This is a genomic window from Flexivirga sp. (genome assembly GCF_035551235.1).
Lineage (GTDB): Bacteria > Actinomycetota > Actinomycetes > Actinomycetales > Dermatophilaceae > Flexivirga.
Window position 1 is genome coordinate 1 of sequence record NZ_DASZNO010000047.1, and the last position, 57,671, is coordinate 57,671.

The 57,671-nt window shown below is 68.1% G+C and carries 47 protein-coding genes (1 of these 47 running past the window's edge); 14 read left to right on the forward strand and 33 right to left on the reverse strand.

Annotation, left to right across the window (positions count from 1 at the left end; all coding sequences use genetic code 11):
- Nucleotides 1-210: 210 nt before the first annotated feature.
- From pheT to VG502_RS16650, 9 genes are all read right to left on the reverse strand, one after another.
- Nucleotides 211-2,739: a phenylalanine--tRNA ligase subunit beta gene (gene pheT / locus VG502_RS16610; protein WP_325551195.1), complete on the reverse strand. Its 2,529-nt coding sequence runs from the start codon at nucleotides 2,737-2,739 to the stop codon at nucleotides 211-213.
- Entirely contained in the window at nucleotides 2,739-3,833 is a 1,095-nt protein-coding gene (gene pheS, locus VG502_RS16615; protein WP_325551196.1) for a phenylalanine--tRNA ligase subunit alpha, read from the reverse strand. The genes pheT and pheS overlap by 1 nt, the downstream gene beginning before the upstream one ends.
- Before the next feature lie 11 nt (nucleotides 3,834-3,844).
- Nucleotides 3,845-4,768 (reverse strand): aldo/keto reductase, encoded by a 924-nt coding sequence (locus VG502_RS16620; protein ID WP_325551197.1) that lies wholly within the window; start codon nucleotides 4,766-4,768, stop codon nucleotides 3,845-3,847.
- Between the two features lie 79 nt (nucleotides 4,769-4,847).
- On the reverse strand, nucleotides 4,848-5,939 hold the full coding sequence (locus VG502_RS16625; protein WP_325551198.1) for a sensor histidine kinase: 1,092 nt from the start codon (nucleotides 5,937-5,939) through the stop codon (nucleotides 4,848-4,850).
- A 9-nt stretch (nucleotides 5,940-5,948) separates the two neighbouring features.
- Nucleotides 5,949-6,791 carry a TrmH family RNA methyltransferase gene (locus VG502_RS16630; RefSeq protein ID WP_325551199.1) on the reverse strand — a complete coding sequence of 281 codons (843 nt, stop codon included), beginning with the start codon at nucleotides 6,789-6,791 and terminating at the stop codon, nucleotides 5,949-5,951.
- 5 nt (nucleotides 6,792-6,796) lie between these two features.
- Nucleotides 6,797-7,186 (reverse strand): 50S ribosomal protein L20, encoded by a 390-nt coding sequence (gene rplT, locus VG502_RS16635; RefSeq protein ID WP_325551200.1) that lies wholly within the window; start codon nucleotides 7,184-7,186, stop codon nucleotides 6,797-6,799.
- A gap of 82 nt (nucleotides 7,187-7,268) precedes the next feature.
- Nucleotides 7,269-7,463, reverse strand: a complete 195-nt coding sequence (rpmI, locus tag VG502_RS16640) for a 50S ribosomal protein L35 (protein ID WP_325551201.1) — start codon at nucleotides 7,461-7,463, stop codon at nucleotides 7,269-7,271.
- An 87-nt stretch (nucleotides 7,464-7,550) separates the two neighbouring features.
- Nucleotides 7,551-8,204 (reverse strand): translation initiation factor IF-3, encoded by a 654-nt coding sequence (infC, locus tag VG502_RS16645; protein ID WP_325551202.1) that lies wholly within the window; start codon nucleotides 8,202-8,204, stop codon nucleotides 7,551-7,553.
- 327 nt (nucleotides 8,205-8,531) lie between these two features.
- Nucleotides 8,532-9,935 carry a cation:dicarboxylate symporter family transporter gene (locus tag VG502_RS16650; protein WP_325551203.1) on the reverse strand — a complete coding sequence of 468 codons (1,404 nt, stop codon included), beginning with the start codon at nucleotides 9,933-9,935 and terminating at the stop codon, nucleotides 8,532-8,534.
- A 118-nt stretch (nucleotides 9,936-10,053) separates the two neighbouring features.
- On the opposite strand from VG502_RS16650, the gene VG502_RS16655 reads away from it, so the two are divergent.
- Together VG502_RS16655 and VG502_RS16660 are read left to right on the forward strand one after the other, a co-directional pair.
- Nucleotides 10,054-11,667 (forward strand): sensor histidine kinase, encoded by a 1,614-nt coding sequence (locus tag VG502_RS16655; RefSeq protein WP_325551204.1) that lies wholly within the window; start codon nucleotides 10,054-10,056, stop codon nucleotides 11,665-11,667.
- The gene (locus VG502_RS16660) at nucleotides 11,660-12,337 is read left to right on the forward strand and encodes a response regulator (RefSeq protein WP_325551205.1); all 678 of its coding nucleotides are present in this window, start codon (nucleotides 11,660-11,662) and stop codon (nucleotides 12,335-12,337) included. The genes VG502_RS16655 and VG502_RS16660 overlap by 8 nt, the downstream gene beginning before the upstream one ends.
- An 8-nt stretch (nucleotides 12,338-12,345) precedes the next feature.
- Here VG502_RS16660 and VG502_RS16665 read toward each other — a convergent pair whose 3' ends face one another.
- The gene (locus tag VG502_RS16665) at nucleotides 12,346-13,581 is read right to left on the reverse strand and encodes a winged helix-turn-helix domain-containing protein (RefSeq protein WP_325551206.1); all 1,236 of its coding nucleotides are present in this window, start codon (nucleotides 13,579-13,581) and stop codon (nucleotides 12,346-12,348) included.
- A 136-nt stretch (nucleotides 13,582-13,717) separates the two neighbouring features.
- Between VG502_RS16665 and VG502_RS16670 the strand changes: the two genes are divergently transcribed.
- Nucleotides 13,718-16,240 carry a GH32 C-terminal domain-containing protein gene (locus VG502_RS16670; RefSeq protein WP_325551207.1) on the forward strand — a complete coding sequence of 841 codons (2,523 nt, stop codon included), beginning with the start codon at nucleotides 13,718-13,720 and terminating at the stop codon, nucleotides 16,238-16,240.
- Nucleotides 16,241-16,256: 16 nt separating this feature from the next.
- Here VG502_RS16670 and VG502_RS16675 read toward each other — a convergent pair whose 3' ends face one another.
- Complete coding sequence (locus VG502_RS16675) at nucleotides 16,257-17,306, reverse strand: LacI family DNA-binding transcriptional regulator (RefSeq protein WP_325551208.1); 1,050 nt, start codon at nucleotides 17,304-17,306, stop codon at nucleotides 16,257-16,259.
- A gap of 134 nt (nucleotides 17,307-17,440) precedes the next feature.
- Here VG502_RS16675 and VG502_RS16680 point away from each other — a divergent pair, with 134 nt between their 5' ends.
- From VG502_RS16680 to VG502_RS16690, 3 genes are read left to right on the forward strand one after another with little or no spacing between them, the layout of a single operon-like run.
- Nucleotides 17,441-18,475 (forward strand): substrate-binding domain-containing protein, encoded by a 1,035-nt coding sequence (locus tag VG502_RS16680; RefSeq protein ID WP_325551209.1) that lies wholly within the window; start codon nucleotides 17,441-17,443, stop codon nucleotides 18,473-18,475.
- 1 nt (nucleotide 18,476) lies between these two features.
- A complete protein-coding gene (locus VG502_RS16685) occupies nucleotides 18,477-19,481 on the forward strand; it encodes an ABC transporter permease (RefSeq protein ID WP_325551210.1) in 1,005 nt (334 codons plus the stop codon).
- Nucleotides 19,478-20,347, forward strand: coding sequence for an ATP-binding cassette domain-containing protein (locus tag VG502_RS16690; protein WP_414655753.1), 870 nt, complete (start codon nucleotides 19,478-19,480; stop codon nucleotides 20,345-20,347). Before VG502_RS16685 ends, VG502_RS16690 begins: the two co-directional genes overlap by 4 nt.
- A gap of 8 nt (nucleotides 20,348-20,355) precedes the next feature.
- Here the strand turns inward: VG502_RS16690 and VG502_RS16695 are convergent, their stop codons facing one another.
- Both VG502_RS16695 and VG502_RS16700 read right to left on the reverse strand, forming a co-directional pair.
- On the reverse strand, nucleotides 20,356-21,336 hold the full coding sequence (locus VG502_RS16695) for an asparaginase (protein WP_325551211.1): 981 nt from the start codon (nucleotides 21,334-21,336) through the stop codon (nucleotides 20,356-20,358).
- 28 nt (nucleotides 21,337-21,364) lie between these two features.
- Entirely contained in the window at nucleotides 21,365-22,558 is a 1,194-nt protein-coding gene (locus VG502_RS16700; RefSeq protein ID WP_325551212.1) for an MFS transporter, read from the reverse strand.
- A 267-nt stretch (nucleotides 22,559-22,825) separates the two neighbouring features.
- Between VG502_RS16700 and VG502_RS16705 the strand changes: the two genes are divergently transcribed.
- Complete coding sequence (locus tag VG502_RS16705) at nucleotides 22,826-22,990, forward strand: hypothetical protein (protein ID WP_325551213.1); 165 nt, start codon at nucleotides 22,826-22,828, stop codon at nucleotides 22,988-22,990.
- A gap of 92 nt (nucleotides 22,991-23,082) precedes the next feature.
- On the opposite strand, the gene VG502_RS16710 is transcribed toward VG502_RS16705, so the two are convergent.
- A complete protein-coding gene (locus tag VG502_RS16710) occupies nucleotides 23,083-24,495 on the reverse strand; it encodes a xylulokinase (protein ID WP_325551214.1) in 1,413 nt (470 codons plus the stop codon).
- Nucleotides 24,496-24,645: 150 nt separating this feature from the next.
- Between VG502_RS16710 and efeU the strand changes: the two genes are divergently transcribed.
- The 3 genes from efeU to VG502_RS16725 all read left to right on the forward strand — a co-directional run bounded on the left by efeU (nucleotide 24,646) and on the right by VG502_RS16725 (nucleotide 28,833).
- Nucleotides 24,646-26,235, forward strand: a complete 1,590-nt coding sequence (gene efeU / locus VG502_RS16715; protein WP_325551215.1) for an iron uptake transporter permease EfeU — start codon at nucleotides 24,646-24,648, stop codon at nucleotides 26,233-26,235.
- A gap of 115 nt (nucleotides 26,236-26,350) precedes the next feature.
- Entirely contained in the window at nucleotides 26,351-27,553 is a 1,203-nt protein-coding gene (efeO, locus tag VG502_RS16720; RefSeq protein WP_325551461.1) for an iron uptake system protein EfeO, read from the forward strand.
- On the forward strand, nucleotides 27,550-28,833 hold the full coding sequence (locus VG502_RS16725; RefSeq protein ID WP_325551216.1) for a Dyp-type peroxidase: 1,284 nt from the start codon (nucleotides 27,550-27,552) through the stop codon (nucleotides 28,831-28,833). The genes efeO and VG502_RS16725 overlap by 4 nt, the downstream gene beginning before the upstream one ends.
- A gap of 140 nt (nucleotides 28,834-28,973) precedes the next feature.
- Here VG502_RS16725 and VG502_RS16730 read toward each other — a convergent pair whose 3' ends face one another.
- Genes VG502_RS16730 through VG502_RS16745 form a run of 4 tightly spaced genes read right to left on the reverse strand, consistent with a single transcriptional unit; the run spans nucleotide 28,974 to nucleotide 33,650 of the window.
- Entirely contained in the window at nucleotides 28,974-30,461 is a 1,488-nt protein-coding gene (locus VG502_RS16730; protein WP_325551217.1) for a mannitol dehydrogenase family protein, read from the reverse strand.
- Between the two features lie 5 nt (nucleotides 30,462-30,466).
- Nucleotides 30,467-31,333: a carbohydrate ABC transporter permease gene (locus tag VG502_RS16735; protein ID WP_414655754.1), complete on the reverse strand. Its 867-nt coding sequence runs from the start codon at nucleotides 31,331-31,333 to the stop codon at nucleotides 30,467-30,469.
- Nucleotides 31,333-32,283 (reverse strand): carbohydrate ABC transporter permease, encoded by a 951-nt coding sequence (locus tag VG502_RS16740; protein WP_325551218.1) that lies wholly within the window; start codon nucleotides 32,281-32,283, stop codon nucleotides 31,333-31,335. Before VG502_RS16740 ends, VG502_RS16735 begins: the two co-directional genes overlap by 1 nt.
- Nucleotides 32,280-33,650 (reverse strand): ABC transporter substrate-binding protein, encoded by a 1,371-nt coding sequence (locus tag VG502_RS16745; RefSeq protein WP_325551219.1) that lies wholly within the window; start codon nucleotides 33,648-33,650, stop codon nucleotides 32,280-32,282. Before VG502_RS16745 ends, VG502_RS16740 begins: the two co-directional genes overlap by 4 nt.
- Before the next feature lie 114 nt (nucleotides 33,651-33,764).
- Between VG502_RS16745 and VG502_RS16750 the strand changes: the two genes are divergently transcribed.
- A complete protein-coding gene (locus VG502_RS16750) occupies nucleotides 33,765-34,721 on the forward strand; it encodes a sugar-binding transcriptional regulator (RefSeq protein WP_325551220.1) in 957 nt (318 codons plus the stop codon).
- 17 nt (nucleotides 34,722-34,738) lie between these two features.
- Nucleotides 34,739-36,142, forward strand: coding sequence for a dihydrolipoyl dehydrogenase (lpdA, locus tag VG502_RS16755; protein WP_325551221.1), 1,404 nt, complete (start codon nucleotides 34,739-34,741; stop codon nucleotides 36,140-36,142).
- A gap of 31 nt (nucleotides 36,143-36,173) precedes the next feature.
- On the opposite strand, the gene VG502_RS16760 is transcribed toward lpdA, so the two are convergent.
- The 7 genes from VG502_RS16760 to hisD form a co-directional block, all read right to left on the reverse strand.
- A complete protein-coding gene (locus tag VG502_RS16760) occupies nucleotides 36,174-36,911 on the reverse strand; it encodes an SseB family protein (protein ID WP_325551222.1) in 738 nt (245 codons plus the stop codon).
- Nucleotides 36,908-37,660, reverse strand: coding sequence for a bifunctional 1-(5-phosphoribosyl)-5-((5-phosphoribosylamino)methylideneamino)imidazole-4-carboxamide isomerase/phosphoribosylanthranilate isomerase PriA (gene priA / locus VG502_RS16765; RefSeq protein ID WP_325551223.1), 753 nt, complete (start codon nucleotides 37,658-37,660; stop codon nucleotides 36,908-36,910). The genes VG502_RS16760 and priA overlap by 4 nt, the downstream gene beginning before the upstream one ends.
- 99 nt (nucleotides 37,661-37,759) lie before the next feature.
- On the reverse strand, nucleotides 37,760-38,392 hold the full coding sequence (gene hisH / locus VG502_RS16770) for an imidazole glycerol phosphate synthase subunit HisH (RefSeq protein WP_325551224.1): 633 nt from the start codon (nucleotides 38,390-38,392) through the stop codon (nucleotides 37,760-37,762).
- The gene (locus VG502_RS16775; RefSeq protein ID WP_325551225.1) at nucleotides 38,389-39,009 is read right to left on the reverse strand and encodes a hypothetical protein; all 621 of its coding nucleotides are present in this window, start codon (nucleotides 39,007-39,009) and stop codon (nucleotides 38,389-38,391) included. Before VG502_RS16775 ends, hisH begins: the two co-directional genes overlap by 4 nt.
- Nucleotides 39,010-39,013: 4 nt before the next feature.
- Complete coding sequence (gene hisB, locus VG502_RS16780; protein ID WP_325551226.1) at nucleotides 39,014-39,619, reverse strand: imidazoleglycerol-phosphate dehydratase HisB; 606 nt, start codon at nucleotides 39,617-39,619, stop codon at nucleotides 39,014-39,016.
- Entirely contained in the window at nucleotides 39,612-40,775 is a 1,164-nt protein-coding gene (locus VG502_RS16785; protein ID WP_325551227.1) for a histidinol-phosphate transaminase, read from the reverse strand. The genes hisB and VG502_RS16785 overlap by 8 nt, the downstream gene beginning before the upstream one ends.
- Nucleotides 40,772-42,118, reverse strand: coding sequence for a histidinol dehydrogenase (gene hisD, locus VG502_RS16790; RefSeq protein ID WP_325551228.1), 1,347 nt, complete (start codon nucleotides 42,116-42,118; stop codon nucleotides 40,772-40,774). Before hisD ends, VG502_RS16785 begins: the two co-directional genes overlap by 4 nt.
- A 75-nt stretch (nucleotides 42,119-42,193) precedes the next feature.
- Here hisD and VG502_RS16795 point away from each other — a divergent pair, with 75 nt between their 5' ends.
- Nucleotides 42,194-42,991, forward strand: coding sequence for an ABC transporter permease (locus VG502_RS16795; RefSeq protein WP_325551229.1), 798 nt, complete (start codon nucleotides 42,194-42,196; stop codon nucleotides 42,989-42,991).
- Here VG502_RS16795 and VG502_RS16800 read toward each other — a convergent pair.
- The 3 genes from VG502_RS16800 to VG502_RS16810 form a co-directional block, all read right to left on the reverse strand.
- Nucleotides 42,943-45,945 carry a bifunctional [glutamine synthetase] adenylyltransferase/[glutamine synthetase]-adenylyl-L-tyrosine phosphorylase gene (locus tag VG502_RS16800; protein WP_325551230.1) on the reverse strand — a complete coding sequence of 1,001 codons (3,003 nt, stop codon included), beginning with the start codon at nucleotides 45,943-45,945 and terminating at the stop codon, nucleotides 42,943-42,945. The genes VG502_RS16795 and VG502_RS16800 overlap by 49 nt on opposite strands.
- The gene (locus tag VG502_RS16805) at nucleotides 45,942-47,279 is read right to left on the reverse strand and encodes a glutamine synthetase family protein (protein ID WP_325551231.1); all 1,338 of its coding nucleotides are present in this window, start codon (nucleotides 47,277-47,279) and stop codon (nucleotides 45,942-45,944) included. The genes VG502_RS16800 and VG502_RS16805 overlap by 4 nt, the downstream gene beginning before the upstream one ends.
- Before the next feature lie 126 nt (nucleotides 47,280-47,405).
- Complete coding sequence (locus VG502_RS16810; RefSeq protein WP_325551232.1) at nucleotides 47,406-49,727, reverse strand: immune inhibitor A domain-containing protein; 2,322 nt, start codon at nucleotides 49,725-49,727, stop codon at nucleotides 47,406-47,408.
- Between the two features lie 253 nt (nucleotides 49,728-49,980).
- Between VG502_RS16810 and panB the strand changes: the two genes are divergently transcribed.
- Nucleotides 49,981-50,841 carry a 3-methyl-2-oxobutanoate hydroxymethyltransferase gene (gene panB / locus VG502_RS16815; protein WP_325551233.1) on the forward strand — a complete coding sequence of 287 codons (861 nt, stop codon included), beginning with the start codon at nucleotides 49,981-49,983 and terminating at the stop codon, nucleotides 50,839-50,841.
- Here the strand turns inward: panB and VG502_RS16820 are convergent.
- From VG502_RS16820 to VG502_RS16840, 5 genes are all read right to left on the reverse strand, one after another.
- A complete protein-coding gene (locus VG502_RS16820; protein ID WP_325551234.1) occupies nucleotides 50,781-52,034 on the reverse strand; it encodes an MFS transporter in 1,254 nt (417 codons plus the stop codon). The two genes, panB and VG502_RS16820, sit on opposite strands and share 61 nt — an antisense overlap.
- Before the next feature lie 61 nt (nucleotides 52,035-52,095).
- Nucleotides 52,096-52,644 (reverse strand): DUF402 domain-containing protein, encoded by a 549-nt coding sequence (locus VG502_RS16825; protein WP_325551235.1) that lies wholly within the window; start codon nucleotides 52,642-52,644, stop codon nucleotides 52,096-52,098.
- 34 nt (nucleotides 52,645-52,678) lie between these two features.
- On the reverse strand, nucleotides 52,679-54,907 hold the full coding sequence (locus tag VG502_RS16830; protein WP_325551236.1) for a beta-glucosidase: 2,229 nt from the start codon (nucleotides 54,905-54,907) through the stop codon (nucleotides 52,679-52,681).
- Nucleotides 54,908-54,925: 18 nt separating this feature from the next.
- On the reverse strand, nucleotides 54,926-56,107 hold the full coding sequence (xylA, locus tag VG502_RS16835) for a xylose isomerase (RefSeq protein WP_325551237.1): 1,182 nt from the start codon (nucleotides 56,105-56,107) through the stop codon (nucleotides 54,926-54,928).
- Between the two features lie 47 nt (nucleotides 56,108-56,154).
- Nucleotides 56,155-57,671, reverse strand: the 3' portion of a protein-coding gene (locus VG502_RS16840) for a beta-glucosidase (RefSeq protein WP_325551238.1). Its footprint extends 838 nt past the window's final position; the window shows 1,517 of its 2,355 coding nt (coding positions 839-2,355); its start codon lies off the right edge, out of view; it ends in the stop codon at nucleotides 56,155-56,157.

Here is a 57,671-nt window from a genome sequence, read left to right on the forward strand (position 1 = left end):
CCCGCACATCACGTTCGTCGGTAACGGCAGACCCCGCGGCTTCCTCGCCAACCAGCAGACCCCCGTCACCGATGTCCTGAGACATCAACTGTCACCGATGTCCTGAGGTAGAAACGTCACCGATGTCCTGAGACATCACAGCCCCGCAGGAGCCGGATTCGGGTGTCCTCTCGGTGAAGGGGTGTCCTGTCGGCAGAAGTGCCGCCGTCGTCAGGTGCGTTGCGTGGCTCCCGTCGCCTTGCTCGCTGCTGCAACCGCCGCATCCCGCGCCGCGTTGACCTCTTCGGTCTTCAGCGTGCGGTCCGCCGCCCGGAAACCCATCCGGTAGGCGAGCGACTTCTTCCCCTCGCCCGCCTGATCGCCCTGGTAGGCGTCGAACAACTGGATCGTCTCGAGCAGGGGCCCGGCGCCCTCCCGCAGTGCGGTCTCCACCGCCGCGGCGGTCACACCACGGTCGACGACGAGCGCCACATCACTGCTCGCGTGCGGCATCGTGCTGATCGGTGCCGAAGCGACCGGCTCGTCGCTCGCCCCGATCAGCACATCCAGATCGATCTCGGCACCGACCGTGCGGTCCGGCAGGCCGAGGCGCTGCACGACCTTGGGGTGCAACTCGCCGGCGTGCCCCACGAGGGTGCCGTCGGACAGCGTGAACTTCGCACAGCGACCCGGGTGGTATGGCGCAACGTCATCCGCTGCCACCAGGACCGGCACCGCGAGCGCTTCGGCGACGCCCCGGACAGCGGCGATCGCGTCGCTCCAGTCGGCCTGTCGGCCATTGCCCCACCATCCGCTGCGGGCGACCTCACCGGTCATCAGCACACCGAGATGACGCGGCTGCGGCGGCACCGCCGCGCGGATCCGGTCGAGCAACTCCGGGGCAGGCAGGACGCCCACCGGGGACGACGGCGCAGGTTGCTGCGGCTCGTCGAGCGCAATGACGAGACCCTGCTCGAAGAGCGCGACGTCCTTACTCCCCCGGGCGACGTTGCGTTTCAGCGCGTCCACCATGGTCGACAGGACGGAGATCCGCATCAGCGGCTGCTCCTCGGACAACGGATTCGCGATCCGCACCGTCCGCGCGCGGGCCGCATCCGCGGGATAACCCAGCGCTTCATGACGCTCGTCGCTGGCGAAGGGCGCCGACCAGATCTCGCAGAACCCTTGCGCCGCAAGCACATTCGTGACCATCCGCCGTGCCTGCTGCCCGTGGGTCAGGCCACGGCCACCGGGTGGCGTGGGCAGGATGGACGGGATCTGGTCGTAGCCGACGACTCGCGCCACTTCTTCCACCAGGTCCGGCCCGGTGTGCAGGTCCGGTCGCCAGGTCGGCGGCGTCACCGACCACGGTGTCGTGCCGGTGTCGACCGTGCACCCGACGTCCTGCAGCACACGAGCGACCTGCTCGTCGTCATACGTCATGCCGACCAGCCGGGAGGCCAGGGCCGGATCGAAGCTGATCACCGGCATCGCGGGTGAGTTCTTCACGTCGGTGACCCCGGCATCGGCCGTGCCGCCACCGAACTTCACGAGCAACTGCACGACGAGCTCGACAGCAGCCGGCGCCAGTGCCGGGTCGACGCCGCGCTCGAAGCGCTTGGACGCCTCGGAGGGCAGCTTGTGCCGCCGCGCCGAGCGCGCAACGGTGATCGGGTCGAAATGCGCGCCCTCGATGAGCACGTCCGTCGTGGTGTCGCTCACCTCGGAGTCGAAACCGCCCATGACGCCGGCGATGCCGAGCCCCCGCTCACCGCCGTCGGTGATCAGCAGGTCCTCGGGGAAGAGCGAGCGCTCAGACCCATCAAGGGTTTTCAGCTTCTCGCCGGATCGAGCACGGCGTACGACGATCGGTCCCTCGATCGTGGCCAGGTCGTATGCGTGCAGTGGCTGCCCGAGTCCGAGCATGACGTAGTTGGTGACGTCGACCGGCAGCGAGATCGGTCGCATACCGGCCTCGGTGAGCCTCGTCGCCATCCAGCCGGGAGTCGGCGCCGAGACGTCGACGCCACGCACGACCCGCGCGACGAATCGGTCGCAACCCACGACGTCCCGCAGCGGTGCGTCGTCCTCGACCCGCACCTCGTGGCCGTCGCCGTTGGCCTCGGGTGCCGCGGCAAGGAGATCCGCGGCCGGGTCGGTGAAGGCGATTCCCTCCGACAGCGCGAACTCCCGCGCCACACCTCGTATGGCGAAGCAGTAGCCGCGATCCGGCGTGACGTTGATCTCGATGGTCTCGCGATCCAGACCCAGCAGCGGTATGGCGTCCTGCCCCGGCTCCAGCTGCGCACCGGGCAGCCGGTCCGCGAGCCGGATGATCCCGCCCGAGCCGTCATCCGGAAGACCGAGTTCGTCGGCGGCACAGATCATCCCGGCGGACACGTGCCCGTAGGTCTTGCGTGCCGAAATCGCAAAGCCACCAGGCAATTCCGCGCCGGGCAGCACAACGACGACGAGGTCGCCGACCTCGAAGTTGTGCGCGCCGCAGACGATGCCCTGCGGCTCGCCGGTGCCGTTGGCGGCGGCGACGTCGACGGAGCACCAGTTGATGGTCTTGCCGTTCTTCTGCTCCTCGGGCTCCTTGCTGAGCACGCGGCCGACGACCAGCGGGCCGGTGACCTCGCCGCCGTGCAGGCCCTCCTCCTCCAGCCCGACCCGCACCAGGGCAGCAGCGACCTCCGCACCGCCGGTGCCGGAAGGCAACTGGACATACTCCCCCAGCCAATCCAACGGAATCCGCATCAGATCTCCATCCCGAACTGCGTGTCGAAACGCACGTCGCCCTCGATCAGCTCCCGCATGTCCGACTGTCCGGTGCGGAACTGCAATGCCCTGTCGATGCCCATGCCGAAGGCGAACCCGGAGTAGACGTCGGGGTCGATCCCGCACGCCAGCAACACATTCCGGTTGACCATCCCGCAGCCGCCCCACTCGATCCAGCCGGTGCCGCTGCATGACCGGCAGTCGGGGTCCTCGCCGCGGCATACGAAGCAGCGCAGGTCCATCTCCGCGGACGGCTCGGTGAAGGGGAAGAACGACGGCCGCAAGCGGGTGGTGATGCCCTCGCCGAAGAGCTCGCTCGCCATCCGATCGAGCGTGCCCTTCAGGTGCGCCATCGTGATGCCCTTGTCGACGGCGATGCCCTCGATCTGATGGAAGGCCGGCATGTGGGTGGCGTCCAGGTCGTCGGTGCGGTAGACGCGGCCGATGCAGCCGACATACAGCGGGACTCCGCGCTCGAGCAGCGATCGGGCCTGCACCGGGGAGGTGTGCGTGCGCAGCACGAGGCCACTGTCCTCGGGTGCGATGTAGAAGGTGTCCTGCATCTGCCGTGCAGGGTGATCGACGTCGAAATTCAGCGCGTCGAAGTTGAACCACTCGGCCTCGACCTCGGGACCTTCGGCGATCTCCCAGCCCATGCCGACCAGGATGTCGGCAATCCGCTCGCCCATCAGGTCTACCGGGTGACGCCGTCCCAGCGGACGCCGGCCCGGCACCATCGTGACGTCGACGGCCTCCTCGACCAGGATCCGCTCGTCACGCTCGGCCTCCAGCTCGGCCTGTCGCTGCTTCAGCGCCGCACCGACCCGACCGCGCGCCTGCCCGACCCGCTTGCCGGCCTCGGCCTTCGCGGACGGAGGCAGCGCGCCGATCTCCCGATTGGCCAGCGCCAGTGGGCTCTTGTCGCCCTGATGCGCCGTGCGGGCCGCTTTCAAGTCGTCCAGGCTCGCGGCAGCGGCAAAGGCGCTCAACGCGTCCTGAACGGCTTGCTCGATGACTGCGGGGTCGAGGGCGGCCACCTCGACGGGATCGTATGACGTGTTGGGACCAGACACAGTGCACGATTCTAGGTGGTGGCCAGGCTCCCGGTTCCGCCGAGTGCGTCGAGCGCCGCCGTGTGCTCGGCGGCCAGTTCCAGCGAACCGGCCGCGACGTTCTCCGCGAGGTGCTCACGGCTGGTCGTGCCGGGTATGACGAGGACGTTCGGCGAGCGTCCGAGCAGCCAGGCCAGGCCGACCTGGGCCGGTGTGACGCCGAGCTCGACAGCAACGCGGCGCACGGTCGCATCGTTCTGGACCGTCGGCAGGGAGGTGATGGCGTTGCCGACACCGGGTGGCAACGCACCTCCCAACGGCCAGAACGGCACCCAGGCGACACCCGCCTCGCGGCATACCGCGAACACGTCCTCGAAGTCGCGGGACAGCAGCGAGTAGGCGTTCTGGACACACGCGATCCCGGCCGGCAGCGCGTGCCGCGTCGTCGATGCGCTGACCCCGCTGAGCCCGATGGCGCCGATCAGCCCCTCGTCGCGCAGGTTGCTCAGCACGGCGAGCTGGTCCTCGATGGCGACGACCTGGTCGCCGTCCGCACGCAAGCCGGGCCCGACATCCAGCCGCCGAAGGTTGACCACGTCGATCCGGTCACGTCCGAGCGAACGCAGGTTGTCCTCGACCTGCTCGCGCAACTGGTCGGGTCGCTGCGCCGGGGCGATCGGGACCGGTGCATCGACGCGCTCGGCTCCGATCTTGGTGACGATCGTGACGTCGTCGGACGCGCCGAACGCTCTGCGAATGATGTCGTTCGCGTTGCCGTAGAACTGCGCCGTGTCCAGGTGGTCGACGCCCAGGTCCCTCGCCGCGTGCAGCAACGCAACACCTGCATCGGGGTCGTGGTCGAAGGCTGTCAGCTTCCCTGCGCCATACCCGACGCGGGCGACCTGTCGCCCGGCCAGATCGAAGACGCCGCCGGGTGGTGTCGTGGTGTGCTGCATGTGTGGCTCCGGTGCTCCTGGACGAAGCGGAATGCCCTCCGCTCCATCGACCGTAGCACTAATCGGAGGTCTCCTCCGGTTATGAGGCGGCCTCCTCCGGTTCCGGCGTATGGCGGGGCAGCGTCATCCGGAAGGTCGCGCCGCCCGGCAGGTCGAGGACCTCCACCCGGCCGCCGTGTGCGGCCACGAGTCCGTGCACGACATACAGGCCGAGGCCGTTGCCGCCCCGGCCACGCGCCTGCCAGAACCGCGTGAAGACCAGCGAGCGATGCTCGGGGGCGATCCCCGGCCCTTCGTCCGACACGTCGAGTTGCACCTCACGGCGGCTCAGCTGCACCGTGACGGTGACCGTCCCGCGACCGTGGCGGACGGCGTTCTCCAGCAGGTTCGAGAGCACCTGGGTCAGCCGGTCGGCGTCGGCGGTCAGCCGTACCTCGTCGAATTGGCTGACGACCCGGAACCGATCGGCGTCGACACCGGTGGACACGACCCGTTCGATCCCCGTGCGCACCAGCGACAGCAGATCGACCTCACGAGACCGCAGCATCAGCCGGCCGGTGTCGAGACGGGAGATGTCCAGCAGTTCGCCGACCTGCCGCTGCAGTCGCGCGGCGTCGGTGTCGATGGCGTCCAGCATCCACAGCTTCTGGTCGTCGCGCAGCTGGTCCCACCGGTTGCGCAGCGTCCGGGAGAAGCCGCGGACGGCACCCAGCGGCGCCCGCAGCTCGTGGGCGATCGTCGTCACCAGCGCCGACGTCTCGGATTCGATCCGGTCGCGCACCGTCGTGCTGCGCATCGTCATCACCAGCCACTGCAAGGTGCGGTCGGAGCCGGCGCGGATGTGCCTGGTCGCGGCCAGCACGCTGCGGCCGTCGGCGAGCACCAACCGTTGTTCCGGTGAGCCGCTGCGTGTCCGCAGGCCTCCCCACGGGTTGTCGGTCTCCCAGTAGGAGCGCCCGTCGGCGTTCAGCAGCGGCAGTGCCTCGCAGATGTCCTGACCGACCCGGTCGGTGAGGTGTATGCCGGTGAGGCGTTCCGCCCGATGATTGGCCAGCACCAGCCGGCGCCCTGCGTCGACCACCACGACGCCCTCGGGCAACTGCTCCAACAGAGCCGCATAGACGCCCGGAGCCAGGGGAGGCTCGACGGGCTGACGGCTCTGGTCGGACATCCGAAAAGACTACGAGGTGGGATGCACCGCACTACGGTCCGCACTGGCATACATGCAGACAGTGGCTGCGAGCGCGAGGTTGAGGGATTCGGCGTGACCGTGGATGGGCACCCGGACGACGTCATCGGCCAGGTCGCGCGTTGCCTCGTCCAGTCCCCATGCCTCGTTGCCCATGAGCCAGGCGTGTGGACCGCTCAGATCGGCCTCCGGCAGCAGGGTGGCGCCGGCCCCGTCGGCGGCGAGCACCCGACGCCCGTGCTCCCGGCAGGCGGCGATCAGCCCGGCGACCTCCCCGCCGAGTGCGATCGGCAGGTGCCAGAGCGAGCCGGCCGTGGAGCGGACGACCTTGGGGTTGTAGAGATCGACGCTCGCATCGGACAGGAGCACGGCCCGCGCGCCGGCGGCGTCGGCCGAGCGGATCACCGTGCCGGCGTTGCCCGGGTCACGGACGTGCGCCAGGATCACGACGAACCCGGAATCGTCGGCCAGCGCGTCCGCGACCGGGACGTCGACCGGCCGGCACACGGCGACGATGCCCTGCGGGTGTTGCGTGTCCACCAGCGCGGCCATCACCGCCGAAGAACATTGGTGCACAGGCAGATTCGCGTCTCGCGCCACGTCGACCAGATCCCGGTGCCGTTGCAGCGCGGCGTCGTCGACATACAGGTCGGTGACGGATCCGGGCGCGAAGCGCAACACCTCGCGGACACCCTGCGGGCCGTCCACGACGAAGCGTTCGGCCCGTTGACGCGCCGAACGCCGGCCCAGCGCCCGGACCGCCTTCACCCGCTCCGCGCGCGGATTGGTGAGGACGGACAAGCGTGGACCGGCGTTCGAGACTGTGCGGGTCAACCGCGTCAGGCCACGGACTCGGCCTTGGCGTCGGTCGTCGCCGGCACGTTGGCCTTGGCGATCTCGACCAGCGCGGTGAAGGCTGCGGCGTCGTTGACGGCCAGCTCGGCGAGCATGCGACGGTCGACCTCGATCTCAGCGGCCTTCAGGCCCTGGATGAAGCGGTTGTAGGTCATGCCGTTGGCGCGGGCGCCGGCGTTGATGCGCTGGATCCAGAGGCGACGGAAGTCACCCTTCCGGGCGCGACGGTCCCGGTAGCTGTAACCCATGCTGTGGGTGACCTGCTCCTTGGCCTTGCGGTAGAGCCGCGAACGCTGTCCGCGGTAGCCGCTGGCCTGCTCCAGAACGGTCCGACGCTTCTTCTGGGCGTTGACCGCCCGCTTCACGCGTGCCACGTGAATCTCCTTCTAATTGCTAGTGGTTCGTCGGTGCGGACACGAAACAGCCCGTGCCACCGACGAGTTCGGTGAAGTGGGTTTACTTACCCAGCAGCTTCTTGATCTTCTTGCTGTCCGCGGCCGACGCCTCGACGTCGGGCACCAGGCGACGCGCCTGGCTGCTGGTGCGCTCCTGGAACTTGTGCACGTGACGTGCACGCTGCCGGATGACCTTGCCGGACCCGCTGATCTTGAAGCGCTTCTTCGCGCCACTGTGGGTCTTCATCTTCGGCATAGCCGATCTCCTTCGTTACATGGTTTGCCAGCCACCAGGGCATGGCTCGTTGCGGACTCGCGCGCGGCGGTTCTTCGCGCGAGGGGCTCAGCTGTCGGCGTTGGCAGTCTCTGCTGCCTGCGCCTGCTCGCGGCGGCGTCGGCCCTCGGCCCGCGCCTCCGCCTTCTTCTTGGTCGGTCCCAGCACCATCACCATGTTGCGGCCGTCCTGCTTGGGCGCGCTCTCCACGAAGCCGAGCTCCGCGATGTCCTCCGCGAGCCGCTGCAGCAGCCGGAAGCCGAGCTCCGGCCGGGACTGCTCGCGTCCGCGGAACATGATCGTCACCTTGACCTTGTCGCCCGCCGACAGGAATCGCTCGACGTGGCCCTTCTTGGTGCCGTAGTCGTGCGGGTCGATCTTCGGGCGGAGCTTGATCTCCTTGATGACGGTGTTGACCTGGTTCTTGCGCGACTCGCGGGCCTTCATGGCGGCTTCGTACTTGAACTTGCCGTAATCCATGAGCTTTGCCACGGGCGGCTTGGCCATGGGTGCAACCTCGACCAGGTCGAGGTCTGCTTCGGCGGCCAGGCGCAGCGCGTCTTCAACGCGCACGATGCCGACCTGCTCTCCGTTCGGCCCAACCAACCGCACTTCCGGAACCCGGATGCGGTCGTTGATACGGGTCTCAGCGCTGATGTGATGCTCCTTCGTCGTTGTTCGTACTGCCCGGGCAACGAAAAGAGGCTTCTCGTCACCCATCATGGTGCGCGAGAAGCCTCTGGCAGCACAGTCAACGTGTCGGGTGCATCGACAGATCCTGGATGGGATCTGCGACGAACCAACTCGTCACTGGACCGAACCTGGCGACTTGTCTGCCGCACGAGGTGGAAGCTTCAGCTTCTCTTGCACACTGACCCGGCTCACGTCGGACCAGTCGGTAGGACAAGCGTAGCAGCGCCACCGGTCTCGACCGAAATCGAGCGACTCCTCCACCGCGAGTGACGGCTTCTTCGCCGAGTGACGGCGAGATTGAACCGTCACTCGGCGAGGAAGCCGTCATTCGGCGAAGGGACCGTAGGGCGGCATCGGTCAGCCAGCCGGACTCATCGCCTCGGCCCGTTCCCGCTCACCGGGTGGCTCGGGTATGGCGCCCTCCCCGGCCGAGGGATCGCCTTCGAGCATGCTTTCATCGAACGGCGCCGCACCACTGAGCACCGCCTCCATCTGCACGCGGTCCAGCCCACCGGTCCAGTGACCGACCAGCACGGTGGCGATCGAGTTGCCGGCGAAGTTGGTCAGCGCACGCGCTTCGCTCATCATCCGGTCGATGCCGACGATGAGGCCGACACCGTCCACCAGGTCCGGGCGGTGCGACTGCAGTCCGCCGGCCAGGGTCGCTAGTCCGGCGCCCGTGACGCCGGCGGCGCCCTTGGACGCGATGACCATGAAGACCAGCAGTGAGATCTGCTGCCCGAGGCTGAACGGCTTGTCCAATGCGTCGGCGATGAACAGCGAGCCCATGGTCAGGTAGATCGCGGTGCCGTCCAGATTGAACGAGTAACCCGTCGGGACGGTGATGCCGACGACCGGGCGTGCAACACCGAGATGCTCCATCTTCGCGATCAGGCGGGGCAGGGCCGACTCCGAGGACGAGGTCGACAGGATCAGCAGGAACTCCCGGCCCAGGTAGCGCAACAGCGAGAACACGTTGACCCGGGCAACGACCCACAGGATGGCGCCGAGCACACCGAAGACGAAGATGAAACAGGTGATGTAGAAGGCGATCATCACCACGGCCAGGCCCTGCAGCGCCTTCCACCCGGTCGCACCGACGACGGCGGCCATCGCGCCGAACGCGCCGACCGGCGCGGCATACATGATCATCTGCATCAGCCGGAAGACCAGCCGCTCGCAGTGCTTGATGCCGGCCAGGATCGGCTCCCCGGCCGGACCCAGCTTCTGCAGCGCGAAGCCGACCAGCAGCGCCACGAGCAGCGCTTGCAGCACCGACCCTGCGGTCAGTGCCGAGACCAGCGTGTCCGGCACCAGCCCGAGGATGAAGTCGACCGTCCCACCCGCTTCGGCGTTCACCTGGCTGTGCCCGGTCGCCGCCAAGTCCTTCGTCAGGTGCAGGCCCGAGCCGGGGTGGATGAGGTTGCCGACCAGCAGGCCGATCGCGAGCGCCACCGTCGACATGGTCAGGAAATAGCCGAGCGCGAGCCCACCGATCCGCCCGACGGCTGTGGCCTTACGGACCGAGCCGATGCCGAGAACGATCGTGCAGAAGATGATCGGTGAGATCATCATCTTGATGAGGTTCACGAATCCGGTGCCGAGCCACTTCAGCTGGACACCGAAGTCCGGCCAGATGATGCCCACGGCGACGCCGGCAACCATGGCGATCACGACGGCGGCATACAGATAATGCGTTCGGTCCTTCTTGCGGGTCGGCGCGGGCGACCCGCCCGGCCCGGCATCTTTCACAATGGTCATCACGTCTCCAACGGTTCGTTCGTCCCCGCGCTGGTCCCGGGGAGCATGTCCGACAATGTCGGCATGAGTGATCCCCGTCACGCTTGTGTTCATTGAGTTCACGGGCCCGATGAGTGACATGACGACCGAGACCCGCGCTCACCTGCGGCTGCGGTCCCCGCGCCGATGGAGTGTGGCAGCGCAGACGTTCACCCTCGAGGTCGTCGTCGCACTCTTCGTGGTCGTCGCCGGAGTTGCCGGCGCCTACGTGCAGGCACGTCACTACAGCACCAGTCGCGCGACGGACCAGGTCCTGGCGGTCGCCGAGTCCGTCGCCGCCCAGCCGCAGGTCATCGACGGCCTGCACGCCATACATCCGTCCGCGACCCTGCAACCACTCGCCGAGGGCGTCCGCAAGCGGACCCACACCGACTTCGTGGTGATCATGAGCCCGCGCGGAACGCGCTACAGCCACCCGAATCCCACTCTCATCGGGCACACCTTCGTGGGCCACATCCGTGCCGCGGCCGAGGGCCACCGGGTCGTGGAGGACTACACCGGCACGCTCGGACCGTCCCGGCGTTGTGTGGTGCCGGTGACCGAGCACGGCCGGGTCATCGGGCTCGTCTCGGTCGGTATCCGCAAGACCGAGGTGCGGCACCAGGTCAGCGAACAACTGCCGACGGTGCTCGGTGCCGGCCTGCTCGCGGCACTGCTCGTGGGTCTCGGCACGGCGTTGGTCTCCCGGCGGGTGCGACGACAGACACACGGCCTCGGTGCCCAGCAACTGCAGGAGATGTACGACTACTACGACGCGGTGGTGCATGCGGTGACCGACGGTCTGCTGCTCATCGACCTGACCGGCCGGGTCCGCATCGCGAATGACGAAGCCATCCGCCTGCTGGACCTGCCACCGGACTTCACCGAGCGTGCGGCGGTCGACCTCGGACTGCCCGCGCCGATGGTCACCACCCTGACCGACGACAGGGCACGGCACGACGAGTTGCAGATCGCCAGCGGGCGCACGCTTGTGGTCAGCAAGGCGCTGGTCGCCCCTCGCGGCAAGGCCGTCGGGTATGTCGTCACGATGCGCGACCGCACCGAGCTCGTCGCACTGACCGGTGAGCTGGACTCCGCGCGCAGCCTCGCCGAAGCGCTGCGCTCGCAGACCCACGAAGCATCCAACCGGCTGCACACGATCGTCTCGCTGATCGAACTCGGCCACACCGACCGGGCACTGAACTTCGCGACCGAGGAGCTGGACCAGGCGCAGGGTCTCACCGACCGGGTGGTCGGGGCCGTCGACGGCGAGCCGGCGCTCACCGCACTCCTGCTCGGCAAGGCGGCCCAGGCCCGCGAGCGTGGCATCTCGCTGCTGATCGAGGACTCGACGGTGCCGGAGAACGCCGCACCCACCGCCGATCTGGTCACCATCGTGGGAAACCTCGTCGACAATGCTTTCGACGCCGTGACCGATCTCGACTCGGATCGGATCGTGCGGTTCCACGCGGATGTCAAGGACGGATGGGCGACGATGCGGGTCACGGACAACGGGCCGGGGCTCAGCGGCGATGTCGAGCAGGCGTTCCGGCGCGGCTACTCGACGAAGGAGACGGGCCAGGCGGGCCGGCGCGGCGTCGGCCTGGCACTGGTCGCACAGTCGGTTGCGCGCCTGCACGGCACAGTTGAAGTGCTGGGCCCGCCAACGCAATTCGTCGTGCGGCTCCCCCTTCGGAAGGACAGCGATGACTGACCTGCGCGTGCTCGTGGTCGAGGACGAACCGGTGGCCGCGGAGGCGCACACGGCGTATGTCGATCGGGTTGACGGCTTCACCGTCGTCGGCACCGTCGGCACCTGCCAGGACGCGATCCAGGCATTGCAGGACCACCCGGTCGATGTCGTGCTGCTGGACATGCACCTGCCCGACCGGCACGGCCTGGAGATCCTGCGCGCACTGCGGTCCGCCCGCCACCGGGCGGACGTCATCGCGGTGACGTCCGCACGTGAGCTGGACGTCGTGCGGTCGGCGGTGTCGCTGGGTGTCGTGCAGTACGTCCTCAAGCCGTTCACCTTCGCGACGCTGCGGGAGCGGCTCGAGGCCTACCGGGCGTATGCCGAGCGGGCCGACCGCGGCGCGGCCCTCGCGAGCCAGTCGGAGGTCGATGAGATGCTCGGCTCGTTGCGCCCCAGCGGCCGGACCCAGCTGCCGAAGGGGCTGTCGGAGGACATGCTGACGCAGGTCAGTGCCATCTTGCGCGAGGCGGATGCGGCGCTGTCCGCGCGCGACCTGGCGGAGCGGTTGCCGGTCAGCCGGGTGACGGTGCGCCGCTACGCGGAATACCTCTGCGACTCCGGTCTGGCCGTGCGCCGCTCGCGGTATGCCGGCGCCGGACGACCCGAGGTGGAATACCGCTGGGTGTGAAGCACCGGTCAGGATGCCTGCTGCACCTCGACGGCGAGCGCCGGCGCGAGGTCACCGCGGCCGGCGACGTCCATGTCGGTCAGGTCCAGCCAGTCCGCCAGCTCGCGCAACGACTGCACGAGTGCGGGCGCCGTGTGTGCCGGAGCGCCGGGCTCGGCATACGCCCCGAGGATGTGCAGTGCACTCCCCCGCCGGTCGGCCTTGAGGTCGACGCGGGCGACGATGCGGTCGCCGAGCAGGAACGGTAGTACGTAATAACCGTGCACCCGCTTGGCCTCGGGCACGTAGATCTCGATGCGGTAGAAGAAGTCGAACAGCGCCTCGGTTCGCTCGCGCTGCCAGACCAGCGGATCGAACGGGCTGAGCAGGGCACGGGCCTCGACCTTGCGCGGCACCGTCACGTCGCGGTGCAGGTATGCCGGCCGGCGCCAGCCCTCGACGGTGACCGGCAGCAGCTCGCCGTCCGCCACCAGTGACTGCAACGCCGGCCCGATCTGCGGCGCGTGGACGCTCCCGGGCGTCTGCAACCGGAAGTAGTCGCGGAGGTCGAATTCGGTTGCCACGCCATACGATCGGGCGGCTCGGTGCAGCAACTCGCGGGTCGCGTCGAACAAGGACGGCACGGGCTCGGCCAGCACGCGCGCGGGGATCACTCGCTCCGGCAGGTCGTAGACCCGCTCGAACGCGGAGTTGCGCCGCGCGACGCTGAGCTCGCCGGCGAAGAAGAGGAATTCAAGTGCCTTCTTCGTGCTGGACCAGTTCCAGCCCCAGTTGTCCCGCGTCCGCGGCAGGCCGTCGTCCAGGTCCCGGGCGGTCGCCGGGCCGCCCGTTTCGATCTCGCGCAGTAGTGCTTTCGGGAGTGTCGGGTCGTCCGGCAGGCCGAACCATTCATGGCCACGGTCGGCGTAGCTGCGCATCCGATGGGTCATCACCGGCCACAGCTCCACCGGCATGTATGCCGCGCAGTGCGCCCAGTATTCGACCAGCCGCCGCGGCGCCCCCCCGGACGCACGGTCCAGCAGGCCGACGTCATACGCGCCCATCCGGGAGAACAGCGGCATGAAGTGCGCGCGCTGCAGCACATTGACCGAGTCGATCTGCAGCACCCCGGTGCGCTCGATCGTGCGGGTCAGGGTGCGCATCGTCGGCGGTTGATGGCGCGGATCACGAAACCCCTGCGCCACCAGCGCGATCCGGCGTGCCTGCGCTGCTGACAGCGACTCGATGCGTGGTGCGACACTCACCTACGCGACCCTAGACGGCAGCACCGACAACCCTCGGAACAACCTGTTGCGCAACCCGTTTCGCGCCGACCCGCCCGCTCCTACGGTGAGGTCCAGCGCTTCGACCGGCGCGCCCGCGACCGAGGACGGTAGAACGATGCGACGTGTACGACGACTGTTGGCCCTGCTGGGGATCGCTGCACTGACGATCGGCTTCTGCCCGACCGGTGCCGCGCCGACGGCGAACGCCTCGACGGCGCCACCGGCGCCATACACCGAGACCTACCGGCCGCAGTTCCACTTCTCGCCGGCGAAGAACTGGATGAACGATCCGAACGGCCTGGTCTACTACCGCGGCGAATACCACCTGTTCTTCCAGTACAACCCGTCCGGTGACACCTGGGGCAACATGTCGTGGGGACATGCGGTGAGCCGCGACCTGGTGCACTGGAAACAGCTTCCCGTCGCCATCCCGCAGGACGCGAAGGAGATGGCATTCTCGGGCAGCGTCATCGTCGACAAGGCCAACACGAGCGGCTTCGGCGCGCCGGGCAAACCAGCACTCGTGGCGATCTACACCAGTGCTGACAAGGAGACCGGCAGGCAGGCTCAGTCGCTCGCCTACAGCACGGACGACGGACGCACCTTCACCAAGTATTCGGGGAACCCGGTGCTCGACATCGGCTCGACGAACTTCCGCGATCCCAAGGTGTTCTGGTACGCGCCCGGGCACGAATGGCTCATGACGGCGGCGTTGTCGGACCAGCACAAGGTCACCTTCTACAGCTCACCCGACCTCAAGCACTGGAAGCACCTGAGCGACTTCGGGCCGGCGGGCGCGACGGGCGGCGTCTGGGAATGCCCTGACCTGTTCCCGATGCCGGTCGCCGGGCATCCCGGCCAGACCAAGTGGGTCCTGGTCGTCAACCTGAACCCGGGCGGCATCGCAGGCGGCTCGGGTGCGCAGTACTTCACCGGAAGCTTCGACGGCAAGCGGTTCGTCTCCGACGACAAGCCGTATGTCGCACCCACCGGCCGGGCGCTCGGCGCCTTCGACGACGGTGGCTACGACGGTTGGACCCACACAGGCACCGCGTTCGGGACGTCGCCGACGACCGGCAGCCTTCCGGGGCAGCAGCCGGTGAACGGATGGACCGGTGCGGGCTACGTGAACAGCTTCCACGGCGGCGATGCCGGGACCGGCACACTCACGTCACCGTCCTTCACCCTCGATCAGCGGTATCTGAACTTCCAGATCGGCGGGGGCAACCATCCGAATGTGCCCGGCGGATCGACGGCTCCCCCGCCTGGGACGACATACGCCGATTTCGAAGGAGCCACCTACGGTGACGGCTGGACCGAGACCGGGGACTTCGTCGGTACCGGCCCGACTCGGGAGAGCCTTCCCGGCCAGATCGGCGCCGGCGTCCTCGACACCTGCGTCAAGACCTGTGACGCGGCGGAGGGCACCATCACCTCGCCGTCGTTCACGATCGATCACGACTACATTGACCTCCTGGTGGCCGGCGGAAAGCATCCGCTGAGCGGGACCGACCCGACCGCGGTGAACCTGCTCGTGGACGGGAAGGTCGTCGCCACCGCCACCGGCGACAACTCGGGCAACCTGAATTGGCGGGCGTGGGACGTCCGCCAGTGGAAGGGGAAGCGGGCGACGATCCAGGTGGTCGACCACCGCGCAGCTGACTGGGGGCATCTGATGGTCGACAACATCGTGTTCTCCGACCGGGCCGCCGCGCCGTGGGACGACGGCACCTCCGTCAATCTGCTCGTCGACGGCAAGGTCGTGCGAACCGCGACCGGCGCGGACGCGGAGTCGCTCGACTGGACGTCCTGGGACCTGCAGGACCTGCAGGGCAAAACCGCCCAGGTGCAGGTGGTCGACCACAACACCGGCGGCTGGGGCCACGTCCTCGCCGACCAGTTCACGCTCGCCGACCAGCCGGCCACCTCGGCGACCCAACGGGCGCACTGGATCGACTATGGCAAGGACGACTACGCCGCCGTCACGTACAACAACGCACCGGGCGGCCGGCGCATCATGATCGGCTGGATGAACAACTGGAACTACGGTGGATCGATCCCGACCTCGCCGTGGCGCAGCGCCATGACGGTGCCGCGGGAGCTGTCGTTGCAGTCGGTCGACGGTCACGCCCGCCTCGTGCAGGAACCGGTGACGGAACTGAACTCGCTGGCCGGGGACCCCGCGACGAGCCTGCCACTGCTGTCGGTGCCTTCCGGGACGCATCGGTTGTCAGCGTCCGCGAAGGCCGCCCGCATCGACTTCGAACTCGCACCGGGCACGGCCACGACCTCGGGCATCGAGATCCGGCGGGGCGACGGTCAGGCGACCTCGATCGGGTATGACGCCAGGACCGGCGGGGTCTACGTAGACCGCTCGCTGTCCGGCGATGTCGGCTTCAGCACGGACTTCCCCGGGGTGCAGCGTGCGCCGGTGGCACTGCACGGTGGCCGGGTGCGCCTGCACGTCCTGGTGGACTGGTCGTCCGTCGAGGTCTTCGCCGATGACGGACGAACCCTGATCACCGATCAGATCTTCCCGAATCCGTCGAGCACCGGCCTGGCGACGTTCGCAACCGGGGGTACGGCGACGGTGCACGGGCTGACGGTGACCCCGTTGCGCTCCGCCTGGACCCGCTGAGGAAACGACTGGTCCATCACTTCGCCGGGGCCGGCGCGGCAGGACCGCGCCGTATGCCACAGCCACAGCTGTGGCGGTGCGCGATCTCGGCCGGCAGCCGGACGACCCGCCGGGGAGCGAGCGGGTCCGCGAGGCGACGCAGCAACAGCTGCACGGCCTGCGCCCCCATTGCATGGAAGGGCTGAGCGATGGCGGTGAGGGCGGGGGTCACGGTCTCCGCCCACTCGAAGTCGTCGAACGCAATGAGCGCCACGTCGTGCGGGATCGCGCAGTGCGCCTCCCGCAGCGCCCGCAGTGCACCGATGGTCATCGCGTTGTTGCCACTGAAGATGGCCGTGGGGCGGGGCCGCATGGCCATCAGCCGCAGGGTTGCGCTGCGGCCGCCGGCCACCGTCGACAGTCCCGGCACGATGAGGTCGGCATCGGCTTCGATGCCGCTCTCCTGCAACGCGCGCTGGTAACCGCGGACCCGCTCGATCGAGGTCGAGAGCCCGTCGAGCCCTGCCACCATGCCGATCCGGCGGTGGCCGATCTCGATCAGGTGCTCGACGAGCGTCGCGGACACCGACTCGTTCTCGAGCCCGACCTGGTCACACCGGGCACTGCTCAGCCGGTCGACCAGGACGAACGGCCGTCCGTGTTTGCGCAACAGGGGCAGGGTCTTGTCCTCCCACGACGGTGTCGGCGCTATGACGATCGCTTCCACGTTGTGGCTGATCAGGGTCTGGACAGCGGACAGTTCCTGCTTCGGGTCGTCGTGCGAGTCGCACAGGAGCAACGCATACCCCGCCCTGGTCGCTTCCTGCTCGACACCGGCAACCAGCTCACCGAAGTACGGATTCGATGCACCGGTGATGACCAGGCCGATGGCGCGACTCGAATTACGAGTATTCGTAACATCTTTCATACCCTGATAGCCCAGCTCATCGACAGCCGACAGCACGGCGTCCCGCGTCGACGACGCAACGAATCGGGTGCCGTTGAGCACGTGCGAGACGGTGCTGATCGAGACACCGGCCCGGCGTGCGACATCGGCCATCACGGGGTTCCGGCGGGATGGTGGCATGGCCTCAATCTGGACCCTGCGCAATGTTCGGCGCAACGTTTGCGCAAATCATTCCGACCGGCTCGTACGCCGCCCTACGGTGTGGCACACGCAACACGACGTTGTGTCCCTCGCACAGTCCCTGGAGGACCTTCATGAACCGCAAGCGCCTCAATCTGACGTCGCTCGTCGCTGCGTCCGCACTCATCGTGGCCGTCAGTGGTTGCACCAGCACACCGGCTGGATCCGGCTCCTCGGGTGGGTCCGGCGGATCAGCCGGATCAGGCGGGCCGATCAAGATCGGCCTGGTGACCAAGACCGATTCGAACCCCTACTTCGTCAAGCTGCGTGACTCGGCGAAGGCGCAGGCGAGCAAGAAGGGCGCCAAGGTGATCGCCCTGGCCGGCAAGTTCGACGGGGACAACGACGGTCAGGTCGCGGCGGTGGAGAACCTGATCCAGCAAGGTGTCAAGGGCATCCTGATCACGCCGAGCAACGCCACGGCGATCCTGAATGTCATCAAGAAGGCGCAGAACGCCGGCATCGTGGTCATCGCGCTGGACACCGAGACGACACCCAAGGACGCGGTCGCGGCGACATACGCCACTGACAACACCCAGGCGGGCAAGATGCTCGGAGGCTATGTCAAGGCGAAGATGGGCTCCACCAAACCACAGCTGGTCACCATGGATCTCGACCCGAGCGCCAGCGTCGGCCAGCAGCGGCACAACGGTTTCCTGGAAGGCATGGGCCTGGCCAAGAACTCACCCGCCATCATCGGATCAGCACTGACCCAGGGTGACCAGACGAAGTCGCAGTCCGCGATGGAGAACCTCCTGCAACGCGTCTCCGGCAAGGTGAACGTCGTCTACAACATCAACGAGCCCGCCGCGCGTGGTTCATACCAGGCGCTGAAGGACAAGGGACTGGCGGGCAAGGTGCTCGTCGGTGCGATCGACGGCTCGTGCAGTGGTGTCGCCGACGTCAAGAACGGCCACTTCGTGGCCACGGTGATGCAGTTCCCGAAGAAGATGGCCGAGATGGGCGTCGATGCGGTCGTCAAGTTCGCCAAGACCGGCACGAAGCCGTCCGGCTTCATCAACACCGGCGCAACGCTCATCACGGACAAGCCGATCAAGGGCGTCCCGTCCAAGGACACCGCGTGGGGCGCCGCCCACTGCTGGGGCTGACATGGGAATCGCAACCACCGACCTCGCAGTCCGGGAGAGCCCCTGGGCGAAGGCGCGCCAGTTGTTCGCGCGGCAGCCGATCCTCGGCCCCTTCGGAGCGCTCGTCGTGCTGTGCGTGTTCTTCTCGCTCGCGTCCAGCACCTTCTTGAGCATCGACAACTTCTCCACGATCCTGCAGCAGATCGTCGTGGTCGCGACGCTCGCGCTCGGGCAGACGCTCATCATCCTCACGGCGGGCATCGATCTGGCGAACGGCGCCATCCTGGTGCTGGGCACGCTGGTCATGGCCAAGGTCGCCACCGCCGGCTCCGGATCACCGATCCTCGGCCTGCTGCTCGGGCTAATCGTGTGCGTGGTCGTGGCGACCGTCTCCGGCCTGCTGGTCACCTCGGTCAAGCTGCCGCCCTTCATCGTCACGCTGGGCATGCTGGCCGTGGTCGTCGCGATCGCCAACCTCTACAGCGGCGGCACGACGACACAAGCGGACAGCGGGCTGTTGACCTGGCTCGGCACGACGAAATACCTGTTCGGCCGCGCGCCGTTCACCTATGGCATCTTTCTGGCAGCCGGGCTCTACCTCATCGTCGGCCTGATGCTGGCCAAGACCGCCTGGGGCAAGCACGTGTATGCCGTGGGCGGTGACATCGATGCCGCCCGGCTGACCGGCATCCGGATCAACCGCACCACCGCCAGCGTCTACGCCTTGGCCGGCCTGGTCTATGGCTTCGGCGCCTGGCTCGCCCTGGGCCGTGCTCCGACCGCTGACCCGAACGCGTATCAGACCGGCAACCTCGACAGCATCACCGCCGTGGTCATCGGTGGCACCAGCCTGTTCGGCGGACGCGGCGGGGTCGTCGGGACGGTCATCGGTGCGCTGATCGTCGCGGTGCTGCGCAGCGGGCTCACCCAGATGGGCATCGACTCCAACTATCAGAACCTGGCGACGGGTGCGCTGGTCATCCTGGCCGTCGCGTTCGACCAGGCGACGCGGAGGGTGAAGGCATGAGCGACAACAGCACGAGTGACATCAAGCTGACCAAGGGCGCCCCCGGGGCGACGACGGTCCGGGACGTCACGCCGATCTTCCGTGCGGAGCGACTGGTGAAGCGCTACGGGCGGGTGACCGCGATGAACGGCGCGAACTTCGAACTGCTGCCGGGCGAGGTGCTCGCGGTCGTCGGGGACAACGGCGCCGGCAAGACGACCCTGATCAAAGCGCTCACCGGAGCGGTCCACCCGGACAGCGGCACCATCTGGCTCGACGGTGAGCCGGTGTCCTTCCACTCACCGCAGGATGCCCGCCGGAGAGGGATCGAGACGGTGTATCAGCAACTGGCGGTCGCGCCGGCAATGGACATCGCCAGCAACCTGTTCCTCGGCCGCGAGATGCGCCGCAGCGGGGTCCTCGGCGCGATGCGTTTCCTGGACAGGAAAGCGATGCGTACCGAGGCACGCAATCAGCTCGACGCCCTGGGCATCGGGACCGTGCAGGACATCACCCTGCCCGTGGAGTCCCTCTCCGGCGGACAGCGGCAGGCGGTGGCGGTAGCGCGCGCGGCGATGTTCGGCAGCAAGGTCGTGGTGATGGACGAGCCCACCGCTGCGCTCGGTGTACGCGAGACCGGCCACGTCCTGGATCTCATCAAACGCATTGCCAACAGAGGACTTCCGGTCGTCCTCATCAGTCACGACATGCCCGCGGTCTTCGAGGTTGCCGACCGGATCCACGTCCACCGTCTCGGCAGGCGGGCCGGCGTGATCGCACCCAAGGACGTCACCATGAGCGACGTGGTGTCGTTCATCACCGGCGCCGAGGAGATCCCGAAGGAGAGCCGCGACCCCGACTTCGTCGATCCGCCGCTGAGGGCCTGACGGTCGGGTCAGGCACCGGAACCGACATACGCGGTGAAGGCGGTGGCGGCCGCGATGGTGTCCAGCCCGGAGGCGAGCAGCGCCAGGAGCAGCAGGCGCGCCTTGTATGCGTCGAGCGTCCCGGCCGGCAGCAGTCCCCGGCCGACCAGGTCGCTCTCGCTGCCCGGACCTCCGTAGGTCTGCACATGGACCGTGCCAGCTCCGGTGCGGGACGCCAGCACGACCGGCCGGGTCGCTGCGAGAGCGGCCGCTCGGTCGGCGATCTCGGGTCGCAGGTGTCCGACCCCGAATGCCGCGACGACCAGTCCGTCGCAGTCGGTGACCGCATCGAAAAGACCGCCGTCGTCGTCGAGCACGCTGACGATCAGCGGCACGCGCACTGCCCGGATCGGTGTCCCCACCGGTGTATGACGCGGCGCGCTCGCCAGAAAACGCACCCTGCCCTCTTCGACCCGTGCCAGCGGTCCGGCGTTGGGCGACACGAACGCACCGACGCTGCTGGTGTGCCGCTTGGCGACGAACCGCGCAGCATGGACCTCGTCGTTCAGCACGACGAGCGCGCCGAGGCCTCGCGAGTCCGGACAGGCCGAAACACGCAGTGCCGCAACCAGATTCGCCGGACCGTCCGGCCCCGGCAGGCCCGGATTGCGCATCGCCCCGGTGACCACGACCGGGGCATCGCGCCGCCACCACAGGTCGAGCAGGAACGACGTCTCCTCCAGGGTGTCGGTGCCCTGCACGATGACGACGGCATCGGCACCGGCGGTGACGGCGCGGTCGGCGGCGTCGAGCAGTTCGGCCAGATCGGCGACCGAGATCCGGGAACTGCCGACCGCTCGGAAGTCGACGACCTCGGCGTCGATACCGAGCGCTTCCACCTCGGGCGACCGCAGCAGGTCCGCGCCGGTCAGCCGCACCACCGCCCCGGTCCCGTCCGTGCCCGTCATGCTGATCGTGCCGCCGAGGAAGAACACCGCTACCCGAGTCACGAGGTCACCCTAGTGAAGGAGTTCTCTCCTACGCTGCGAGCGCGTGCATGGTCACGCGACGACGGTGCACGTGCAGGGCGCCATACCCACCGAGCGCCACGACGACACCGATCGCCGAAACCAGCAGGAAGCCTCCGCCGAAGCCCCAGGTGTCGATCGCGGCGCCACCGAGCGGTGCACCGAGCGCACCGCCAGCGGTCATGAACGAGCCGTGCCAGCCCATTGCCTCGCCTCGCGCGGCCGACGGCACGACGCGACTGACGGCGTCGACCGTGGCCGTGATGGTCGGCGCGCAGAACAGCCCGGAGATCAGCGAGATCGTCGCGAGGGACCAGGTGCCGCCGGCCAGTGCCATCGGCGCAGTTGCAGCGGCCAGGCCGAGCAGCAGGATGAACGGCTGGATCGACCGGGAGATAGCGCCGTAGATGAGACCGCCGAAGAGCGACCCGGCGGCCCAGGGCACCAGCACGATGCCCATCTGGTCGACGGCGCCGAAGTGGCGCATCGCCGCGACGATCGCGACGTCGCTGCCGCCGAGGACGATCGTCGCTGCCGCTGCGGCGCCACAGATCCCCAGGAAGCCGGCACGGAACCATGCCTTGCGCGGCACGACCTGGCCCGCGACGTCGGTGTCGGGCTCGACCGGCCGCAGCGTCGGGTTGATGACGAACAGGGCGATGCCGACCAGCACCCCGACCATCTGCAGGCCGAAGAGCACGAAGCGCGTGTCGAAGGCTGTCGCCAACCAGACCGCGATGACCGGACCGACCATGAAGGCCATCTCGACGCTCATGCTGTCCAGCGAGAGAGCGGTACGGCGGTCGTCGTCCGGGACGACCGCGATGACGCCCTGACGGATGATGGAGAAGGTCGGAACGACGAAAAGCCCTGCGGTTGTTGCGAGGACGAGCAAGACCCAGTAGCCGGCGAACGGTGCGATCGCCCAGCAGACGGCGTTGACGATCAGCGATGGCAGCACGACACGACGCAGGCCCATCCGGTCCAGCAGCTTGCCGCGCCAGGGGCCGGACACCGCGATCGCAAGGGTCGCCCCGGCTGCCACCAATCCGGCCTCCGAGTAGGACCGGCCGAGTGACTGCACCACGTGCAGGGTCAGGACGATGGCCGCGGACGCGATCGGGATGCGCAGCAACAGGCCGAGGAGCAGAACTCGCCGAACGTCGGCACTGCGCAACACACGCTGGTAGGGGCTGAACGACATCGGGGAGTCACTCCTTCGAAGGTCTGGACGTCAGGGATCCGGCTCGGAAGCGAACCGGATCCAATAGTTCCATATCGAAATGTTCGACGCGACAGGTTTATTGCCGATGAGAGCAAAATCTCACCGCCGCGCCGCAGCCGCCGTTCGTTGCAGATGGAGTCGCACATGGAGTCGATCCGGAAACACTCGTCCGGCCGGGAATTAATCGGAGGGGTCCTCCGTTACACCTTCTGTCCGAGTGAGCCAGCGACCGAAAGGGACTCAGGGATGCCACACACTTCGACCGTCGTGCGCAGCACCACGTCGAGACTGCTCGACCAGTTGCACCGCGACAAAGTCACCCGTACGCACCACGACAAGGCGGACGGACCTATCGTCCACCGCATGCGTCCGTATGCCGAACAGCTCGCCTTCGAGCGCGGCGAGATCTGACGGCTTCGCGCAGTTTCTCCTCGACAGGCCGACCGGCTCGAGTCCTGCACAGCAGGACCAGGAGCGGTCGGCTTCGTCATACCCGGCGCGGGTCAGCGGGCGACGGCTCCCGGGTGCGTCGCATCGACGAGGTCCCGGTATCGCCCGGCCGCCACTGCACCGGCGTCCGGATCGGACGGCTCGACCGTCGCCGCAACGGGAACCTCCCACTCCGGCGGGGTGGCATCGCCGGACAGCGCCCAGGCAGCCTGCCGCGCGGCACCGAGCGCGACATACTCCCCCGGCTGCGGCACGAGGATCGGCACGCCGAAGATGTCCGCGGCCGCCGAGCGCACCGTGCCCGCCGCTGCGGCACCGCCGATGAGAAGTACGCGCCGCGCGTGGATGTCGTTGCGGGCGAGCGCATCGATGCAGCCCTTGAGGTTGCACAGCATCCCCTCGACATACGCGCGGGCAAGGTGAGCGGGGGTCGAATTGGCCCGCGTGATGCCGGCCAGCGTGCCCCGTGCGGTGGGTAGGTTCGGCGTCCGCTCCCCGTCGAAGTAGGGCAGGAGGGTCAGGCCGCCGGCGCCGGTCGGCGCTTGACCGGCGAGCGCGTCGAGACCGGCCAGGTCGACGTCCAGCGTGCCGGCCGCGGCGACGAGGATCCGGGCCGCGTTGAGCGTGGCCAGCAGCGGCAGGTGCCGTCCGGTCGCGTCGGCGAATCCGGCGACGGCTCCGGTCACGTCGCCGACCGGCCGGTCGTGCACGGTGAAGACCGCGCCGCTGGTGCCGAGCGAGACCACGACATCACCGGGTTCGATCGCCAGGCCGAGTGCGGCCGCGGCGTTGTCGCCGGTGCCGGCCGCGACGAGCATGCCGTCCGCCGTGTGACCGGCAGCCTCCGACGGGCCGACGACGCGCGGCACCTGCACCTCACGCCCGAACGCGCGCTTGAGCAGATCGCCGCGGTATTCACCAGTGACCGGTGACCAGTACGCCGTCCCGGAGGCGTCGCCACGGTCCGTGGTCCAGCCGTCGAAACCGTTGCCATCCTTCAGGATTCGGCCCGTGAGCCAATCGTGCGGGAGCACCACGGTCCTGGTGCGTGCGGCGTTGTCCGGCTCCTGGTCGGCCAGCCAGCGCAGCTTGGTCCCGGTGAAGCTCGCGACGGGCACCAGGTCGACCGCGTCCACCCAGGCCGGCGCGCCGCCGAGCTCCTGGACCAGTTGCGCCGCCTGCGGCGCCGAACTGGTGTCGTTCCACAGCATCGCGTCCCGGACGAGCTCATCCGCCTCGTCGAGCGTGACCATGCCGTGCTGCTGGCCACCGACGGCGATCGCCTTGACGTCGTCCAACAGCCCTCCGGCGCGTGCTTCCTGGAAGGCCGCCCACCAGGAGTCGGCACTCACCTGGGTGCCGTCCGGGTGGCTCGCTCTCGCCTCGCGGACGATGCGACCCGTCGCGGCATCGCAGACCACGATCTTGCATGACTGTGTCGAACTGTCGACTCCGGCAACCAGCATGCCGAGAGGCTATCGGGTACGCCTATCCCCCACGAAGCTCTCCACCGCTCCGGTACCCCGCGAAGAGTGCCCGGATTTGTCGATATGGCATGAGCGTCTATGCTCGACCTGCTTAGTTAAGGCTTGCCTAATCCCCCAGAGAGGTGCTCGGTGCTCGCGACATTCGTGATCGGCCTGCGCGAAGGTCTCGAAGCGGCTCTGATCGTCGGGATCGTCGCTGCCTTCCTCAAGAAGAACGGACACCGGCTGACGGCCATGTGGCTCGGCGTCGGCGCAGGCGTCGCCATCAGCATCGCCGTCGGCGTCGCGCTCAAGATCATCGAGTCGAACCTGCCACAGCGCCAGCAGGAAATGATGGAGACGGTCATCGGCGGCGTCGCCGTCGTCTTCGTCACCGGAATGATCATCTGGATGAGCAAGCACTCCCGCGGGCTCAAGCGCGAGATCGAATCCGCGGCGCAGACCGCGCTCAGCACCGGCACCTCCCGCGCGATGGTCATCATGGCCTTCCTCGCGGTCCTGAAGGAGGGCTTCGAGTCCGCCGTCTTCCTGCTCGCGACATTCCAGGCCGCGACCAACACCGGCAGCGCGATCGCCGGCGCAGCGCTCGGCATCGGGTGCGCGGTGCTGCTCGGCCTCGGGCTCTACACCGGCGGCGTCTCGATCAACCTCGGCAAGTTCTTCAAGGCCACCAGCGCCTTCCTCATCCTCATCGCCGCCGGTCTGGTCGTCAGCGCGTTACGCACTGCGCACGAGGCGGGCTGGCTGAATGCCGGTCAGCAGCGCACCGTCGACCTGCACTGGCTGGCTCCGGTCGGGTCGATCCGGAGCGCGGTCTTCACGGGGGTTCTCGGCATACCCGCCGATCCGCGCCTGATCGAGGTGCTCGGCTGGTTCCTCTTCGTCATACCGATGACGCTGATCGTGTTCTGGCCGGCCGCGCACCGGCCCAGCGCCATACAGAGCGCACGGTTGAAACTGGCCCTCGCCGGCGCGTGCGTCGTCGGTGCGATCGCGGCGTTCGTCGCCGGACCGTCCGCGACACTGTCCACGCCGCGCCAGGTGCCGGTGGTCGACGGTGCCGGCTCGAGCGCGGGGACCATCCAGCTGAACGGCCACACCCTGCGTACGTCCGCGGGCACCGACATCGAGCTCGCCTCGAAGGGCCCGGCCGTGGTCACCGGTGTGCGCACCCGGCACCTGACCGGCGCCGCCGCCACCAAGAGCAGCACGGGAGCACCGAGGACGCTCACGCTCGCACAGGTCGCCGCGCTGAACGGCAGCCGCGTGCCGGTCGGCATGGATCCGAGCGTCAACCCCGGCCCCTACCAGGCAACCTGGCACGAGGCCGACAAGCTCGACGTCTGGACCAGCCACGGCCGCGTGTATGACGCGAACCGCACCTCGCGCACCAGCGTGACGCTCACCGGCGGCGGGTTGAGCACCGCACGGACGCTGACCATCGCCCCCGGCACGAAGGTGCCCGCCGGAGTGACCGCACCCGCAGGATCATGGTCAGTCGCCCCGTCATACACCGATGACTTCGCCACACAGCTGAATCAGTTTGCGAATGATCGTGATTCGGCGAACTTCTGGGGCCGAGTGGTCCCCCTCGCCCTGCTCGTCGCAGCGGCAGCATTCGTGATCGTCGCGCTGCGTTCGCGACGTCGTCCCCACATCGCCGGCAAGCCCGCCGGCGGTGCAACCCCGCACCCTTCGAGGAGCTCCGCACATGCTTAGGCACCCCACGAAGTTTCTCCTCCGCTTCGCTCCCCCGAATACTTCGCGGGGACCCCGCCAGAGTGGGCCCCCGATTCGTCACGTCGCCGGATCCGGTGCGGCCGTCGTACTCGCACTGAGCCTCGCTGCGTGCGGTTCGTCGTCCTCGGGCGGCAGCGCGAAGGGTTCGTCCGACGGCGGATCGGAGGGCTCGGCGAAGGGGGCCGCCGCCCCGGTGAACCACGGTGCGGCGCAGGTGAAGGTGAACCTCACGTCGGCCGGTGGCTGCGAGGTCGATCACGCGTCGGCCCCGGCCGGGCCGGTGACCTTCACGGTGACCAACAAGGACGCGACCGCCATCACCGAGATCGAGCTGCAGAGCGACCAGCGCATCCTCGGTGAGAAGGAGAACCTCGCACCCGGGCTCGCGCCGGTGAAGTTCACCGCAACGCTCTCCGGCGGCAAGTACCAGCTCTACTGCCCGGGCGCCGACAAGGAGAACGTCCCGTTCACGGTGACCGGCAAGGCAGCGGCCGTCGGGAACGGCTCGGCGTCCACGCTGCTGACGACCGGCACCAAGGGCTATGCGAAGTTCGTCAACCAGAACGCCACCGACATGGTGACGGCGGTCAAGACGCTGCAGACCGCGGTCGACAACGGTGATCTTGCCGCGGCCAAGAAGGCGTATGCCGGTGCGCGGCCGTTCTACGAGAAGATCGAGTCCGACGTCGGCGGCTTCGTCCTGCCGGGCTTCAAGCCCGGGGACAACGCCGGCAACCTGGACTACCTGATCGACATGCGCGAGTCCAACCTCGACCCGAAGGTCGGCTGGCACGGTTTCCACGCCGTCGAGCGCGATCTGTGGAAGAACGGCAAGATCACTCCGCAGACCAAGAAGTACGCCAAGGAGCTGCACACCAACGTCGCCAAGCTGGCCGGCCTGGTCAAGGGTGTCACCTACAAGCCCGAGGACCTCGCCAACGGCGCGGCCAGCCTGCTCGAGGAAGTGCAGACGAACAAGATCAAGGGCGAGGAGGAGAAGTACAGCCACACCGACCTGTCCGACTTCGCCTCGAACGTCGAGGGTGCGCAGCAGGCGTTCGCCTTCCTCAAGCCCGGCCTGCAGAAGATCGACCCCGCGCTGACCAAGAACGTCAGCAGGCAGTTCCAGAACGTGACGAACTCACTGACCCCCTACCGTGACGGCAAGGCCCTCGGCGGCTTCAAGCCGTGGACCGCGCAGCTGCGCACGACCGATGCCGCGAAGCTGAGCAAGAAGGTCCAGGCGTTGCAGGACCCGCTGTCGCGTATCGCGCAGAAGGTGGCGACCGCAGGTTGAGCAAGACGTCGAAGCCCACCGGAACACACACCGAGTCCACCGGACTCCCCCGTCGTCGCCTCTTCCAGGGCGCGGTCGGCGGGGCGGCGGTCGGTGCGCTGGCGGTCGGCGGTTCGTGGGGACTGGACGCGTCGCGCGCCAACCCGGCGGATGCGGCCGACAAGGACGCCGTCGACCTGACGACGCAGTACCCGTTCTACGACCAGGCGGAGCCGGTCGGGATCCGGACACCGCCGCAGCGCTACTCGATCTTCATGACGTTCGACATGAGCGACGGGACGTTGCGGACCGATCTGCAGTCGCTGCTCGCGCGCTGGACCGCGGCCAGTGCGCAATTGATGCACGCCCAGCCGATCGGTCAGGTGCAGCCGCACTCCGACGCCGGTGTCGGCGGTGACACCGGCGAGGCACTCGGCCTCGACGCTGCGAGCCTCACCGTCACGATCGGCCTCGGCCCGTCGCTCTTCGACGACCGCTTCGACCTGGCCGCCAAGCGACCGCGTCTGCTGCACAAGCTTCCTGCCCTGCCGAGTGACAATCTGACCGCCGCCACAAGCGACGGCGACCTCTCGGTGCAGGTCTGCGCGGATGATCCGCAGGTCTGCTACCACGCCATACGCAACATGGCCCGTATGGCGCGAGACGTGGTCCAAACCCGTTGGACCGTCATGGGATTCGGCCGCGCGTCGGCCGGCACGGGGCAGCAGACGCCACGCAACCTCTTCGGTTTCAAGGACGGCACCCGCAACGTCAGCACGGATGCCGACTTCGACAAGCACGTCTGGCTGAAGGACGCCGGCTGGATGACCGGCGGCACCTATCAGGTGGTCCGCAAGATCGAGATGAACATCGAGACCTGGGACGCGGACCGGGTCAGCGACCAGGAGCGCATCTTCGGCCGCGGCAAGATGCACGGCGAGCCGTTGACCGGCAAGGTCGAGCACGACAATCCGCACTTCTCAGCCCGGGGCAAGGACGGCAAGCCGGTCATCGCCCCGACCTCGCACATCGCGCTGGCCGCGCACGAGAACAACGGCGGCGTCAAGATCCTGCGGCGCGGCTACAACTACACCGACGGCATCAACGAGTTCGGGCAGCTCGACGCCGGGCTGCTGTTCGTCTGCTACCAGAACGACCCCGCGCACTTCGTGCAACTGCAGCGCAAGCTCGGAGCCGCCGACCTGCTCAACGAATACGTCAAGCACGTCGGGTCGGGCCTGTTCGCCATACCCCCGTCGCCGAAGTCCGGTCACTACATCGGCGAGCAACTCTTCACCTGACCCGGTGCCCTCCCCCTGCCGAGAGGACACCCGCTCACCGAGAGGACACGCAAATCGAGCCTGGAACGGCCGATTTGCGTGTCCTCTCAGTGTGTTGGGTGTCCTCTCGGCAGAGAGGGGCGCGCTGACCCTCCGCCGGATCAGTCGGCGAGGCGGGTGATCGTGTCGCGCAACGTGGCCGCGGCACCGTTGTCGTGCAACGACTTCAGCGCCGCGAGGTATGGCGTCGTGAACGCCTCCTGCTCCGCGAGGTCGCCGAACAGGCTGGGATCGCGGATGAACGCCAGCGGGTCCTCGCCCTGCTTCGCCGCCGCCGCCATCACCTGCTCCTTCCGGTGGTCGACGATGTCGATCATCCCGCCCTGCTCGTCGACGCCCTCGGCATACCGCGCCCAGGACGCGACCACCAGTGCCGCCCGCTCGACCGGGCGACCCGCGGCGAGGTCCTCGCGGATCACCGGCACCAGCCACTTCGGGATGCGGTCACTGCTCTCGGCACACAACCGGGCCAGCGTGTCGCGGATCTCGGGGTTCGCGAAGCGTGCCACCAGGTCGTGCTCGTATGCCGTGAGGTCGACGCCGGGCACCTCGGGCAGCGTCGGCTCGCCCTCGTTCTTCATGTAGCCCAGCAGGAACCGCGCGAACTCCTCGTCCTGCGCGACTTCATGCGCATAGCGGTAGCCGGCGAGGTAGCCGAGGTAGCACAGCGCCTGATGGCTGGCGTTGAGCAGCCGCAACTTCATCAGCTCGTAGGGCATCACGTCCGGGACGACCTGGACACCGGCATCGTCCAACGGCGGTCGGCCCGTGGGGAATTCGTCCTCGAGCACCCACTGCGTGAACGGCTCGGTGACCACCGGCCAGCCATCCTGTATGCCGAACTCCTCCGCCAGGCGCTGGATGTCCTCGTCGGTCGTGACGGGGGTGATCCGGTCGACCATGCAGTTGGGGAAGGACACGTTGTCCGCGATCCACTCCCCCAACTCGAGGTTCTTCAGCTTCGCGAAGGCCGTGATCGTCCCGCGGGCGACATCGCCGTTGCCGGGCAGGTTGTCGCACGTCATCACCGTGAACGGTGCGACACCTGCCTCACGACGTCGGCGCAGCGCCTCAACGATGAAGCCGAATGCCGTTGTCGGAACAGCATTTTCAACGAGGTCGGGTTGGATCGACGGATGGTGCGGGTCGAACTCCCCGGTCACCTGGTCGACCAGGTAACTGCCCTCGGTGATGGTCAGCGAGACGATCCGGGTGGCCGGGTCGCTCATCACCTCCAGCACGGCGTCCGGCTGTGTCGGTGCGTGCAGCAACTCGCGGATCGACCCGATTACCCGCGGCTCCAGGCGCCCGTCCGGGTGCTTGATCACCAGCGTGTAGAGACCGTCCTGCGCGTTGAGCGTCTCGACGATCCGGTCGTCCTTCGGCAGGACGCCGACGCCGGTGAACGCCCAGTCGCGGGCCTCACCGTCGGAGAGCAACGTGTCGACATACATCGCCTGATGCGCCCGGTGGAAACCACCGACGCCCAGGTGGACGATGCCGGTGGTGAGCGCCGACCTGTCGTATGACGGCACCACCACCCGCGAATCGAGCGAATCAATAGTGGCTGCAGACAGTTTGGTAGCCATCCGAGTCACCGTACCGCGCCCATGGACAGGCCCTGGACCAGCTTGTCCTGTGCCGCGAATCCGGCAGCAAGGACGGGCAACGACACCACGAACGACGCGGCACAGACCTGCGCGAGGAACAAGCCCTGGCTGGTCACGAACCCGGTCAGGAAGACCGGTGCCGTCTCCGCGCGGGTGCCGGTGAGGACACGGGCGAAGAGCAACTCGTTCCAGCTGAAGATGAAGCAGATCAGCGCCGCCGAGGCGATACCGGGCATGATGACCGGCGCGATGATCTCGCGAAGTGTCCGCATCAGCCCGGCTCCGTCGACCTGGGCCGCCTCCAGCATCTCGGCCGGGATCTCGGCGAGGAACGACCGCAACATCCAGACGGCGATCGGCAGGTTCATCGAGGTGTAGAGAAGGACCAGCAGCCAGATGTTGTCGAGGAAGTGGATCTTCTCCGCGAACAGATAGACCGGCAGCAGCGCCGCGACGACCGGCATGAACTTGGTGGACAGGAAGAAGAAGAGCACGTCGCTCCACTTCTTCACCGGCCGGATCGACAAGGCGTATGCCGCGGGAAGTGCCAGACACAGCACGAGGATCGTGCTGATGACGCTGGCGGTCAGCGAGTTGAGGATCGGCGGCCACGGGTTGCTGCCGAAGAACGACTTGTATCCCTGAACACTGAACGACGCCAACACTTTCGGCGGATTCGTCGCAGCATCCGTTTCGGAGTGGAACGACGTCCAGATCATCCACACGACGGGGAAGACGAACAGCACGGAGATGATCCACGTCGCGCCGGTCAGCAACACTCCGGCGCGTTTCTTCTTCCCGCCGGCGGCCAGCATCTGTGGCCCGGCCTGAGCTTCCTTGACGGTAGTCATTATCGCGTCTCCTCCCGGAACAGGCTCAGCACGGTGCGCAGCGCAAAGGTCGCGATGATGATCGTGCCGATCACCACGATCACGCCCGCTGCGGACGCGGTGCCGTAATCATGTGCGGAATAGAAGGTTTGGTAGATGTAGTACGGCAGGTTGGCCGTGCCCAGACCACCAGAGGTGATGGTGAAGACCGAGTCGAAGTTCTGGACGATGTAGATCGCGCCGAGCAGCCCGGACAACTCGATGTACTGCCGCAGGTGCGGCAGCGTCATGTTGGTGAAGATCTGCCAGCTCGAGGCACCGTCGATCCGCGCGGCTTCGACCACGTCCATCGGCCGGCTCTGCAGACCGGCCAGCAGGATGAGCATCATGAATGGCGTCCACTGCCAGACCAACGAGACGATGATCGCGATCAGTGGATGGTCGCTGATCCAGTCCGGTTGCGGCGCGCTGTCGCCGAGGATCCACTTGAGGACACCGTTGAACAAGCCGTACTGCGCGTTGTAAAGCGCGTGCTTCCACAGCAGTGCGGCCGCGACCGGCACGATCAGGAAGGGCGTGATCATCAACGTCCGTGCCACACTGCGGCCGCGGAACTTGCGATCCAGCAGCAGCGCGACGGCCAGGCCGAGCACCAGGCTGACCAGGACGACCCCGACCGTGAGCGCGATGGTGACCAGGATCGCCGAGCGCGCGTCGACGTCGGTCAGGACCGACTTGAAGTTGTCGACTCCGGCGAAGCCACGGTCGTTCGGGTAGTACGCGTTCCAGTGCATGAACGAGATGACCAGCGTCGCCACGAAGGGGATCTGGGTGACGATGATCATGAACACCAGGGCCGGCAGCAACGGCGCCCGGCGCGCCCAGGCGCCGGACCTTGCGAGCGCCTTGCTCGGCTTCTTCGGTTGCTGCTGCGTCGAAGTCGTCGCGCCGTTCTCGACTGCGCTGCTCATTTGCCGGCCCTCCTGCGGTAGTCGGCCGCCACATCCTGCGCCCGTTCCTGGCCCTTGTTCAGTGCGCTGTCGACCGACATCTTGCCCGCGATCGCGGAACTGATGTCCTGGCTCACCTCGGTGCCGAGGTTGGTGAACTCGGGTATGTCGACGAACTGGATGCCCGGCACCGGTCGCGGCTGGACACCGGGGTTGTTCGGATCTGCCGTCTTGATGGCATTGAGCGTCGGGGTGGCGAAGGAGCTGGCGACCTTCAGGTAGTGCGGGTCGGCATACAACGACCTGCGGAAACCGGACGGGACCTGGGACCAGCCGAACTTCGAGGCGGCCTGCTTCGCGTAGCCCTTGCCGCTGGCCCAGGAGATGAACTTCCAGGCGTCACTCTTCTTGGAGCTGGCCGACTCGATCGACCAGGCCCAGGAGTACAGCCATCCCGAGGTCTTGGTCTTGACCACCGGTGCGGGGGCGTAACCGATCTTGCCCTTGACCGGGCTGCCGTCGGCCTCCAGCGATCCGGCTGCGGACGTGGCGTCGTACCACATGGCGACCGAACCCTGGGTCAGATCGTTGAGGCACTCGGTGAAGCCGGCCTGCGCGGCGCCGGGCTCGCCGTGCTTGCGGACGAGGTTCACGTAGAAGTTGGTCGCCTTCTTGAATGCCGGCGCGTTGACCTCGGCCTGCCAGTCCTTGGTGAACCAGGTGCCGCCGAACGTGTTGACCACCGTGGTCAGCGGCGCGAAGACCTGACCCCAGCCGGGCTGACCGCGCAGGCAGATGCCGCGCATCCCCCTGCGGTTGTCGATCTTCGCGGCGATGTCGGCGACCTGCTGCCAGGTCGGCTTGGCCGGCATCTTGACGCCCTTGGCGGCCAGCACGTCCTTGCGGTACATCAGGAACGACGACTCACCGTAGAACGGCTCGCCATACACCTTCCCCTTGACGCTGAGCGCCGCCCGCATCGAGGGCAGGATGTCCTGCTGGTCGAATCCGGGGTCCTTGGCCAGGTAGGAGTTCATCGGCGCGACCCAGCCGCTCTTGGCGTAGATCGGGATCTCGAAGTTGGACAGCGTGGCCACGTCGTACTGGCCGGCCTGCGCCGAGAACTCCTGGCTCGCCTTGTCGCGCAGGTCGTCCTCGGGAAGCACCGTGTAATTGACCTTGATGCCGGTCTTCTTGGTGAAGTACTTGTTGGTGATCTTCTGCAGATCGATCATCTGCGGGTTGTTCACCATCAGCACGTTGATGGTGTGGCTACCACCGCCACCACCTCCGCCGCCCCACCCGGCCGCCGCCCCGCAGCCGGTCACCGTGCTCATCGCAACGGCCCCGGCAGCGAGCACGGCGATCCGTCTCCTGCGAGCAGTCATGCGTCCTCCTGTTTAGCTCAAATGAGCGCTTCGGTGCGCAGATGAGTAGTAGTGTGACACAGACAACACGCCCTTGGGGGGATTCAGGAGGGACCAATGGAAAATGACGGCGCGATGAGCACGACCCGGAACGGCCGCATCGACTCCGACCGGGAACACGAACTGCTCGCCACTGTCGCACGCCGGTTCTACCTGCAGGACGAGTCCAAGATCGCCATCGGCAAGGACCTCGGACTGTCCCGCTTCAAGGTCGCCCGGCTCCTCGAGACGGCGCGCGCGAAGGGGATCGTCCGCATCGAGATCCTCGGCGAGCCGAGCGTGGACTACGCACTGTCCCAAGCACTTTCGCAGGCGCTGGACATCGACGGAGCCCTCGTCGTACGCACCCACGAAGGCCAGTCCTCCGGTGAGACGCGCCGCGATCTGGGCGCCGTGGCAGCAGCCGAGATAACCCGGCTGCTGACCGCGAAGGACGTGCTCGGCCTGCCGTGGTCCCGCAGTGTCGCGGCCACGGTCGGCGCCCTGCGCAACCTGCCGCCGGTGCCGATCGTGCAGTTGTCCGGCGCGCTGGCTATCCCCGATCTGCACTCGCCGGTCGACCTGGTGCGCTCCGCGGCCAACCTGAGCGGCGGCACCGCGCACCACTTCTACGCACCGCTGGTCGCGGCCGATCCGGACAGCGCCCGGATGCTGCGCCGGCAGCCCGGTGTGAGCGAGGCGAATTCCCACATCCCAGAGGTGACGCTGGCGGTCGTGGGCATCGGCGGCTGGGCTGCTGGGGAGTCGACGCTCTTCGACCTCGCGACCGGTGCCGAGCGCAGTGCCATGCGCAAGGCCGGCGCCATCGGCGAGATCTGCGGGATCTTCATCGACGCCGCCGGGAACTGCGTGGAGGGAGGTCTGGCCGACCGCATCATCACCCTGTCCGACGAGCAGCTCATCGGCATACCGACCGTCATCGGCCTGGTCACCGGCACCGCCCGCGCGCCGGTCGTGCGCGCCGCCATCGCCGGCAAGAGGGTCAACCGTCTGGTGGTGGACGCACCGCTTGCTCTGGAGCTGCTGCGGTAGGGCTATCGTTACGAAGCGTGGCACAACACTTTGACGTCGTCGTCCTCGGTGCAGGCCCCGGTGGGTATGTCGCAGCGATCCGCGCGAGCCAACTCGGCCTCAAGACCGCAATCATCGAAAAGCAGTACTGGGGCGGTGTGTGCCTCAATGTGGGCTGTATCCCGTCCAAGGCGCTGCTGCGCAATGCGGAGATCGCGCACATCCTCACCAAGGAGGCCAAGACCTTCGGCATCTCCGGTGAGGTCTCAATGGACTTCGGCACCGCGTGGAAGCGCAGCCGTGGTGTCGCGGACGCCAGCGCCAAGGGCGTGCACTACCTGATGAAGAAGAACTCGATCACCGAGATCGAGGGCACCGGCACCTTCACCGATGCGCACACGATCCAGGTCGAGCTGAGCTCCGGCGGGAGTGACACGGTGACCGCCGACAACATCATCATCGGCACGGGCGCGCAGACCCGGCTGATCCCGGGCACCGAGTTGTCCGAGCGCGTGGTCACCTACGAGGAGCAGATCCTCACCGAGGACCTGCCGAAGTCGATCATCATCGCCGGTTCCGGCGCGATCGGCGTCGAATTCGCCTACGTCCTGGCCAATTACGGCGTCGACGTGACGATCGTCGAATTCCTGGACCGCATGGTGCCGACCGAGGACGCCGATGTGTCCAAGGAGCTGCTGCGGCACTACAAGAAGCTCGGCGTGAAGGTCATGCTGTCGACCAAGGTCGAGACGATCGAGGACAACGGTTCCGGTCCGGTCAAGGTGACCGTCTCCCCCGCGGCCGGCGGCGACTCCACCGTGCTCGAGGCCGACAAGGTGCTACAGGCCATCGGCTTCGCACCCCGCGTCGAGGGCTACGGCCTGGACGCCACCGGTGTGCAGCTGACCGACCGCGGCGCGATCGCCGTCGACGAACGCGGCCGCACCAACGTCGAGGGCGTCTATGCCATCGGTGACGTCACCGGCAAGCTGATGCTGGCGCACACCGCAGAGGCGATGGGCGTTGTCGCCGCCGAGACGATCGCCGGCGCCGAGACCGTCGAGATCGACTTCGACATGATCCCGCGGGCGACCTTCTGCCAGCCGCAGATCGCGTCGTTCGGATACTCCGAGGCACAGGCCAAGGACAAGGGGTATGACGTGAAGACCGCGTCGTTCCCGTTCTCCGCCAACGGCAAGGCCCGCGGTATGGCGGAGACCGCCGGCTTCGTAAAGATCGTGGCGGACGCCAAGCACAACGAGCTGCTGGGTGCCCACCTCATCGGCCCCGAGGTGACCGAGCTGCTGCCGGCCCTCACCCTGGCGCAGAAGTGGGACCTGACCGCGGACGAGATCGCCCGCAACGTCTTCGCCCACCCGACGCTGTCCGAGGCCATGAAGGAAGCCATCGAGGGCATCGTCGGCCACATGATCAACCTCTGACCGGACGTCGGCGGTCGGGTGGGGTCGCCCGTCAGTTCGCGGTGACGATCGAGAAGGTCAGACCGTCGATCCGTGCCCTGGTCTCGCCGTCGGTGGCGATCTGCTCCCCCACCCGGCGGGCCAGGGCCTGTAGCTCCGGCTGTGTCAGACCCGGTTGCACCGCGAGCACGACACGCAGCTCGCCGGGTGTGCCACCCTCTTCGCAGCGGACTTCGGCAATGTCCGTCTCGTCGAGCACGGACTTCGAAACAGCTTGGCGCACATGGTCGTCCAGGTGTGGCGGCTGCCACGTCGACCGCTGCGCGAGTGCCCAGACCATGCTCGGACGCAGCACCAGCGAGCGGCCGGCGACGTCCAGCACCATCACATCGCACCGCTCGGAGATCGCGGCCTGAGCTGCCAGGTCGGCACGCACCGGCGACGGGCGCGCCTCGGGATCCCACGCCGCCATCTCCGCCAGGCTGGTGAAGACGGGCAATGCCCGCTCCCCGCTCGGAGCCTCGAGCGTCACGACCGCCATATCGGTACTTTTCTCCACCGGCAGGTCGCCGGAGTCGTCGACCTCGGCGAGCGCGGCCACGATCGGCACGAGGAGCCGGGACTCCGCCAGCGCCGCCATCAGCGCCGCCTCGTCGGCGGGCGATTCGAGCGCTGCGGCGAGCTGCTCGGGAACGGACCCGTCGTCGTCGTCGAATCCGGTGCCCGCCAGCGAGCGACCGGAGAACGTCTGACCGGCCGAATCGGCGTGCGGCAGGTGACCGTCGCTCATTCGTCGCCGCTCGGGCGGCCGGCGAGGTCCAGTGCGTCACCGAGCTCGAAAGCTCCCTTGTAGAGCGCGGATCCGACGATCGCACCCTCGACGCCCTCGGGCACCAGTTCACGAAGGGCTCGTATGTCGTCCAGCGTCGAGACCCCACCCGACGCGACCACCGGGCGGTCGGTGCGGCTGCACACCTCCTGCAGCAGCTTGAGATTCGGGCCCTGCAGCATGCCGTCCTTGGCGACGTCGGTGACGACGTAGCGCGCGCAGCCCTCTCGGTCGAGCCGCTCGAGCGTCTCCCACAGGTCGCCACCCTCCTTGGTCCAGCCCCGAGCGGCCAGCGTGGTCCCCCGGACGTCGAGTCCGACGGCGATCCGGTCACCGTGCTCGGCGATCGCCTGCGCGGTCCACTCCGGGTCCTCCAGTGCGGCCGTGCCGAGATTGACCCGGCGACAGCCGGTCGCGAGCGCCGCCGTCAGCGACGCCTCGTTCCGTATGCCGCCCGACAACTCGACCAACATGTCGAGCTGTCCGATGATGTCGCCGAGCAGTTCGGCGTTGCTGCCGCGCCCGAACGCCGCGTCGAGGTCGACCAGGTGCAGCCACTCCGCTCCCGCGTCCTGCCATGCGAGGGCTGCGGCCAGCGGGTCACCGAACTGTCCACCGGTGCCTGCCACGCCCTGGACGAGCTGCACGGCCTGGCCACCGGCGACGTCAACTGCCGGCAACAACTCCAGTCGCGGCGATTGGTCAACCATCGAAAACTCCTCGTGTTGAATGCATTCCAAAGTGTGAGTGACGAAGCACGATCTCGATACGCCTGCTCCGTGCCCCGTCCATCCGACCCGCAGGACCGGTCATAGGCTGCGCAGCCAGTTGCCCACCAGTTGGGCTCCGGCGTCGCCGGACTTCTCGGGGTGGAACTGCGTGCCGGCGAGCACGCCGTCCTCGATCGCCGCGACGAAGGTGGAGCCGTGCTCCGCGGTGGTCACCTGCGGTGCACCGCCGACGCGGCTCTCGAGAAGCTGTCGGGCGGCATACGAGTGGACGAAGTAGAACCGCTCGTCCTCGATGCCCTCGAGCAGCACCGAGCCCGGTGCGGGCGTGACGTGCGACCAGCCCATGTGTGGAACCACCGGCGCATCGAGGCGCTCGACGATGCCCGCGAAGTGCCCGAGCCCCGGCGGCGGTGGCTGGATGGAGGTCGGCTCGGTCGAGCCGTCGAACAGCACCTGGAACCCGACGCACACCCCCAGGACCGGGCGTGCCAGGCGCAGTCGCTCGGCGATGATCTCGGCGCCGCCGGCGGCACGCAGGCCGGTCATGCACGCGTGGAACGCGCCCACCCCGGGCACATAGAGGCCGTCGGCGCGCAACGCTGCCTGCCGATCGGCGGTCAGCTCGACGTCGGCGCCCACCCGCTCGAGCATCCGCACGACGGAGCGCACGTTGCCGCTGCCGTAGTCGAGCACCACTACCTGTCGTGTCACAACTGCTCCAACTCGCTGCGAATCTCTTTGTCTTCCTTGGTGACTCGCGAGAAGCGTTCAACTGCCTTCGCCGTCGGCTCGACCAGCGCAGCACCTTCGGCATCCTTGACCTGGCCGCTGAGCAACCGCTCACCGGGCAACGCCAGCGCGCCCATCAGGTCGGCGAGCACGTCATCGAGTAATGCCGTTCGGTCGGTGAGGATCTCTCGCAACGCACGGACGGACTCGGGCACCACACCCGCAGCCATCGCCATGTCCCCGGGGCGTGCGGCCGGTAGTCCGGGCAGGTTGGACACGCCGTCCCCACGCTCCCAGACCAGCCAGCGCGGCAGCGCCCGCCAGCCGCGGGGATGCACCACGATCACGGCGCGCTCGTCCAGCCGGAAGAAGCCGATGGCCGCCCGCATCCGGGACGGCACCCGACGGGCGAGCAACACGCGCACCGCATCGTCATACGGACTGCTCGCCGGCGAGGGACCACCCGGCACGACTGCGGTCCAGCCGGCCAGCGGGACGACGTATGACGGCACGATGCCCTGCCGCACCCAGGCGGATGCGGTCTTGGCGTCGCCGTGCAGGAGAAGCGCCCCCGAACGCCGCGTGGTGCCACGGGGCATGTGCTTACAGGGCTCCCTTGGCGCTCGGGATGCCGACGACGCGCGGGTCCTTGGCGATCGCGGCACGCAGCGCGCGAGCGACGGCCTTGAACTGCGCCTCGACGATGTGGTGCGGGTCGCGGCCGGACAGCACCCGCACGTGCAGGGCGATCGCCGCGTGGTGGCCGAAGCTCTCCAGCACGTGTTGCGTGAGTGAACCGGTGTAGGTGCCGCCGATGATCGCGTAGATCTGGCCCTCGGGCTCACCGGTGTGCACGACGTAGGGACGACCGGCGACGTCGACCACCGCATGAACCAGCGCCTCGTCCAACGGCACGGTGGCGTCACCGAACCGGGCTATCCCGCTCTTGTCGCCGAGCGCCTCACGGACGGCCTGCCCGAGCACGATCGCGGTGTCCTCGACGGTGTGGTGGGCGTCGACGTCGAGGTCGCCGGTCGCCTTGACCCGCAGGTCGATCAGGCTGTGCTTGGCGAAACTCTCGAGCATGTGGTCGTAGAACCGCACGCCGGTGGACACCTCGCTGGTGCCGGTGCCGTCCAGATCGACCGACAGGTCGATCTGGCTCTCCTTGGTCGCGCGCTCGATGTGCGCAGTGCGGTGCTCAGTCATCGGTGTCTCCTCCGCTGGGTTTCGATACGGGCTCGTTCCTCGCCCTACTCAACCCGCGATCGGTTGTCACGGCGCTCAAGGCTTGCAGCACGGCGTGGTTCTCGTCGGGGGTGCCGGCGGTGATGCGCAGGTGGTGCGGAATGCCGACGTCGCGCACCAGCACACCCCGGTCGAGCAGGGCCTGCCAGGTGGCGGCCGCATCCTCGAAGCCACCGACGAGCACGAAATTGGCGTCGCTCGGCACTGGTTGCAGCCCCAGCTCCGTGCAGCCGGCCACCAGCTCGTCGCGGGTGGTCTTGATCTGCTCGACCATCGCCAGCATCGTGTCGGTGTGCTCCAGCGCCGCGCACGCGACGGCCTGCGTCACCGACGACAGGTGGTAGGGCAACCGCACCAGACGCAGCAGATCGGTGAATTCCGGTGTTGCTGCGAGGTATCCGAGCCGGGCGCCGGCGAACGCGAACGCCTTCGACATCGTCCGGCTGACCACCAGCCGCTCGCGCCCGGGCAGCAGCGACACCGCACTCGGCGTGCCGGGCCGGGCGAACTCGGTGTAGGCCTCGTCCACCACGACGATCGCGCTATCGGTCGCGTCATAGACCCGCCGGACGACGTCGATGTCCAGCGCGGTGCCGGTCGGGTTGTTCGGCGAGCAGAGGAAGATCACAGCCGGGTCGTGGCGGCGCGTCTGCTCGACGGCCAGGTCGGCGTCGATGTCGAAGTGCGTCGGGTCCGCGTCACGCAGCCCGTCGACCCACGTCGTGCCGTTGCGCTCACTGATCAGCGGGTGCATCGAGTAGGACGGGGTGAACCCGAGTGCGGTGCGGCCGGACCCGCCGAACGCTTGCACGATGTGCTGCAGCACTTCGTTGGAGCCGTTCGCCGCCCAGATCTGCTCCGCGGTCACGGGCTCCCCCGTGGTGCGCTGCAGGTATGCCGCCAAAAGGCCTCGCAGCCGGGCGAATTCGCGGTCCGGGTAGCGGTTGAGCGATGCCGCGACCTCGGTCACGTCACGCGTGATCTGGTCGACGACTTCTTGCGGGACGGCGTATGACGACTCGTTGGTGTTGACCGCCACCGGCACGTCGAGTTGCGGGGCGCCATACGGCGTCTGGCCGCGCAACTCGGGACGGACCAGTGCCTGCAGGGAGCTCACGACTTCTCTTCGAATCGCGCTGTCACCGCGGCGCCGTGCGCCGGCAGGTCCTCGGCGGTCGAGAGCGTCACCACGGTGTCGGCGATGTCCGCGAGCGCCTCGCGCGAGTAGTCGATGACGTGGATCCCGCGCAGGAAGGACTGCACCGACAGCCCGCCGCTGTGGCAGGCACAGCCGCCGGTGGGCAGCACGTGGTTGGAGCCGGCCGCGTAGTCGCCCAGGCTGACCGGCGCGTAGTCGCCGACGAAGATCGCACCGGCGTTGCGGATCCGGGCCGCCACGCCGGCCGCGTCGCGGGTCTGGATCTCGAGGTGCTCTGCGGCATACGCGTCGACGACCCGGACACCCTCATCGACGCCGTCGACCAGGACGATGCCGGACTGCGGTCCGGCGAGCGCGGTGCGCACCCGCTCGACGTGCTTGGTGGTCGCGACCCGCTCCTTCAGGGCCTGCTCGACCTTGGCGGCCAGTGCCTCGCTGTCGGTGACCAGCACCGACGCGGCGAGTTCGTCGTGCTCGGCCTGGCTGATCAGGTCGGCCGCGACCAGCTGCGGGTCGGCCGTCTCATCGGCGAGGATCGCGATCTCGGTCGGGCCGGCCTCGGCATCGATGCCGATCGTGCCCAGCAGCAGCCGCTTGGCGGCAGCGACGTAGACGTTGCCCGGACCCGTCACCAGGTTGACCGGCTCGCAGACGGTCTCGCCCGCGGCGTCGAGTGCGCCATACGCGAACATCGCGACGGCCTGGGCGCCACCGACGGCGTAGACCTCGTCGACGCCGAGCAGTGCGCACGCCGCGAGGATGGTCGGGTCGGGGTAGCCGATGAAGTCACCGGTGTTGGAGCGCTGCGGCGGGCTGGCAACGGCGAGCGAGCCGACGCCCGCGATCTGCGCGGGCACGACGTTCATGACCACACTGCTGGGGTAGACGGCCTGGCCACCCGGCACGTAGAGGCCGACCCGCTCCACCGGCAGGTGCCGCTCGGTGACCGTGCCACCGGGCACGACCTCGGTCACACTCTCGGTGCGGCGCTGTGCCTCGTGCACGATGCGCGCGCGGCGGATCGACTCGTTCAGCGCGTCGCGCAGGGCGGGGTCGAGCTGCTCGAGTGCCGCGTCGATGACCTCGGCGGGCACCCGCAGCGAGGGGGGCCGCACGCCGTCGAACTTCTCGTCCAGGTCGAGCACGGCCTCGGCGCCGCCGGCATGAACCTGCTCGCAGATGGGTCGCACGATGTCGAGTGCGGCCTCCACGTCGAGTTCGGCTCGGGGCAGCGTGTTGCGCAGAGTGCGGGCGTCCAGATCGCGAAGCGCCGCACCACGCAGGTCAAGGCGATTGATCACGGGTCGATTCTAGTTGCGGCAGATGACCGCCTCGGCAGCCGTCCGGTTCGCGGACCACCCGCGATACTGCGGGACATGACTTTGGTGCAGGTGCACGGGTGGCACGACGACGTGGTCGTGTTGCTCTTCGTGATCGTCAGCACGCTGCTCGCGGCGGGCATCGTGCGCTGGGGACGCCTCGGCAGCGGTCTCGGCCAGCTGACCGCCGGGTTCCGTGCGTGCGTCCAGCTCGCGATCGTGGGGCTCGTGATCGGCGCGGTCCTGGGCTCCTGGCCGCTGTCGCTGCTGTTCTGCGCACTGATGCTCGCGGTTGCCGCCTACACCAGTGCGCACCGGATCCTCGGCCGCGCGACCTGGTGGACCCTCGTGCCGATCTGCGGCGGCGCGGTCCCCGGGGTCCTCGGGATTCTCGCGACCGGGCTGGTGCCGCTGAAACCGATCGCCGTCATACCGGTGCTCGGGATCGTCGGCGGCAACTCGATGACCGCGACCTCCCTGTCCGGCAAGCGGATCCACGAGGCACTGCGCACCCGGTACGGCGAGTTCGAGGCGGGCCTCTCCATCGGGCTCGGGTCGGCCGAGGCCGCGGACGTGGTCGCCCGCGACGACGCGGCACTCGCGTTGATCCCCGGGATGGACCAGACCCGGACGGTCGGGCTGGTCACCCTGCCCGGTGCGTTCGTCGGCGCCCTGCTCGGCGGCGCGAGCGCGTGGGAGGCGGCAGCCGTTCAGTTGCTCGTGCTGGTGACTCTCCTTGTCGCGCAGGCGATCTCGGTGCTGCTCACGACCGAGCTGACCATCCACGGGCGGCTCGGAGTCATCGGTCAGCGCGTCGGGTCGGCGTCCCGGTCGGCGTCGGGAAGAGTGCCGTAGAACTCCTGCTCCACGACCTCACGTGCCCGCCGGGACACCCGCAGGTAGCGCTCGGACAGCTGGTACCCGGAGCCGACCGGCGAGCCGAGGATGCGTGCGATGCCGTCGGCGTCGGCGAGCGATCCCGGCAGCGAGTCGACCGGGCGGCCGCGCCAGAGCACCGAGGCGTTGCGCAATCTGCTTGCCAATGCCCACGCTTCGCGCAGTTTGGCGGCGTCGTCCGCGTCGATCAGCCCGTGTTGTGCCATCGCCAGCAGCGGTGACGTGGTGCCCGTATGGCGCAGCTCGGGGATCTCGTACGCATGCTGCAACTGCGCGAGCTGGACGGTCCACTCGACGTCCGACAAGCCGCCGCGTCCGAGCTTGAAGTGGGTGCGGACATCGCCGCCACGCGGGATCCGCTCGGCCTCCATCCGGGCCTTGAGCATCCGGATGGCGCGGACGGCCTTCTCGTCGATGCCGCCCTCCGGCCAGCGCAACGGGTCGATCAGCTCGGTGAAGCGCACGCCGAGGTCCGCGTCACCGGCGACCGGTGTGGCCCGCAGCAGTGCCTGTGCCTCCCAGCCCTCCGACCAGCGTTCGTAGTAGGCGGCGTAGGACTCGATGGTGCGCACGATCGGCCCGGCCTTGCCCTCCGGACGCAGGTCCGCGTCGACGACGAGGGCCGGGTCGGGACCACCGGCGCTCAGGCCGTTGCGCAGATAGGTCACCGTCTCCTCGGCCTGGCTCTGGGCGAGCTGCGGGTCGGCGTCCGGCAGCGGCTGGTGCACGAACATGACGTCGGCGTCCGAGGCGTAGGCCATCTCGGCGCCGCCGAGCCTGCCCATGCCGATGATCGTGATGACGGTGGAAAGCGCTTGCCCGCTTGACTTCTCGACATGCCGGATGGCCAGCTCGAGGGTGCCCTGCAACGTTGCCGCCGCGAGGTCCGTCAGGGCACGCTCCACCGCGTCGAGCTCCAGCCGACCGGTCAGGTCCGCGACCGCGATGCGGATCAGCTCGGTGCGCCGGGCGGACCGGACGGCCAGCAGTGCGGCATCGTCGTCGTCCGGCTGCCGGTCGACCGCTGCGCGGATCACCGTCAACAGCTGCTCACGGGTCATCGGGTGCAATGCCTGCGTCGACCCGAAGACGCGCACCGCCGACGGGGCGTTCTCGAGGAGCTGACCGACATACCGGCTGCCGGCCAGCGCCTTGGCCAGCGTCTCGGCCGCACGGCCCTCGTCGCGCAGCATCTTCAGGAACCAGTGTGTGGAGCCGAGCGCGTCGCTGAGCTTGCGGAAGGCGAGCAGTCCGAGATCGGGATCGACCTCCTCGGCGAACCACTGCAGCATCACCGGCAGCAGCGTGCGCTGGATGGCTGCCCGGCGGCTCACTCCGACCGTGAGGGCCTCGACGTGACGAACGGCGCCCTTGGCGTCGCGGAAGCCCAAAGCCGCGAAGCGATCCTGCGCACTCTCGGGGGTCAGCCGGGCGTCGTCGCGGGACAGCTTGGCGACCGCCGACAGCAGCGGCCGGTAGAAGATCCGTTCGTGCAGGCGACGCACCTGGGCCGCCTGGTCCCGCCACTGCTTCAGGACGTCCGTCTCGGGGTCGGCGCGCAATCCGACCGACCGGCCGAGCGCGCGCAGCTCGGCCGAGCTGCTCGGGATCAGGTGGGTGCGACGCATGCGGGACAGCTGGATCCGGTGCTCGAGCACCCGCAGCCGTCGGTAGGCCTGGTCGAGTTCGTGCGCGTCGACACGTCCGATGTAGCCGCCGCGCGAGAGTGACTCGATCGCGGCCAGCGTCCCGCGGTTGCGCAGCCGGTCGTCGGTGCGTCCGTGCACCAGTTGCAGGAGCTGCACACTGAATTCGATGTCACGCAGTCCGCCGGGGCCGAGTTTCAGCTGACGTCCCACCTCCGCCTGCGGCACGTGGTCCTCGACGCGCCGTCGCATCGCCTGCACGTCCTCGACGAAGTGATCACGATCGGCGGCGCGCCAGATCATCGGCTGGATCGCGGCCAGGTATGCCGAGCCCACCTCCTCGTCGCCGGCGATGGGCCGCGCCTTGAGCAGCGCCTGGAACTCCCAGGTCTTGGCCCATCGCTCGTAGTAGGCGCGGTGCGACTCCACCGTCCGGACCAGCGGGCCCTGCTTGCCCTCGGGGCGGAGCGCCGGATCGACCGGCCAGAGCGACCCCTCACCGGTGGCGTCGGAGCACGCGCGCATGATCTCGGTGGCCAGCTTGTTGCCGACCGCGAGCGCGTCGGCCTCCCCGACGCCGGGCGCCGGCTCGGCGACGAAGATGACGTCGACGTCGCTGATGTAGTTGAGTTCCCGGCCGCCGCACTTGCCCATCCCGATGACGGTCAGCCGGCAGCTGTCGGCGTCCTCGACCGTGTTGCGCGCGATGCGCAGCGCGGCGGCGACCGCCGCACCGGCCAGCTCCGAGAGCGCTTCGGCGATGACCGGGAACTGCTCCACCGGGTCCTCGGTCAGGTCGACCGCGGCGATGCGCAGCAACTGTCGGTAATAGGCGACGCGCAGCGCGTCATACCCCTCGACGCCGGTGGCCTCGCCGACCGCCTCGGAGAGTGCGACATACAGGGCCTCCCGGCCGGGCACCCCGGCCGACACGATCTCCGGCCACTGCTCCGGATGCCGCACCAGGTGGTCGGTGAGCGCCGTCGAGGCGCCCAACAACCTCACCAAGCGGTCCCAACCGTCGCGGTTGTGGCTGAAAAGCGCTGTCAGCCGGTCGAATTCGGCCTTCGGCAAAACTTCGCCCAGTCGCACCAGCCCCAGCAGGGCGTGGTCCGGTGATGCCGCCTGGGACAACGATGCGACGGCCGGCCCGACCAGCTCCGGCCCGATCCGCAACTCCGCGACCATGCCCTCGGCCCGCTCGGCCTCGGTGAATCCGGCCCGGGCCAGTACGGACCGGGAGACGGTGCCTGCTGTTCGGCTCACAGCGTGCCCAGGTAGCGATCCAGCTCGTATTGGGTCACTTGGTCGCGGTAGGCCGCCCACTCGGCACGCTTGTTGCGCAGGAAGAAGTCGAAGACGTGCTCGCCGAGCGTCTCGGCGACCAGCTCGCTGTGCTCCATCAGGTGGATGGCGTGATCCAGCGACGCCGGCAGCGGCTCGATGCCCATGGACCGCAGCTCGCGGTCGGTCAGCGCCCACACGTTGTCCTCCGCCTCCGGGGGCAACTCGTAGCCTTCGTCGACGCCCTTCATACCGGCCGCGAGGACCAGCGCGTAGGCGAGGTAGGGGTTCGCCGCCGAGTCCAGCGACCGTACCTCGATCCGGGAGCTCTGCCCCTTGGACGGCTTGTACATCGGCACCCGCACCATCGCACTGCGGTTGTTGTGGCCCCAGCACACGTGCGCAGGTGCTTCGGCGCCGCTCCAGATCCGCTTGTAGGAGTTGACCCACTGGTTGGTCACCGCACTGATCTCACCGGCGTGCCGGAGGATGCCGGCGATGAATCGCCTTGCGGTTGCTGAGAGTTGGTATGGCGCCCCCGCCTCGAAGAAGGCGTTGCGGTCGCCCTCGAAGAGCGACACGTGGGTGTGCATGCCGGAGCCGGGCGCGTCGGCCAGCGGCTTGGGCATGAAGGAGGCGAAGACGCCCTGCTCGAGCGCGACCTCCTTGATGACCGTCCGGAAGGTCATGATGTTGTCCGCGGTGGTGAGCGCGTCGGCATACCGCAGGTCGATCTCGTTCTGGCCGGGACCGGCCTCGTGGTGCGAGAACTCGACCGAGATGCCCATCTGCTCCAGCAGCGTGATCGCCGAGCGCCGGAAGTCGTGCCCCGTGCCGTGCGGCACGTGGTCGAAGAAGCCGGAGTTGTCCACCGGCACCGGCGGGCGGCCGGGCTGGATGTCCTTCTCGAAGAGGTAGAACTCGATCTCGGGGTGGGTGTAGAAAGTCAGCCCCTTGTCGGCGGCCTTGCCCAGCGCCCGTTGCAGCACGTAGCGCGGGTCGGCCAGGCTCGCCGAACCGTCGGGCAGCCGGATGTCGCAGAACATCCGTGCGGTGCCGGGGTTCTCACCGCGCCACGGCAACACCTGGAAGGTGTCCGCATCGGGCAGCACCAGCATGTCGGACTCGTAGACACGGGCCAGCCCCTCGATGGCGCTGCCGTCGAAGCCGATGCCCTCCGCGAAGGCTCCGTCCAGCTCCGCCGGAGCGACCGCCACCGACTTCAGGGTGCCGAGCACGTCGGTGAACCACAGTCGGATGAAACGGATGTCGCGTTCCTCGATGGTGCGAAGGACGTATTCCTGCTGTCGATCCATAAAGGAATCCTGCCTTACCTCGGAATATCGAGTGCGATGACCTGACACACAAGCGCAGAACGGCCCGGGGGACAACTCCCCCGGGCCGACTGCGAGACGCGTTGTGCGCCTCGTGCCTGCAGCGAACTACTTGGTGAACTTCACCTGGACCCGCAGGCCGTCGCCCTGCTTGCCCTTGACCACGATCTGCGTGCCGCTACCCGCGACCTGCACCGAACCGGTCGGGTTCAGGCTCGACCAGTAGGCGTCCGCCACGCTGTCGTCGAACATCGGGACGCCCGCCTTCTTCGGCAGGTCCAGCGTCGTGCCCTTGCGGTGCAGTGTGAACTTGTCCGTCTTGTCGACACCGAACGTCGAGTCGTAGGACTGGATCCGGTTGGACGCGACCTCGCCGGTCTTCCAGACGACGGGTGCCGGGTGCGCGTCGACCGGGAGCACCTGACCGCGCCCGGGGTGCTGCGAGGTGTTGTTGTCCTCGTACTCGTTGTCGATGTACCAGACCAGCAGGCCGTCCTGGTAGGGGTAGTGCTCCACCCAGTCGGCCTTGTCGCCGGTGAACCCGAAGTTGTACGGGCCGGTCTTCAGCGTGGCGTCGTATCCCGCGTAGCGACGGGACTCGGCCAGGTAGTAGTGCGTGGCCGTGACGGTGTTGCTGCCCGTCATACGGGCGAAACCGTCTGCGGTCCAAGCGGATTCGGTCGACTCGACGTCATCGGTCGTGGCCGTGCCGTCGATCGTCACCGCAAGGTCGTCCAGGAAGGCGCCATCGTTGTGCACGCCGCCATCGGTCTGGTAGGCGAAACGGAAGAGCACCGACTTGCCGACATACGGAGTCAGGTCGAAGTTGACCGTGCTCCACTCCTTCTTGGTGCCGGTCACACCATCACCGACGGTCGTCCAGGTGGACCCGCCGTCGGTCGAGACCTGGCCGTAGAGGAAGTCGTAATCCTGCTCGATGTCGTACCACGCGGCGGCGGACACCGAAGCCGACGTCGCACCGGTGAGGTCGATCTCGCGCGAGAGGGTGTTGTTGAGGTTGTCGGCGCTGCCGCTCCACCACTCGTACGAGCCGGACTTCGGCGTGTTGTAGTCGGTGGTGATCTCCTTGTCCGGCAGGCTGACCGCGACCGCCTGGGGCTTCTTGCTGTTGTCCAGGTCGGCCGGACCGAGCTTGACGTCGGTGTTCTCGCCATACTTCACGGTCTGCAGGTCGCTCCAGCCGAGCTGCACCTTGGACCAGGCGTCCATGTAGCCGGGGGTGGTGCCGATGGAGTCCTTGCCGTGGTTGAGCCACGAGCCACTGCTCATCAGGCTCCAGAAGCCGACGGTGTTGTCGCCGCCGCCGGAGGTGTCGTAAAGATCCGGCAGTCCGAGATCGTGCCCGAACTCGTGTGTGAAGACACCGAGGCCACCGTTCTCCGGCTCCGTGGTGTAGTCCGAGACCCAGATGCCGGTGTCGCCGATCTGGACACCACCGGACTTGTTGCCCTCGGGCCCCGAGGTGCCGTAGCCGGTCTGCACGGCCCAGCGGTGCGACCAGATCGCGTCGTCGCCCTCAGCTCCGCCGCCGGCCTCCTCGCCCTCACCGGCGTGCAGCGCCTCGTAGTGGTCGATGTAGCCGTCGGGCTCGTTGAAGTCGCCGTCGCCGTCGTAGTCGTAACGGTCCCAGGAGTCGAACTGCTTGAGCTCGGCCTTGATCTCGTCCTTGGTCTTGCCGGATTCGATCTGCTTGTCGTACCAGGAGGTCAGCGAATCCTGCACGAAGGACCAGTAACCCTCGGCTTCGCTGGTGCCGTCACCCTTGACCGGGTTGTGCCCGTAACGCGCTTCGTTGTATGGAACCTTGACCCAGTCGCTGACCGTGGTGTCGACCTCGAAGCGCCCCTGCGACTGGTCCTTGTAGAAGTTCTTGAACGACTCACCGGCACCGTTGAACAGGTCGTCGTAGTGCGACTGGTTGAAGTCGTCCACCCAGTAGGTCGAGTTGTTCTTGGTGCGGTCGGGCTCGGGGATGGTGTTGTGCAGCGGCCCCTCGGTGCCCCCGGTGGCCGCTTTGGTCTGCGTGCCGAACTCCGCAAGCGTGGTGAAGATCTTGGTCGACTGGTTGGGGTCGTACTGGACGTACTTGCCCTTCTTGGCCTTCGTCCCCTTGCCACGCTCGGCGTGGGTCCTGGCGGACTCGGGCGCCTGCAGCTCGATCACCTTCTTACCGGCGATCGTCTTGATCTTTGCCTTGCCCTTGACGAGCTTGTCGACCGCGGCCTGGCGCTCCGCAGCCTGCTTCTCGGCCCGCGGGTTGGGCAGGTTGTCCGAGCGATGTGAGAGGCCGGGTCCGGCCGATGGGATCGCCTGCGCATCGGCGGGCTGGGTGAGCCCGGCGATGGCGAAGGACGCCGTTGCGGCGAAAGCCGTGGTACCGGCAATCGTCTTGAAGACGCGTCTTGTCACTGTTCCTCCTGGTGAGGTTCTGCTGCGAAGCCCACGGCACACAGTGAGCTGCGTGCCGTGGCCACGCAGCTCAGATCTCCTGTGCTTGTTGAACTTCGCAATGAAACGACCGCCTCCGACGGGGGTGTGAGGCGGGCCGGGATCAGCCTGCCGAGTTCTGTGCGAAATCGCGGCTGATCATCAGGTTCCTTTAATCTTTCTGTGCATTGCCTTTACCGTTCGCTTACCTTCGGCTCGCCGATAGGGTCGCTGTATGACGGAAAAATCCTCAGAAGTCAGCGCCCCGTACGGCACCGGGGCCCAGGCCGCCCCACAGCGACGGGTCCGGGTTCCGCACCTACAGGCGAAGAAGGCCAAGGGTGAGAAGTGGGCCATGCTCACGGCATACGACATGTATGCCGCGGAGATCTTCGACGAGGCGGGCATCCCGGTGCTGCTGGTCGGCGACTCCGCGGGCAACAACGTCTTCGGTTTCGAGACCACGGTGCCGGTGACCGTCGATCACCTCGTGCCGCTCACGCGTGCGGTCGCAACGGCGACCTCGCGGGCCATGGTGGTCGCGGACCTGCCGTTCGGGTCCTACCAGGCCAGCCCCCAGCAGGCCCTCGCCACCGCGACCCGCTTCATGAAGGAGGGGCTTGCCCACGCGGTGAAGCTCGAGGGCGGCAAGCCGATGGTTCCCGAGGTCGAGTTGCTGGTGCGTGCCGGCATTCCGGTGATGGGTCACATCGGCTTCACGCCGCAGAGTGAGCACGTGCTCGGCGGCTACCGCGTGCAGGGCCGCGGCGACGGTGCCGAGCGGCTGCTCGAGGACGCCCTCGCACTGCAGGAGGCCGGTTGTTTCGCCATCGTCATGGAGATGGTCCCGGCACCCGTCGCGCGCAAGGTCACCGAAGCGCTGGCGATCCCGACGGTCGGCATCGGGGCGGGTCCGGACTGCGACGCGCAGGTGCTCGTCTGGCAGGACATGGCCGGCCTGCGTGGCGGCAAGGCGCCGCGCTTCGTCAAGAAGTATGCCGACCTGCGCGGGGAGCTCGGTCGAGCGGCCCAGGACTACGCGCGCGAGGTCGCGTCGGGCGAATTCCCCTCTGCTGAGCAGAGTTTCGAGTCCTGAGACCGTGGTGGCCCGCTTCCCTTCGTGGGCACGGACCACCACATGACCGCGGCGGCCAGCAGCCCGAACACGCCCGAGACGACGATCCCGGCGGCCAGGGCTGCGGCCGCGGTCACCACGGAGAGGACAGCCGGGCCGATCGTTGCTCCGGCATCGGACAGCTCGCGCCAAATGCCGAGGAACTGTGCCCGTCCGACCGACGGTGAGAAGTCGGCGCCGAGCGTCATCACCATGCCGGAGCCGATGCCGTTGCCGAAGCCCAGCAGGCAGGCAACGAGGCACAGCAGGACCGCACCGTTGGTCAGCGGGATCGCCATCATCGACAGCCCCATGACGAGCATCGACGGCACCGTCACCCAGCGCCGGCCGAAGACGTCCATCACCTTGCCGGCCGGATAGAAGACCAGCATGTCGATGCCACTCGCGATACCGGCGATCACCGAGATGGCCTGGGCCGACAGCCCGAGGTGCTCGGCCCACAACGGGATGACCGCCTGACGCGTCGCGCGGATCATCGCGACCAGCAGGATCCCCATGCCGACCGTGAGGAAGATCCGCTTGTAGTCACGTGCGACGGCGCGCACGGTTGCCGCGCCCTTCGCCTGAGCCGCATCGCCGGTGTGTGCCGGCAGGTCCTGCAGCGATGCCCCGGCGACACCCGCGACGGCCAGGGCCACGACGCACACGGCATACGCACCACGCAGGTGCCAGAGGCCCATCGCGGCCGCACCGGCGAAGGGCCCGAGGAACATGCCGACCCGCATCACTCCGCCGAGGGTCGACAGCGCCCGCGCCCGATAGTGCACGGGCACGGCTTCGGTCAGGTAACTCTGGCGGGCGAGCATGAAGACCGAACCGCTGATTCCCATCAGGAACGCGCCGATTCCGAACAGCACCAACGTGTTTGCCGCCATACAGACGGCCGCGGCAGCGACACCGACGACGGAGGCGCCGATGATGGCGTGCCGCTCGCCATACTTCGCGGTGATCACCGAACTCGGCACATTGAACAGCAGCGAGCCGATGTTGAGCAGCGTCACCATGAGGGCTGCGGCAGCCACCGAACCGCCGAGATCGCGCGCCGACAGCGGCACGACCGGGAGCATCGCGCCCTCGGCCATCCCGAAGAGCAGTGACGGAGCGTATGCCGGGATCGCCAGTCGTTTCAGGTCGAACTCCGGCGTCTCACTCATCGTTAGCCAGTCTAACGATCTCCCGGACGCAGCGTTGTCGACGGGTGAGGGTGGCGAGAACTCAACGCATCGGCGGCAGCTCGAGGGCTTGCCCCTCGGCCAGCCGCGCCGTGCCGGCGTCCAGCAACGACGACGGCGTCGCGGTCAACCGCAGCTCCAGGGATCGCACCTCCTCGAGCGCACGGGCTCGTGCGATCCGGCCGATCCGGCCGCGGGCACAGGCCCGCTCGAACTCGTCCTCGTCATCGACGCCGAAGGTGCCGTCCGCATCGACATACGGATCCAGTTCGAGGTCGTCGTAGGACCAGAGGTCGCCGAACCGCAAGGGCGGCGTTGCGATGTCGATGTCGACGCGGCGCTTTGCACCCTGCACCCAATGAGCGACGTACCAGCCGTCGGCCGGCAGGAGCACGACGCAGGAGCGGCCGACGAGCTGTTCGTCCTGGGCGACCTCACAGGTCTCCCTGCGGCCATCCGGATGGACGCCGGTGAAGGTCGAGTGCGCCGGCGTGTAGACCCACGAGCCGTAGTGATCGCGGCCGAGGACATAGCCCCGCCAACTGCCCGAACCCGCCGGCCGCTTCCACTTCTGGATCGTGACGACGTCCATGTCCCAATTGTCCGTCGGTTCGCAGCCCTTCCAATTACTCGGCGGCGGCAGACCTTTCGATGAGCGCGTCCAGTGTCGGCACGGCATCGCCGAGACCGAACATCTGCATCGCCTTCTGCATCTCCATCGATCCCATGATCCGCAGCACCGCGGGATCGTCCTGGATCAGCGCCGCTTCCTTCTGCGGCAGGTTCGCGGCCAGGGACTCCACCAGCACCGTGCCACCGACGATCGGATGATCCAGCCACTCGTCGACGGACGACGTATGCGACAACGGCCGCACCGGCTCGTTGCCCGTCAGCGAAATCGTCTGCGCTGCAACGATGTCGTGCGCGTTCTCGCCGATCTCGACCCGGTAGTCGCCGGCCGGCACGACCCACGCGTGATCGGCGACGTCCCAGTACGCGAACGCCCGGTCGTCCAGGACGAACGTCACCTCACGCGACTCCCCGGGCTCGAGCCGAACCGACTCGAACGCCCGCAACTCCCGCACCGGACGGTGCACGGGTCCGGTGCCGGTGCCGACATACAACTGCACGACGTCGCGTCCGGCCCGATCGCCGGTGTTGGTCACGGTCACGGTGGCGGTCGCCGCGTCGTCGCCCGTCACCTCGACGGCCAGGTCCGACACGGCGAACGAGGTGTAGCTGAGACCGTGACCGAACGGGTAGCGGACGTCGGTGCCGGTGCTCTCGTAGCCGCGATACCCGACGAAAACGCCTTCGCCATAACGGACCTGCTGGTGATCACCCGGGAAGTTCAGGTAGGCAGTCGTATGACGCAGCTCCTTCGGCACCGACTCCGCGAGATGCCCGGAAGGATTCACCCAGCCGTAGAGCAGGTCCGCGGTAGCGCCTCCGCCGGCCTGGCCGAGCAGGAAGCAGTCGAGGATCGCGTCGACGTTCTCGTGCCACTCCTCCACGGTCACGATGCCGCCGTGTGACAACACCACCACCGTGCACCGCGCGGTCTCCGCCACCGCGTTGATGAGCCGGATCTGCTCGGCCGGCAACGAGAGCCGATCACGGTCGAAGCCCTCGGACTCCTCGTGGTCGGGCAATCCGGCGAAGATCACCGCAACGTCGGAGGTGGCTGCAAGGTGCACGGCCTCGTCCCGCAACAGCGCAGCGTCACCGGAGCCGTCGAGGGCGAAACCCGGTGCGAAATCGACGTTTTCAGCCACCGCGCCGATCTGGTCGAGTGCCGCATCGACCTGCGTCGCGTTGATGTGCGAACTGCCACCGCCTTGAATACGCGGCGTGCGCGCGAACTCGCCGATCACCGCGACTCGCTGCGTCGGCTGCAGCGGCAACGCAGCCGCGACATTCTTCAGCAGCACCGCACACGATCGCGCGGTCTCACGGGCGATCCGGTGCTGGGCCGCCTCGTCGAACGCGGGCATCCGATCGGCAACCCACCTGTGCAACGCCAGGACCCTGCCGACCGCCCGGTCGAGGTCCGCCTCGTCGAGACTCCCGTCGGAGACCGCCGCCGTGATGGCGTCCACGGCTGCCTCGACGGGTCCCGGCATCTGCAGGTCGAGGCCCGCCGCGACGGATGCCACCGGGTCGCAGGTCGCGCCCCAGTCCGAGACCGTCGCGCCGTCATACCCCCACTCCTCGCGCAGCAGGGTCGTGAGCAGCCACGGGTTCTGGGTCGCGTGCAGGCCGCCGAGCAGGTTGTATGACGCCATGACCGTCGCCGGCTCCGCCCGCTGCACCACGGCCTCGAACGCCGGCAGGTAGATCTCCCGCAGCGTGCGATCATCGACGATCACGTCGACCCGCATGCGGTCGGTCTCCTGGTTGTTCGCCGCGAAGTGCTTGACCGAGGCACCCACACCCGCGCCCTGCTGGCCCTGAACATGCGCGACTGCGAGCTCACCGGCCAGCAGCGGGTCCTCCGAGTAGTACTCGAAGTTGCGACCGCACAAGGGCGAGCGCTTGATGTTGACACCCGGTCCCAACACGATGTCAACACCCAGCGAACGCGCCTCTCGCGCAACACTTTCACCGATCCGGCGTGCGACCGCGCGGTCCCAGCTGCAGCCCACCGCGACTGCCGGCGGGAAGCAGGTCGCCGGTGACGCGGAGTTCAGGCCCAGCTCCTCACCGACGGCATGCCGCACACCGTGCGGACCGTCGGCGACCTGCACACTGCCGATCCCGTGCTCGGGCGCGTCCGTGGTGGTCCAGAAGTTCTTGCCGACCAGCAGGCTCGCCTTCACCCGGACCGGGACCGCGCTCAGGTCGACGTCAGGCATCTCGACCACCGTGTTCCGTCAGCGCCCGGTGAGGTGCTCGACCGCGAGCTGGTTGAGCTTCACGAAACCGTAGTCACGCTCGGCCGCCTGCTGCACGTCGAAGCCGTCGTCCGCGGCGAGGAAGTCGCTGAGCGACTCACCCGCCGCCAGGGTCGGCTCCTGCAGCGCGGTGACGCCTGCGTACTCCATCGCCTCGGTGACCCGGGAGTCCGCGCGGAAGGCACGCGCCTTCTCGGCGAGGTGCAGGTAGGTCGACATACAGGCGCGCGCCGAATCCCACACCCCTGCCATGTTCTCGGTGCGCGACGGCTTGTAGTCGAAGTGCCGCGGGCCGGTGTAGCGCGGAGCGTCCGGCTGGCCCGGGAAGCCGTTCTCCAGCAGGTCGACGGTGAAGAACGCCGACAGCAGGTCACCGTGCCCGAAGACCAGGTCCTGGTCGTACTTCAGCCCGCGCTGCCCGTTGAGGTCGAGGTGGAACAGCTTGCCGCTCCACAGCGCCTGCGCGAGCTGGTGGCTGTAGTTGAGGTTGGCCATCTGTTCGTGACCCGTCTCCGGGTTCAGGCCGACGATGTCGCCGTTGTCGAGCTCGGCGATGAACGCCAGGGCGTGCCCGACCGTGGGCAGGAAGATGTCGCCGCGGGGCTCGTTCGGCTTGGGCTCCAACGCGATTCGCAGGCCGTACTTCTTCTCCTTGATGTATGCCGCAACCGTGTCCAAACCCTCCTTGTAGCGCTCGAGTGCGGCGTGCACGTTCTTGCTGCCGTCATACTCGGCGCCCTCCCGGCCGCCCCACATCACGAACGTCTCGGCGCCGCACTCGGCGGCCAGGTCGACGGCCTGCAGGATCTTGCGCAGCCCGAAGCGGCGCACCCCGCGGTCGTTGCTGGTCAGTCCACCATCCTTGAAGACCGGGTGGGTGAACGTGTTGGTCGTGACCATCTCGATCGTGATGCCCGACTCGTCGCACGCCTTCTTCAACTGGTCGACGCGCGACCGCTTGGTCGACTCGTCGGCGTCGAAGGGAAAGACGTCGTTGTCGTGGAAGGTGATGCCCCAGACGCCGAGTTCGGCCAGGTGCTTGACGTACTCCCACGGCTCGAGGGGTTCACGCGATGCGGTGCCGAACGGGTCGACGCCGGTCCAGCCGACGGTCCACAGACCGAAGGAGAACCTGTCGTCGGGGGTGGGTGCCTGTGCCATGGGGATTCCTGCTTCCTGGTAGTTGTCGATCAAGTTGTATGGCGCCATCACGCCTGGGGAACAACGGAACTGGGGGTTTCGAGGATGCGTCCTTCCCCGACCTCCCGGACCGCACCGTCGATGCGGAAATTCCCGGTGAGCGGCAGCGCGTCGCTCGCGGTCCCGACCGCGATCCCGAACTCGCCGGGTTCGACGATCCGGGTGCCGTCGCGACCGGTGAACGATGTGCGGTCAGCGTGCACCTCGAAGGTAACCCGTGCGGCCGCCGAGGGTTCGAGGTCCACCTTCACGAAGCCGGCCAGCCAGCGCGTCGGGCGAGTCACCTGCGCCACCGGATCCGACAGGTAGAGCTGCACGACCTCCGCGCCGGCCCGCGCTCCGGTGTTGCGCACCGTCGCACTCACCGAGAGGGTGCCGTCCGTCGCGATCGACCCGGCAGACAACTGCAGCGCTTCGACCGCGAACGTCGTGTAACTCAAGCCGTGACCGAATGCGTAGGCCGGCTGTGGATCCAGGTTGGACACCCCGTCGTTGCTGACCGCCAGCGGCGGCCCGAGATAGGTGCCCGGCTGCCCGCCACGCAGCGCCGGAAGCCCGACCGGGAGCTTGCCGCTCGGATTGACCCGTCCGGACAGGACGCCCGCGATGGCCGACCCGCCCTCTTCGCCCGGCATGAACGCCTGCACGATCGCAGCGGTTCGGTCGACGAATTCGGCTACGGCGTATGGGCGCCCGGTGATCAACAGCAGCACGACCGGCACCCCGCGCTCCGCCGCTGCGGTGAGCACCTCGTCCACGAGCGTGGCTTGTGCACCGGGCAGCGCCAGGTCGACGACGTCACATCCCTCGCCGGAGGTGCCGCGGCCGAACAGCCCGGCCAGGTCGCCGACGGTGAGGAGGACGATGTCGCTGTCGCGCACGACCTCGAGTGCCTCCGGCACACCGGACAGGTCGGGATCGGTGAAGTCGACGCCCCGCGCGTGCCGCAGCGTCGCCGAGGGCAACTCGGCGCCGAGCGCCTCCACCACAGTCGAAAGCTCGATCCCGGCGCCGTGTTCCTCGAATCGGGACAACACGTGGTTGGGGAAGGTGTAGCACCCCAGGTAGGTCCGCGCCTGCTGCGCGGACGGCCCGATGACGCCGATCCGCCGCGGCTCATCCGCCAACGGCAAGGTGGCATTCTCGTTGCGTACCAGCACGATTGATCGCTCCGCCATCGTGCGCGCCAGGTTCCGATTGTCCGCGCTGTCGAGTTCGACAGCGGCCGCGGAGGCCGGTGCCGGCTCCCATTCCGGGTCGAGGAGACCGAGCGCGACCTTCTGCCGCAGCACCCGGCGGACGGCCGTGTCCAGCACCTCCTGCGAGAGGGTGCCCACCGCCACCGCATCGGCCAGACCGAAGAAGGCACTGGTCTCGGGCAGCTCGACATCCATACCGGCTGCCAGCGACAGCACACCGGCTTCATCACGCGAGGCCGCGACCCGGTGCATCGACTCCAGGAAGCTCACCGCCCAGTAATCGGAGACCACTGTGCCCTTGAATCCCCAACGCTCACGCAGGATCC

What these genes read in the sequence shown, in the direction of transcription:
- pheT (WP_325551195.1), bottom strand. Translation starts at nt 2,739, where the DNA reads ATGCGGATTCCGTTGGATTGGCTGGGGGAGTATGTCCAGTTGCCTTCC.
- VG502_RS16620 (WP_325551197.1), bottom strand. Translation starts at nt 4,768, where the DNA reads ATGCAGCACACCACGACACCACCCGGCGGCGTCTTCGATCTGGCCGGG.
- VG502_RS16625 (WP_325551198.1), bottom strand. Translation starts at nt 5,939, where the DNA reads ATGTCCGACCAGAGCCGTCAGCCCGTCGAGCCTCCCCTGGCTCCGGGC.
- rpmI (WP_325551201.1), bottom strand. Translation starts at nt 7,463, where the DNA reads ATGCCGAAGATGAAGACCCACAGTGGCGCGAAGAAGCGCTTCAAGATC.
- infC (WP_325551202.1), bottom strand. Translation starts at nt 8,204, where the DNA reads ATGATGGGTGACGAGAAGCCTCTTTTCGTTGCCCGGGCAGTACGAACA.
- VG502_RS16650 (WP_325551203.1), bottom strand. Translation starts at nt 9,935, where the DNA reads ATGACCATTGTGAAAGATGCCGGGCCGGGCGGGTCGCCCGCGCCGACC.
- VG502_RS16655 (WP_325551204.1), top strand. Translation starts at nt 10,054, where the DNA reads ATGACGACCGAGACCCGCGCTCACCTGCGGCTGCGGTCCCCGCGCCGA.
- VG502_RS16660 (WP_325551205.1), top strand. Translation starts at nt 11,660, where the DNA reads ATGACTGACCTGCGCGTGCTCGTGGTCGAGGACGAACCGGTGGCCGCG.
- VG502_RS16670 (WP_325551207.1), top strand. Translation starts at nt 13,718, where the DNA reads ATGCGACGTGTACGACGACTGTTGGCCCTGCTGGGGATCGCTGCACTG.
- VG502_RS16675 (WP_325551208.1), bottom strand. Translation starts at nt 17,306, where the DNA reads ATGCCACCATCCCGCCGGAACCCCGTGATGGCCGATGTCGCACGCCGG.
- VG502_RS16680 (WP_325551209.1), top strand. Translation starts at nt 17,441, where the DNA reads ATGAACCGCAAGCGCCTCAATCTGACGTCGCTCGTCGCTGCGTCCGCA.
- VG502_RS16685 (WP_325551210.1), top strand. Translation starts at nt 18,477, where the DNA reads ATGGGAATCGCAACCACCGACCTCGCAGTCCGGGAGAGCCCCTGGGCG.
- VG502_RS16690 (WP_414655753.1), top strand. Translation starts at nt 19,478, where the DNA reads ATGAGCGACAACAGCACGAGTGACATCAAGCTGACCAAGGGCGCCCCC.
- VG502_RS16700 (WP_325551212.1), bottom strand. Translation starts at nt 22,558, where the DNA reads ATGTCGTTCAGCCCCTACCAGCGTGTGTTGCGCAGTGCCGACGTTCGG.
- VG502_RS16705 (WP_325551213.1), top strand. Translation starts at nt 22,826, where the DNA reads ATGCCACACACTTCGACCGTCGTGCGCAGCACCACGTCGAGACTGCTC.
- VG502_RS16710 (WP_325551214.1), bottom strand. Translation starts at nt 24,495, where the DNA reads ATGCTGGTTGCCGGAGTCGACAGTTCGACACAGTCATGCAAGATCGTG.
- VG502_RS16730 (WP_325551217.1), bottom strand. Translation starts at nt 30,461, where the DNA reads ATGGCTACCAAACTGTCTGCAGCCACTATTGATTCGCTCGATTCGCGG.
- VG502_RS16735 (WP_414655754.1), bottom strand. Translation starts at nt 31,333, where the DNA reads ATGACTACCGTCAAGGAAGCTCAGGCCGGGCCACAGATGCTGGCCGCC.
- VG502_RS16740 (WP_325551218.1), bottom strand. Translation starts at nt 32,283, where the DNA reads ATGAGCAGCGCAGTCGAGAACGGCGCGACGACTTCGACGCAGCAGCAA.
- VG502_RS16745 (WP_325551219.1), bottom strand. Translation starts at nt 33,650, where the DNA reads ATGACTGCTCGCAGGAGACGGATCGCCGTGCTCGCTGCCGGGGCCGTT.
- VG502_RS16750 (WP_325551220.1), top strand. Translation starts at nt 33,765, where the DNA reads ATGAGCACGACCCGGAACGGCCGCATCGACTCCGACCGGGAACACGAA.
- VG502_RS16760 (WP_325551222.1), bottom strand. Translation starts at nt 36,911, where the DNA reads ATGAGCGACGGTCACCTGCCGCACGCCGATTCGGCCGGTCAGACGTTC.
- priA (WP_325551223.1), bottom strand. Translation starts at nt 37,660, where the DNA reads ATGGTTGACCAATCGCCGCGACTGGAGTTGTTGCCGGCAGTTGACGTC.
- VG502_RS16775 (WP_325551225.1), bottom strand. Translation starts at nt 39,009, where the DNA reads ATGCCCCGTGGCACCACGCGGCGTTCGGGGGCGCTTCTCCTGCACGGC.
- hisB (WP_325551226.1), bottom strand. Translation starts at nt 39,619, where the DNA reads ATGACTGAGCACCGCACTGCGCACATCGAGCGCGCGACCAAGGAGAGC.
- VG502_RS16795 (WP_325551229.1), top strand. Translation starts at nt 42,194, where the DNA reads ATGACTTTGGTGCAGGTGCACGGGTGGCACGACGACGTGGTCGTGTTG.
- VG502_RS16805 (WP_325551231.1), bottom strand. Translation starts at nt 47,279, where the DNA reads ATGGATCGACAGCAGGAATACGTCCTTCGCACCATCGAGGAACGCGAC.
- panB (WP_325551233.1), top strand. Translation starts at nt 49,981, where the DNA reads ATGACGGAAAAATCCTCAGAAGTCAGCGCCCCGTACGGCACCGGGGCC.
- VG502_RS16820 (WP_325551234.1), bottom strand. Translation starts at nt 52,034, where the DNA reads ATGAGTGAGACGCCGGAGTTCGACCTGAAACGACTGGCGATCCCGGCA.
- VG502_RS16825 (WP_325551235.1), bottom strand. Translation starts at nt 52,644, where the DNA reads ATGGACGTCGTCACGATCCAGAAGTGGAAGCGGCCGGCGGGTTCGGGC.
- VG502_RS16830 (WP_325551236.1), bottom strand. Translation starts at nt 54,907, where the DNA reads ATGCCTGACGTCGACCTGAGCGCGGTCCCGGTCCGGGTGAAGGCGAGC.
- xylA (WP_325551237.1), bottom strand. Translation starts at nt 56,107, where the DNA reads ATGGCACAGGCACCCACCCCCGACGACAGGTTCTCCTTCGGTCTGTGG.